Origin of the sequence: Litchfieldella anticariensis FP35 = DSM 16096 (genome assembly GCF_000409775.1) — a bacterium.
Classification (GTDB): domain Bacteria; phylum Pseudomonadota; class Gammaproteobacteria; order Pseudomonadales; family Halomonadaceae; genus Litchfieldella; species Litchfieldella anticariensis.
In genome coordinates this window covers 1023676-1080617 of sequence record NZ_KE332388.1, presented here as the reverse complement: position 1 = coordinate 1080617, position 56942 = coordinate 1023676, and the positions used below count along the sequence as shown (strand labels likewise).

Below are 56942 nucleotides of genomic sequence, written 5' to 3'. Positions count from 1 at the left end.
TCGATGATTTCAGCGTGGCCACTGTCGCCAACAATTCCAACTCCATGCTGCCCTGGTATTACAAGTTCAGTGCGGTATGGGGCAACCATGAAGGCTCGGTATTGTTGTGGAGCCTGATACTGGCTGGCTGGACCTTTGCCGTTAGTCGCTTCTCTCGCAACCTGCCTGAGGACATGATTTCTCGAGTGTTGGGTGTGATGGGGATGGTCAGCTCTGGCTTCCTGTTGTTCGTGCTGGTCACTTCGAATCCTTTCGAACGGCTGTTACCGGTGATACCGCAAGATGGTGCCGACCTCAATCCGTTGTTGCAGGATTTCGGTCTGATTATCCATCCTCCCATGCTCTACATGGGGTACGTGGGCTTCTCGGTGGTGTTTGCCTTCGCCATCGCCGCCTTGCTGGGGGGGCGTCTGGATGCCGCCTGGACGCGTTGGGCGCGCCCGTGGACCAATATCGCCTGGGCCTTCCTTACCGTGGGTATCGCGTTGGGCAGTTGGTGGGCCTACTACGAACTCGGCTGGGGTGGCTGGTGGTTCTGGGACCCGGTGGAGAACGCCTCACTGCTGCCTTGGCTGGCCGGTACGGCGCTGCTGCACTCGTTGGCGGTAACCGAGAAACGTGGCTCCTTCAAGAGCTGGACAGTGCTGCTGGCGATCCTGACTTTCTCGTTGTCACTGCTAGGCACCTTCCTGGTGCGCTCTGGGGTGCTGACCTCGGTACATGCTTTCGCCAACGATCCTTCGCGTGGCCTCTTCATCCTGGCGCTGTTGGGTGTCACCGTCGGCCTGTCGCTGCTGGTGTTTGCCCTGCGTGCCCCTCGAGTCAGTCATACCGTGGCCTTTAGTTGGGTATCGCGTGATGCCTTGTTGCTGGTCAATAACATCTTGCTGGTGATCATGACCGTCACCGTATTGCTGGGTACTGTCTACCCGTTACTGCTCGATGCCTTGGGATTGGGCAAGATCAGTGTGGGGCCACCGTATTTCAATGCCTTATTCGTGCCGCTAACAGTAATCCTGTGCGTGTTCATGGGGCTTGGTCCCAGCGCGCGTTGGAAGCATATGTCGGCCCGCGAGCTGTTTCGACGCCTTGGCCTGGCCAGCCTCGCGGCCCTGATCATCGGTATGTTCGTCCCGCTGGCATATGGCGGGGAATGGAACCTATGGGTATCGCTGGGGCTGGTGGCTGCGTTGTGGATCGTGCTCCCGATGGTGCGCGACCTGTTCGAGAAGATCCGTCGGGCTGGTTCGTTGGGCGATGGTCTGCGTAAATTGTCGCTGGCTTACTGGGGCATGGTGCTTGGCCACCTGGGGGTGGCAGTGACCATCATCGGTGTGGCGGTGGTCTCCAACTACAATGTCGAGCGCAACGTGCGTCTGGCACCTGGCGATAGCGTCCAGGTGGCGGGCTACACCTTCACCATGAACGAACTGCAAAGCCGTCGTGGCCCCAACTACCTGTCCGACATGGCCTTCATCGAGGTCAGTCGTGATGGCAGCTCACGTTCCTTCACCATGGTGCCGGAAAAACGCCTGTACATCGCGCGTGGCATGCCAATGACCCAGGTGGCGCTGCGTCCCGGTCTGTTCCGTGACCTCTACGTGGCCATGGGTGAGGACCTGGGAGACGGCGCCTGGGCGATGCGCATCCAGTACAAGCCATTCGTGCGTTGGCTGTGGCTTGGTGCGTTGCTGATGGCTGCCGGTGGCGTCATGGCGGTGATCGATCGCCGCTATCGGCTCAAGCGCCACCAGCAGGTACCGCTTCCAGCGTCCTCGACGCGTGAGGTGCCGGTATGAAGCGGCGGTTGTTGTTGCTATTGCCCTTGGTGGGATTCCTGTTGTTGTCCGGCTTTCTCTACATGGGCTTGTCGCTGGATCCCTTCCAGCGTGATTCGGCCCTGCTGGCTCGGGAGTTTCCCGAGTTTCAGCTCTCCACTCTGGAAGATTCCGAGGTACTGGTCGACGAATCCCTGCTCAAGGGAGAAGTAACACTGGTCAACGTGTGGGGCGAATGGTGCCCGACCTGCAAGCAGGAGATGCCGCAATTATTGTCGCTGGCCGAACGTGGCGTGAGGCTGATCGGTGTCGACTACAAGGACACACGTGCCAAGGGCCAGGAATTTCTCGAAGAGTTCGGCAACCCCTTCGAGGTCAACGTCTTCGACCCTGAAGGAGATCTTGGCTTCGAGCTCGGCGTCTACGGCGCCCCGGAGACCTTCCTGGTCGATCGTGACGGAATCATACGTTATCACCATACGGGGTATATCAAGCCTGAGGACGTCGTGCAGACGATTCTGCCGGAGGTGCGCAAATGGCAGTGATCCGACGAGGTCTGGTTGTCCTGGTGTTGTTGCTGGTCGCTGGCCTGGTGCAGGGCGCCGTCGAGGTACGAGAATTCGCCGATCCGGTGCTCGAGCGGCGTTACAGTGACCTGAACGAGTCGCTACGCTGTCCCAAGTGCCAGAATCAGGCCATCGGTGACTCCAACTCTCCCGTTGCCGCCGATATGCGTGAGAGGGTCTACATGCTGTTGCAGGACGGTCGCTCGGATATGGAAATTCGCGACTACATGGTCAAGCGCTTCGGCGATTACGTCCTCTATAATCCGCGCCTGGAGGGGCGTACCTGGCTATTGTGGGGGCTACCCGGTGCGCTGGTAGTCATCGGAGGTATCGTGGTGGTTCTCATCGTGCGCACTCGTCGTCGCGCCTCGGCCCGCCAACTATCCCCCGACGAGCGCGCCCGTCTCGATGCTCTGATCAAACGCAAGAGGCCCGAATGACGTTACTCTGGCTAGCTTTTGGCCTGCTCTTGTTACCTGCCTTGTGGTTATTGATCGCACCTTTGCGAAGTGCCCAGGCAGTTCACGCGTCGCAGCAAGATGTCGAGGCCAATGATCGTACCGCCGAGCAGAACGTGGCGGTTTTTCGCCGTCGTCTCGAGTCCCTGGAGGCAGCATTCGAACGGGGAGAGATCGACCAGGCGCGCTTCGATGAAGATCGGCTGGATCTGGAACGCAGCCTGCTCGAGGATACTGCAGGAACCCAACGCCGCCCGCTGAAGGCACCGCTATCCGGACGCCTCGCCGTACCGTTGGTAACGGTCGCCGTTGTGATCGCCAGTGTGTCGTGGTACCAGCAACGAGGGGCGGAAGGGGATCTGTCACTGTATAACGTTCTGCAGGAGGTGCGCAGCAATCCCGAGCGCTCCCTGCCGATGATGATCGAGCGTCTGGAGCAGGAAGCTGCGCGTCAAGCGGACAACCCCAACGTATGGTCGTCGCTGTTTCCCCTCTACCGCGACAGCGGTCAGGGAGCCAAGGCGATCGAGGCACTGGAACGGCTGATCGAACTGGAAGGTCGCCAACCGGCCCTGCTTGCCCAGCTCGCCCAGACTCGCTTCTTCGTGGCCAACCGTACCATGACCGATGGGGTGCAGGCGTTGGTCGACGAAACGCTCGACAAGGATCCGCGACAGCCCATCGTGCTCGGGATGCTGGGTATCCACGCCTTCGACGAAGGCCGTTACGAGCAAGCCATCGAACACTGGCGGAAGGCGATCGCTGGTTTCGACGATCCCGCTTCGGCCGAGGCGTTGCGCGAAGGAATCGCTGCAGCCCAGCGACGCCTGGGTGTCGCCTCCGACGAACTCGAGACGGCGCAAACTCAAGGCCCTGGCATTCAGGTGCGGGTCAGCCTAGATCCTAAGTTGCGCGATCAACTTGACGACAATGCCAGCGTTTTCGTGGTGGCGCGCGACATGGAAGGTGAATTGCCGCCATTGGCAGTGGCCCGGGTCAAACTGTCGGAGTTGCCGGTGACAGTGACCCTGAGCGACGCTCATGCCATGAGCCCTGCGGCACGGATCTCCCAAGTCGATGAGGCGCGCCTGATGGTCAGGGTGTCGGCCAGCGGTCAGGCTACGCCTCAAGCGGGTGACCTGTTCGGTGGTCGTGATGCAGTGGCAGTGGGTGATATCGATGGCGAGCCCGTCGATGTCGTCATCGATCGGGTCGTGGAATAACCGTGCGTCTCAAGTCAATCAAGCTGGCCGGCTTCAAGTCCTTCGTCGACCCGGTGACGGTTCCCTTCGATGGCAACATGACCGCTATCGTCGGGCCCAATGGCTGCGGCAAATCCAACGTCATCGATGCCGTACGCTGGGTGATGGGTGAATCCTCGGCCAAGACCTTGCGTGGCGAATCGATGACCGACGTCATCTTCAATGGCTCTACCGGGCGCAAGCCGGTGGGGCAGGCGTCGATCGAGCTGTTGTTCGACAACCGCGACGGCAGCATGGGCGGTCCCTACGCTCAATATGCCGAGATCGCCGTCAAGCGCCAGGTCACCCGCGACAGCCAGTCGACGTATTTCTTCAACGGCCAGAAGTGCCGGCGTCGCGATATTGCCGATCTGTTCCTCGGCACCGGTTTGGGACCGCGTTCCTATGCCCTCATCGGCCAGGGCATGATTTCGCGGCTGATCGAGGCGCGTCCCGAGGAATTGCGCTCCACTCTCGAAGAGGCTGCCGGGATCTCCAAGTACAAGGAGCGGCGCCGCGAAACCGAGAATCGCATGCGCCGCACCCAAGAGAACCTCGAGCGTCTCGACGACATTCGCGAAGAGCTGGACAAGCAACTCGAACGGCTCAAACGCCAGGCCGAGGCGGCCAAGCGCTATCAGGCTCTCAAGCAGGAGGAATACCGGCTCAAGGGCGAACTGGCGCTGTTGCGTGGCCGTGGCCTGCGTGCCCAACAGGACGAACAGGAAAGTCGGGTGCGTGAACTGGAAACTCAGGTCGAGCGTGAGATCCTCGGTCAGCGACAGTGCGAGACACGCCTCGAAGAAGCCCGCATCGAACATGACCGGCTGGCCGAACAGCTCGACGGGCATCAGCGGCGTTTCTACGACACTACTGCCGAGATTGCGCGCCTCGAGCAGAGCCTGGAGCATGTCAAGGCGCGTGAAGCGCAACTGGCAAGAGATCTGGAAAGCGCGCGGCGCGAACTGGCCGAACTGGATCAGCTTGGTGAAGCGGACAGCGAGCGTCTGCAAGCCCTCGACGATCGCCTCGAGACCTTGGGGCCGGAACGCGAAGAGGTCGATGAGAGCCTGGCTCAACTCGAGGAGGCGCTTGAGGAAGCCGAGGCGGCTGACGCCGACAGTGCCGAACATTGGGCCGCCTTCAACGACGCGTTACGGCAGGCGAACCACGAAGCTGAACGCGCTCAGGATCAAGTAAAGGGTTTTGAGCAGGCTCTGGAATCGCTCAGTGAAGACATCGAGCGCCGCCGCCAGCAGAGGCAAGAGTTGCCGGATGTCAGCGAGCTTCGTGAGCAACGTGGCGAACTTGCCGAGCGGTTGGCCGAAGCCGAATTGGCTCGAGAGACACTCGAGGCTCGCCGTGAATCGTTGCAGGAGCAGCGCCAATCCGTTCAAGAGCAGCAGACTGCCCTCGAGCAAGCACGTGAAGAAGATCGTCAAGCGCGTAGCTCGCTACAGGGCGAACTGGCTTCGCTGGACGCCTTGATTCAAGCAGGATTGGCCGACAGCGATGAAGCCTTGGAAGCGCACCTGGCTGACCATGATCTGCAAGCGGCGCCACGGTTGGGGGAGCGGTTGGTGGTCGAAACGGGTTGGGAGGATGTCGTTTCCTGGGTGTTATCGCCCTGGCTCAACGCACGAATCACCGCACTCGATACCTCACATGGTGTATTGGCAGTACTGGTGGCCGGCGAGCTGCCTCTGGTCGAGAGTGATATCACCTTGCCGGAGCCCCGGCACGACTCCCTTGCAGCGCGGGTCAAGGGGGCCGGAGGCGCCGCCGCACTACTTGCCGGTATCCGCTGTGTCGACTCCCAGAGCGATGCTTGGAGCATGCAAGCTGAGCTGGCCCCAGGCGAGAGTGTGATCACGCCCGATGGCCTGTGGCTGGGGCGTGGTTGGGCGCGCCGTCGTGGCGCGGCCGAGGCAGCCGACAGCCTGCTTGCCAGCCGGCGACGGCGTGACGAAGTGGCGCTGGAACTGGATCGTATCGAAACGCAGCTGGTCCAGCACGACGAGCGTCTGGAAGCTGCCAAGGCCCGCGGTCAGGAGCTCGAAGCAGCGCTCGAGCAATGTCGCCGCGAGGAACGCGATCAGGATCAACAGCGTCAGCAACTCGCCTTACAGGAAGCCAATCTGGCCACGCGCCTGGAGCATCTCGATACTCGTGCTCGAGAACTCGATGAAGAACTCGAACGTCTCGAGGCGCAACACGAGGAGCGGGCCCTGGAACTGGAAGTCGCGCGCGATCGCTGGCAAGCCGCAATGGCTACCCTTGAAGACAGTAGTATCCAGCGCGAAACCTTGGAGCGCGAGCGGCACAGCGCCCAGGAACGTCTCGTCAGTCTGCGCAGTCGTCAGCGACCGCTGGCCGATCAGGCACAGCGTCTGGCACTGGAGCACCAGCGGCTGACGACTGAACGTGAAGGGTTGGCGCAACAGCAAGGGCGTGTCGAGCAGTCGCGCGAACGGCTCGAAGAGAAGTGCGCCGAGCTAGAGGAACAGCGCGAGATGCTTCGCGAACCCGAGGAAGAGGAGCGCGAACGGCTCGACGAACTGTTGCATCGGCGTGCCCAGGAGGAGCAAGCGCTGAATGCCTGTCGTGACCAGGCAGCCGGGCTCGCCGAGCAGTTGCGCAATGAGGAACTGGCACGCCAGGGCCACGAACGCAACCTGGAGGCGATTCGCGAGCGCCTGCAGGAGGGACGAATGCAGGTCCAAGCCTTGGCGCTCAAGGCCGATGTCCATCAGCAACAGCTCGATGAGCTGGGCCATGATGCCAACCAATTGGCTGAGAGCCTCGATCCCAACGCCACGGAATCAGCCTGGCAGAATCGCCTCGAAGGGCTTGCCGACAAGGTTCGGCGCCTCGGGGCGATCAACCTCGCGGCCATCGAAGAGTACGACCAGCAGGCCGAACGGCGTGACTATCTGGAGGCCCAACACGCCGAGTTGAGTGAAGCGTTGGAGACTCTCGACCGCGCAATCCGCAAGATCGATCAGGAAACACGCACCCGTTTCAAGCAGACCTTCGATCAGGTCGATGCCGGCCTGCAGGCACTTTTCCCCAAGGTTTTCGGAGGGGGAACCGCATGGTTGACACTGACCGGCGAGGATTTGCTGGAAACGGGGGTGGCAATCATGGCGCGTCCCCCTGGCAAGAAGAACAGCACCATTCATTTGCTCTCGGGGGGAGAAAAAGCCCTTACCGCGTTGTCACTAGTATTCGCGATCTTCCAACTCAATCCGGCACCGTTCTGTATGCTCGATGAAGTCGATGCTCCGCTCGATGATGCCAATGTGGGTCGTTACGCTAAATTGGTGAAAGAAATGTCGGAAACGGTGCAATTCATCTATATCACCCACAACAAGATTGCCATGGAGGCAGCGGAACGTTTGATGGGGGTGACCATGCAGGAACCGGGAGTTTCACGCCTCGTGTCGGTGGGGATCGAAGAAGCGGCAGTGCTCGCGGAGGCCTGAACGACTTGCACGAAATCATTAAAGGGGTTACCAAGGAAGGATACCAATGCAGATCAGGGACAATAGAAGGGTGGTTGCGCTAGGGCCAAGTGAAAACTTGACATTCAAAAAAAGTGGCCCTTTTTTTGGTAATCGCGCTATGCTGGTGTCGAACGACTTATTCAGGCATGGCGCCTTAGCAAACAGGCAAGACGACCCATGGAACTAAGAGAGTGGCTGATCATCCTGGGGCTGGCTCTGGTGACCATCATCGTGATCGATGGTGTTCGTCGCCTACAACGTCAGCGTCGAGTGCCCCGGCTGGACCAGGTCGATAACGATACGACCAGCTCCAGTAAGGGGGAAGTGGCGGATCCCGAGCAGGCAGCTCGTGAAGCCGAAATCAACTGGGAATTACCCAATGGAGGGGCGCGTGTCGTCAAACCCGCGTCCTATCAAAAGGTCGAGTCCAAACCCAAGTTGCAGCGGCAGGAGCATCCCGGGCCGTCCAAAGTATTGGCCAGTTGGCGCCATCAAGGACAAGAAGAGGCATCGGACGATGTTGCGTCTCCGGGTCATTCCCAGTCGCAGCCATCTCCCGCCACCGCTTCGGGCAAGAGCCGAGTAAAGGCGAGCCACGCCGAAAGCGATGCGCGTCGCTCGACTTCCACGATGCCTCCGGCCGAAGAAGCGCACGACGAGCGGCCGGCGGCTGCGAGTGCCGAGCCGGTATCCAAAGCCGAATCGAGTGAATCGGCCCCTGAAGCTGGTGAGTCACGGCATACTGAACGTAGCGAGCCCACGTTGTCGGCATTGACCGATGACGAGCCGACGCAACGAGAAGCGAATGCGGAAGTCGCAGGTCTGTCGGCCGATCCTGAGGATCATGACGACTACCACGATGCCGAGCGTTATCGTCTTGTTGACCTGGATGGAATGACCGACTCGCTGAAGTCCGGATCAGTCAAAATGGGGGCCTCCATGCAACGGTTCGGTGCCTCATTGCAGAAGAACCTTGCCGAACGCAAGGCACAACGCAAGAAGGATAAGCTCAAGCGCGAACAGGAAAAGGCCGAGCGCAAGGCACGCGAAGCCAGCCGTCGGCAGCAGGAAAAGGCGGAACGCGAAGCGCGCGAAGCGGAAAAGCTCCAACGCGAGAAAGAGCGTTCCATGGTCGAGGACGATTACGACGATCCCCTGTTCACGCCACCTCGCCGGCCGGCGACTGACTCCGTTGCGACGGATCGGGAATATCGTGAAGAGATCCCCACCGAAGCAGTCGAAGCCGGGGAGGAAGACGTGCTACAGGAAGGTGTGGTCACACCACATCCAGTGGTCGAGAGGGTACTACGCCATGACGTCAGCGCCGAGCATGCGCGAGACACCCTGAGCCATGCCGAGGAAGTCATCGTCATCAGCGTGATGTCTCGCGACGAAGAGGGCTTCTCCGGGGCGGCACTGCTCGACCTGATGATGGCCTGTGGCCTGCGTTACAGTAGCGAAATGGGCATCTTCCATCGCTTCGAGACCGAAGATCTGCTCAGCGAATTGCAGTTCTCAATGGTCAATGTCCTTAAGCCGGGAACCTTCCCGCTCGAGACCATGGACGACTTCACCACGCCGGGTATCACCCTGCTGATGCCGCTACCCGGTGCTAGCGATACCGCCGCGGCTTTCGAGGCCATGGTCGAGACAGCGATGGTAGTGGTGCGTCATCTGGGTGGCGAGCTGAAGGATGAGAACCGCAGCGTGATGACGGCTCAGACGGTGGAATTCGCCCGTCAGCGCGTCCAGGAATTCGAACGGCGCCACCGGCTGCATCGCTACCAAGCGAATTAGCTGTAAGCGGAAAGCTATAAGCTGTAAGTTTGAAGAGGTAACAACAACCCCGTGAGAGATCACGGGGTTGTTTTATTCCAGATAAATATCAAAAATTACTCGTTTACAGCTTACAGCTTACAGCTTACAGCTTTCTCCGACCGGGACAGGATCGTATGAGTCAACCCGATTCCCAGACACGCGAAGAAGTGGCGCGATTACGTGCCGAACTCGATGACGCCAATTATCGGTACTACGTTCTCGACGATCCGAAACTGACCGATGCTGATTACGACCGCAAGTTGCGTCGTCTGCAGGAACTCGAAGAGACGTATCCTGAGCTGGTGACGCCCGACTCCCCCACCCAGCGGGTGGGCGCGGCACCCGCCGAGGGCTTTCCCGAGATCCAACATGTCGTGCCCATGCTGTCGCTGGACAATGCTTTCGACGAAGAGGAGGTCAGAGCCTTCGTCAAGCGAGTAGGCGAACGTCTGGAGCGTGATGGTGACAAGCTCGACTTCTGTTGCGAGCCAAAGCTCGACGGTGCAGCGGTCTCGCTGGTCTATGAACAAGGCATACTGACCAGTGGTGCCACGAGGGGTGATGGCCGTACCGGCGAGGGAATCACTAGTAACCTTCGCACCCTGCGCTCGATTCCTCTCAAATTGCGAGGCAAAGATCATCCGACACTGCTCGAAGTGCGTGGCGAGGTGATCATGAGTCATCAGGGCTTCGAGAAACTCAATGACAAGGCGCGGGAAGAAGGTGGCAAGATTTTCGCCAATCCTCGCAATGCTGCCGCCGGTAGTCTGCGTCAGCTCGATCCCAAGATTACCGCCACTCGGCCACTGGAGTTCAGCGCTTACCAGGCAGCGCGTATCGAGCCCGACCCCGGGGCGCGAACTCACAGTGAATTGATGGCACGACTGCGTAAGCACGGTTTTCGCACCAGTACTCACCTCAAGGTGGTACGTGGCAGCCAGGGATTGCTCGACTATTGCCGCGAACTGGGCGAGCAGCGGGATGATCTTGGCTACGATATCGACGGCGTAGTGATCAAGGTTGACAATCTTCGCCTGCAACGTGAATTGGGTTTCGTGGCCCGGGCACCACGTTGGGCAGTTGCCTACAAGTTTCCCGCCCAGGAGCAGAGCACCTGGGTCAGGGACGTCGAGTTCCAGGTCGGGCGTACCGGTGCCATCACGCCCGTGGCACGGCTGGAGCCGGTCGCGGTGGGAGGCGTCACGGTTTCCAACGCCACCCTGCATAATCAGGACGAGATCGCCCGTCTGGGGGTCATGATCGGCGATAGGGTAAATATTCGACGCGCCGGCGACGTGATTCCCCAAGTCGTTCGGGTCTTGAAGGAGGAGCGACCCTCGGATGCCAGGGAAATCGTCTTTCCCGAGCGCTGTCCGGTCTGCGATTCGCAGATCGAGCGTCTGGAAGGCGAGGCCGTGGCACGCTGTTCCGGTGGCCTGTACTGTCCGGCCCAACGCAAGGAAGCGCTCAAGCATGTCGCCAGCCGGCGCGCCCTGGATATCGATGGCTTGGGTGAAAAGCTCATCGACCAGTTGATCGAGCGCGAATGGGTCCAGACCCCGGCTGACTTGTTTCGCCTGAAAGCGGAGCGGCTAGCCGAGCTGCCACGCATGGGCAAGAAGTCGTCCGAAAATCTGATCGAGGCATTGGAGAAGGCCAAGCACACCACGTTGCCGCGCTTCATCTATGCGTTGGGAATTCGAGAAGTGGGCGAGGCCACGGCCAATACCCTGGCACAGCACTTCGGCACCCTGGAAACCCTGATGCAGGCCAATAGGGAAGCGCTCGAGGCGGTGGAGGACGTTGGGCCGGTGGTCGCTCGTCATATCCATACCTTCTTCCAACAGCAACATAATCTCGACACCATTGCCGAGCTGAGAGAATTGGGCGTGGATTGGGAAGAGGCGGAAGTCGGCGAACGGCCTCAACCGCTGACAGGTCAGACCTGGGTACTCACTGGTACGTTGGAGTCCATGACCCGTGATGAGGGCAAGGCGCGTCTGCAGGCATTGGGTGCCAAGGTCGCTGGCAGCGTATCGAAGAAGACCGCTGGCGTAGTGGCTGGCCCTGGCGCCGGCAGCAAGCTGACCAAGGCCGAAGAGTTGAAGGTGCCGGTGCTCGACGAGGACGAGTTCCTGAGCCGATTGAATGCCTGGGAGAAGGGGGAGGAGGCGACATGAGCGGTCGTTTCGTCGAGGTTCCCCACCGCATGCTGCCGGGCGAGACCCTGGATGCCCTGCTTGAGGCCTTCGTTACCCGCCAAGGTTACGATACCACCGACACCGGCGACGGCATGCGCGGCTGGGTCGGCCAACTCAAGCGCCAGCTCGAGCGCGGCGAACTGGTCATCGCCCATGATCTCGAAACCGAAACCACCGAAGTCATGACACTGACCCAGTGGCGTGCCTTCGGCCGAGACCTCGCCGACGACGAGGAAGGGTAGACTTGGCTACAGGCTGGCCCGGCTCGATCAAGCCCGATCATCGGGTGTTTCGCCGATGATCGCGGGATCGAAGGGCGGACGGGAGAAGATGCGCCGGACCATCGGCACGAAATGCTCGAGGGGCCGGGTGGGATAGTCAGGGTCGAAGGACGCCTGATCCCAGCGCTCGCAGAAGTCCACGCAGTCCTGATACCAAGGGTGATCCCGATAGCGCTCGCGCTCCAGCGGATCCCCGCCGAAGTGGTGGATGTAATAGTAGTTCTGGAAGAGGCCGTGGTGCTCGATCACCCAGGTCACTCGGGCACTGACATAGGGGCGGATGATCGAGGCGGCGTACTGGGAGTGGTTATGCGGCGCCAGGTCGTCGCCGAGGTCGTGGACCAGGGCCGCGACGATCATCTCCTCGTCCTCGCCACCGTCCTCGGCGCGGCTAGCAGACTGCAGCACATGCTCGAGACGCGAGACTCGATACCCGCTCAGGGTGTTTTCCAGCCCCCGCAGGGCGGCGAGGATACGCTCGGGCAATCCCTCAATGTAGGCCTCCTCGAGCCGTCCGAGCAGCAGATAGTCCTCTCGGGTGCCATCCTTCATGCGGGTGAAGCTCACTTGCGGGGTGTCGTCGGTGGACATGGTGGGACCTCATTTTGTACGTGGTATTCAGGGCTCAGCGGCACAGGGCGCGGTAACGCCCGGTGGGCCCGTCACGGTCGATGTAGCAGCCCTGAAGGTGGCGCAGGCCCTCGTTCGGGTCATAGGCCGTGCGACCATGCAGCACGCGATTGTTGTCGAACATCATCAGCTCGCCGGCCCGCAGCGGGAAGGCCAGGCGATGATCGGGATGCGAGAACAGCTCGCCGAGGCGGCGACGGGCTCGATGGAAACGGCGGGTCGTCGCCTCGTCCATCAGCGGCAGGGCATCTAGCCGAGGGCTGTAGTGCACTCCCGTCAGGCGACCCGTTGCATCCATGTGGATCATGGGGCGACGCTCGATGAGTTCCACGTCATCATCGACGAAACGGAAGCGCACCGGGATGGTGGCTAGCAGGCAGTAGCCTTCGGGATCCTCGGTGCGCAGTTGCTCGGCGGCGAAGAGACTGTCGACCAGGGTGGAGAGTCCGCCGGACGTCTCGTTGACCAGGCAATGCAGAAGTTGGATGCCAGGCACCGGGTTGCGATAGGGATTGTCGGTATGAGGAGCCAGGGGCACCGCCCGATAGGCCAGATCGTTGGATTTGGGGCGGGAGAAGACCTCGAAGTACTGGCCGAAGTTGGTCGAGCGCACATGCCCATAGGTCTCGCCGACCTCGACCAGGGTGCCGCCATCCGTCGGTACCTTCTCGAGGATGATCACGCCGTAGCGCAGATAGGCCTCGAGGGAGTCCCGGAAACAGCCACGATCCGACATCTGCTCCCAGTCGAAGGTGAAGGCCTCGCGGTCGATGTTGGCATCCCAGGGGAGCGGCCTGGGCAGGCAGTCGTCGGGATCGAACTCGGCGGCCAGGCGCGTCAAGTCGTAGACTCCGGTATGCCCGTCGCTGAACGACAACCGGGCGCGCTGCTCGCCCAGGGCCTCGGCGGCGATCAGCCGCAGGTCCTCCTCGAGATCGTGAGGGTTGAACAGGCGCTGCTGGGTCACCGCATCGAGGCTCGTGGCTTCCTGGCATCGCTCGCGCAGCCACAGGGCGGGCAGCTCGGTTCGCTGCCCGGTGTCGACCACGAAGACGCCGGGGGGATGCGCCTGGACTTGGAACTGAGGGTTCGACATCATACTGGCTCTCGCTCCGGGACAATGAACGATAACCAGTCTAGGGATGGCGGCGACGACGGGAAGGAGGGCGCACCTTATGCGAGCTATAGAGTTGCCTTATGGCTGAACGACCCAGGGAGGAGTTGCCGACCCTCAAAGCGTTGGTGGCCTTCGAGGCGGCGCTGCGTCTCGGCTCGCTCTCTGCGGCCGCCAGGGCGCTATCCACCACTCAACCGGCGATCTCGCAGCGTATCCGCGGCCTGGAAGAGGCGGTGGGGCAGGTTCTCTTCGAGCGCAGGGGCGGCGGGCTGCGGCCGACCCGGGAAGGGCTTCGCTTCTATGACGAGATCGCCCCCTCCCTGAAGACCATCGAGGGGTCCATCGAGGCGCTACGCAGCCGTGCCGCCTCCCCCCATCCTCGGGTGCTGATTGCGGCCGACTTCGGCTTCGCGCATCTTTGGCTGCTGCCGCGTCTTGCGTGCCTGGAGGAGGTTGTCGAGGGGGCTGAGTTCGAAGTCGTCGCTGCGGATCGGCGCGATGAACCGTCCGTCCGGGTCGCCGACATCAGCATCCGGTTCGACGAACGCGCCCAGGGCGTCGACCGCTTCTATCCCGAGCGCGTCTTTCCTGTATGCAGTCCGAGCTTTGCCGAGCGCCATGGCCTAAGCGCTGATACCCCGCCCTCGGTGTGGTCGTCCCTGCCGTTGCTGCACATGGATCGGCGCAATCCACGCTGGATGGACTGGCGATGCTGGAGCTTGTTGGCCGGCCATGCCTATGTCGATCCCGGTCGGCTGTTCACCTACAATAACTATCCCTTGCTGATCGGTGCCGCTGAGGCTGGGAAAGGCATCGCACTGGGTTGGTTGCCGCTGGTCAGTGACCTGCTGCGTGAGGGACGGCTGATGGCGCTGAATCCTATGGTGACCCGTGAAAGTCACGGCTATGCGGTCGAGACGCGCCACGCCAACAACATCCTGCTCAGGCGCATCGTCGACTGGCTGGATGCCGAGCTCTCGTTGCCATCCCCCGTTCCCGACATGACGTCCCGACAATGACTTGCCTGGTGGGTGCCAGAAGATGCCAGCGGTTCTTTAGGCTTTACCTGAAAAGTCGACGAGCGCAGGCACTCTTCGGATAAAGCCTAGTCCAGCCGCTTGTGGGTGCGCATTACCGCCACACTCAGCATCACCAGCGTGAATATCCCCAATGCCGCCAATGCCGGCCACAGCTCGAACAGGCTGGCGTCGCGCAGCATGATGCCGCGCACCAAGCGCAGGAAATGGGTCAATGGCAGCAGTTCGGCCAGCCACTGGGCCACCTTGGGCATACCGGCGAAGGGGAACATGAAGCCCGATAGCAGGATCTGCGGCAGGAAGGTAAAGAATGCCAACTGCATGGCCTGGAACTGGCTGCGTGCCAAAGTCGACAGGAAGATACCCAGCGACAGGCTGGCAAGAATGAAGACCAGCGCGGCCAAGTAGAGTTCGAGCAGTGAGCCGCGTACCGGTACCGCGAACAGCCATTTCCCAAGCAGCAATACCACTGTGACTTGAACCAGGCCGATACCAACGAACGGCAGCACCTTACCGAGCGTCAGTTCCCAGGGTGACACCGGGGTGGCGATCAACATCTCTAGGTTGCCATTTTCTCGTTCGCGAACCAGGGCGATGGCAGTGAACAGCACCATGGTCATGGTCAGGATTACCCCGATCAGGCCGGGAACGGTATTGATCGGGGCACGGCGTTCGGGGTTGTAGAAGTTCACGACCTCGATCGGTGTGACCTGCTGTGTCCAGCCCGCGGCATCGGGGACAGGAAAGCGGGCGAGCTGGCGTGCGGCGGCTTGCACTACTTGGTCGGAGCCATCGACCACCAACTGCAGCGCTGGGCGGTCGCCACGTTCCAGGCGTGCCTCGAAGTCTGTCGGAAGTATCAACGCCACACTGATCTTGCCGCGTCGCATCAGGTCGTTCACCTCTTGGGGTGTCGACACTCGATAGCGCAGGGTGAGTACCTGTGTGGCTTCGATTTGTGCTACCAGTTCTCGGGAACGAGCGGTATCGGCCTGGTCCAGTACCGCGGCATCGAGTTGGCGTACGTCCAGATTGATGGCATAGCCGAACAGCACCAACTGCATCACCGGAATGCCGACGATCATGGCGAAGGTCAGGCGGTCGCGGCGTAACTGACGCAACTCCTTGAGCACGATGGCCAGCAGGCGTTGCAGCTTCATGATGCCTCCCCCGCTGATTGCCTCGGCTGTCGGGTGGCGGCAACGAAGACGTCCTCCAGGTTAGCGGTGCCGGATACCAGTCGTGCCTCGATACCGGCCGTCCTCAGCCGTTCGCTTAGGGGGTTCTCATACTCCACATCTTCGACCAGCATTCTCAGCGCAGCACCGATCTGGGCCAGGGCGATCACTCCCGGCTGACCCTCCAGCACCTGCTGGGCCTGGCGTGGCCTGTCGCACTCCACCAGCAGCGGCCGGCCGGGCAAGGCTTCCATGAGTCGCTGTGGGCTGTCATCGGCAACCAGGCGTCCACGATCAAGAATGGCCAGCCGGGTACAGCGTTCCGCTTCGTCCATGTAATGGGTGGAGACCAGGATGGTGGTGCCGGCGTCAGCGAGTTCGAACAACGACTCCCAGAATTCGCGCCGCGACTGTGGATCGACCGCGCTGGTGGGCTCGTCGAGCAACAGCAGGTCGGGTTCGTGCAGCACGGCACCGGCCAGAGCCAGGCGCTGCTTTTGGCCTCCACTCAGGGTCCCGGCGAGTTGGTGGCGCAATTCCGCCAGCCAATAGCGGTTAAGCAATTCTTCGATACGCTGGTGGGCTCGTTTGCGCGGCAAACCGTGCACAGCGGCAAGAAAAGTCAGATTTTCGTTGACGCTAAGGTCGCGGTAGAGTGAAAAGCTCTGTGTCATGTAGCCGAGATGTCGCTTGAGGCCTTCGGCGTCTTTTGGCAGATGATGACCGAGCACCTCGATCTCGCCGCTGCTGGGATGTAGCAGGCCACACAGCATGCGCAGGGTAGTGGACTTACCCGAACCGTTAGGGCCGAGGAAGCCGTACACCTCGCGTGGGCGTACATCCAGATCGAGTGCATCGACCGCGACCGTGGTACCGAAGCGTTTGCTTAGGCCTCGCACCCGAATCACTGTAGCGGAATCATCGATGCTGGCCATTGTCCAGCTCCACGCTGATGGGCAAGCCCGCAGGTAGTCGGCGGGCCGCTTCGCCCTCGAGCCTGGCCTCGGCTCGGTACACCAGGCGGTTGGCATCGTCTCCCACCAGCGCATAGTAGGGGGTGAAGGCAGGTTCGCTGCTGATGCTTTCCAAGGTCGCGGTGAAAGGCGTCTCGACACCTTCGACCCGGACTTGCAGTTGATCGCCTGGGGATAACGCCGTGCGCTGGGGAGCGGGCACGAATAGCCGCGCATAGGGCGCCTCGCCCACCAACAGGCTGACCAAGGTTGCCCCGGCTGCCGGCTGATCGCCGGGATGGAAGGGCAAGGCATCGACTTTCCCGTCACGCGGTGCTCGCACGATCAGTCGTTCGCGCTCGATTTGCAATTCCTGTAACCGGGCTCTTGCGGCAGCCACGTCGGCGGCGGCCTGGGCAATGCGTTCAGGGCGTTCGCCACGAGTGAGCTCGCGCAGTTGCGCTTCCAAGGTGGCGACTGCGGCACGGCGTTGATCGCGATTGGCACGAGCTTGTTCGAAGGCTGCCTGAGAGGTCGCATTCTGTTGCCGCAGTTCGGCGGTGCGGCGATAGTCGCGCACGGCCTGCTCATAAGCGGATTGGGCGCGGGCGAGGTCGGCACGGGCGGCGTCGATGGTCTCTTCTCGGGGGCCATGGGTCAGCTCGGCCAACCGTGCCTCGGCACCAGCAAGCTCACCGCGCGTCTGGTCGAGGCGGGCTTCCTGGCGGCGGCCATCGAGTTCGAGCAATATGTCGCCGGCATTCACGTTTTCGCCTTCGGTGACCGACCAGCGTAATACCGGTTCCGAAACCTCGGCGGGCAATGCGATACGGTCCCACTCCAGCGTCCCTGGCAATGTCGGGGGTGAGTCGTTGCAACCCGCCATGGCCAGCAGCACCAGCAGCAGCCAGATTGGTCGGTGCCGACGTTCAAGGAACATGATCGGTCTCCAGGCCTCGCGCCAGTAGGGCCAGGGTATGGCGTTCGAGTGCGGCGCTATCGAGGTCCTCACTATCGAATATGCGGTGCCATAGCGGTGCGGCCGCCAGCGGGAACAGGGTCAGGCCGATCAGCGAGACCATCAGCAGGCGAGGATCGAGTTCGGGGTTGAGGTGCCCGTGACGTTGGGCCCGTGCGAAGGACTTGGCCAAGCGTCTCGGGATTTGCTCCGCGATATGGGTGACCAGCAACTCGCGCAGGGTGCCGTCTTCACTGAGCACCTCACGAACCCACAGGCTTGGCAACCATGGATGCCGTTCGACGGTAGCATGCATGCCACTGACGAAGCCTTTTGCCAGGGCGCCGGCATCGTCGCCGAGGGTATCGAGATGGCGGCGAAGCTCGGCGACCACAGGCAGCAGACGTTCTTCGACCACCGCATTGAGCAACGCTGCCTTGCCACCGAAATAATAACTGACCATCGCCGGTGTCACGCCCGCCGTTTCCGCAATGCCACGCAGGCTGGCTGCGGTTACACCGTGGTTGGCGTAGTGGAAGAGGGCGGCATCGAGCAAACGTTCGCGCTGATCGCGCCTATCGCCACTGGGGCGGCCCGGACGACGCATTTTCCCTCCTTCGCCCTGCATCGAGGGCTGGCTTTGGGAACCTTCTATCTTAAGATTTAAATCACTGTTTAATTAATTTCAAGAAAAGAAAAAACGCCGGGACCTACCGCATTGGGTAGGCCCCGGCGCTCGCAGACTAGAATCAACCGAACAGCAGTGGAATGCCGAGTCCTGAAATCAGCAGGATCAATGCGCCTCCCAGACGTGACGAAATCTGTGCGAAGGGCATCAGCTGCATGCGGCGTGCCGCAGAGAGCACCGCCACGTCCCCGGTGCCGCCCATATTGGCCATGCACAGCCCGGCGGTGATCGCCGCTTCGATGGGGTAGAAACCTACCAGCTTGCCTACCAGTCCTGCTCCCAGGGTGGCGCCGGCGACCACGGCGAAGACGATCAGCACATAAGCGGGAGATAGCGCATCAATAACGGTACCCAAGTCGGTATAGGCCACACCGATGCCAAACAGCAGGGCAAAGGTCCAGTTGCGGGCCACGAAGCCATACCACTGAGTGGCGGCATCCGACAGCGACTGGGGCACCAGGCCACTGATCTTGAATACGGCCACCAGGATGATCATCAGCGCATAGGGGTGCAGCGGAACCAACTGGCCGAGGATCTGGCCGGCGACATAAAAACCCAATGCCACCATCACCCCGGTGCCCATGGAGGCGAGACTCAGTTTCTGTTCTGTTTCTTCGAGTTTCACACCGGGCATGATCTGGCCATTACCGGTCAGGTTGGGGTAGCGCTCGCCGAGCTTGGCCAGCAGGCTGGCGAAGACGATGGCGAACACATTGCCCAACGCCAGCGCCGGGACCAGCAGCGAGATGTAGTAGCTGGCCGGTTGTCCGAGCAACTGCTCGTAGATTTGGCTCATGGGTACGGCACCGGCGCCCATGCCACCGCCGAGGATCGGCAGTGTGATGACCAACACGGCATCTTCCAGGGTGAAGCCAACTACGGCGCCGATCGCCGCGGCCAATATCACGGCACCGATGACCGCTCCGATGATCGGGACGAAGTAGCGGGTACCGATCTGTACCAGGGCCTTGGGGTCCATGCCCAGGATGCTGCCGGTGATCAAGGCGGCGATGTAGAAGTTGAGGAAATCCCCACCCTTCATGAAGGTGGTGATGTTTTCGCCGATACTGGCCGGTAATACCGGGAAGTACATCAGGGCCGCGGCACCGAAAATCGCCAGGATGGCACCGCCACCCAGGTAGGTGCGCACGATGGGCAGGCGGTCGCCAATGAAGCCGAGTAGCTCGCCCAGCACCATCATGATCAATAGCCCACCAATCATCCCGGAGGGTAGGGTGTCGGTGTAGACGGCGGTCAGCAAGACCAGCGTCAGGATGGCAAAGGCCGGTAGTGGAATACCGGCGATGCGCGGCAGGCTGTGCCCACCGCTGGTCACGGAAGTGATGGAATCGGTCGCGTGGCTCATGCGTGTCCTCCTCGCTGTCTGTTGTATTCTTGAGGGGCTGTGGTGTGTGCATCGTTCGGGAGGCCGGGATGGCCTGAAAGTGGAGGATAGGCGGCGAGCCACGCACGCCAAGCTTTGCAAAGTTAACAAAGCATTTTGAAATTATTGAAAGCTTCACGTGGCCTAAAGGCACACCTCTTCAACGTCGTGAATGCCACCAAGGTCGAAGATTACCCCGCTATGTGGAGTCGAGAGCATTGCCCGTGACGTCCCGCCGTTTGCCCCTCAATTTGCTGATCTCACTGCTGGTGGCCGCTATGGTGATGCTGTCGTTGGGGGTTGCCCTGTGGCTGTTCGTCAGCCAATTGCGCACCACCATCGAACAGGCCGAGTCGACCCGCATGACCGATCTGGCGAGAGTCGTGGCGGGCAAGGACAGTGTCAGAACCGCTCTGGCTGCCGGTGATGAAGAGGTGGGGGACAGTGGACTGTCCGCCCAGCGTGCCGCGTTGCAGGAGGAGATCGACGGGTTGCGGCGTGAGCTTGGCGTTGACTTCATCGTGGTGATGACGCCCGATGCGATACGCCTGACCCATCCCGACCCCCAACAGATTGGTCTTCACTTCCGGGGGGGAGATGAGGGGCCGGCACTAGCCGGCGAGCATTATGCTTCGCGCTCCCGGGGCACTCTGGGGGTTAGCATCCGTGGCTTTTCTCCCGTCCACGATGTGGAAGGCGAGGTCATCGGGGCTGTCTCGGTGGGGGTAACCCTGGCGTCGTTGCTGCCCTCTCTGGAGGAGCATCGCCAGCAGGTGATGCTCGGTGTGTTGGCGCTGATGCTGGCGGCTGGCTTGGGAGCGTGGTGGCTAGCCCGCTATATCAAACATGTGCTGTTGGGCCTGGAACCCTACCAGATTGCCCGACTGGTGAAGGAACGGCAGGCGCTGCTGGCATCGGTTCATGAGGGCATCCTGGCAGTGGATGACATGGGTAGAATTACCCTCGCCAACGAGGCGGCGAAGACTTTGCTCGGTCGTGCGGGACTCGGCGAGCCTCCCCTGGGGCAGTCGGTGACTCGCTATATCCCACACTCGGGAATGCTCGAAGTCCTGGCTAGCGGGCGTTCCGCCTTGGACCAGGAAGTGCTGATCAACGGCCAACTGCTGTTGGCCAATCGTGTGCCGATACGTCACGAGGGCAGGGTGATTGGCGCGGTGGCCACCTTTCGCGACAAGAGCGAGGTCGATCGCTTGGCTGAAGAACTCACCGGTGTGCAACGTTATGCCGAGGCGTTGCGCGCTTCGACCCATGAGTTCAAGAATAAGCTGCACGTCATTCTCGGGTTGGTGAAAATGGCTGACCTCGAAGCCCTGCAACGCTACCTCCACGAGTTGGCCGAACTTCACCTGACGCCTACACCAGTCTGGAATGAATCGCTCCAGGATCCGGTGTTGGCCGGCTTTCTGCTTGGTAAGGGCAGCGAGGCTCGGGAACGAGGTATCCGCCTCGACGTTCGGGTGGAAACGGCGGTGCCGGCTCCGGTGGATCCCGCCATGCGCCACACCCTGATCACGGTCATTGGCAACTTGCTGGAAAATGCCTTCGAGGCATTGAGCACGTGCGAAATCCGCGAAGTATCCCTGACGTTGGGTCTCGAGGAAGACTTGCTGACACTGGACGTGCAGGATACTGGGCCGGGTATTCCCGACGCTTGGCAAACGCGCGTCTTCGAACATGGCGTTTCCACCAAGGGAGAACACCGGGGGCTGGGGTTGGCCCTGGTGCGGGAGCGCCTCGAAGTCCACGGCGGCAGTCTTGCACTATACAGTGAAGCAGGACGCGGGACCTTGGTGGAAGTCACCTTGCCGTATGCATCCGGAGCGACACCACGGCGACAGGAGGAGGCATGACGGACCCGGTACGTGTGCTGATCGTCGAGGATGATCCCATGGTCATGCGTTTCAACCTCGAATATCTCAATCGCCTGGACGATGTGACCCTGGCGGCACAGTGCCTGGACGTGCCGTCGGCACTGGAAGTGCTCGATAGACAGCCAGTGGACCTGGTGCTGCTGGATGTCTACCTGCGTGAACGCAGTGGTCTCGAGGTCGTGCGTTGGCTGCGACGCCAAGGCCGTGATGTCGACGTGATTCTGATCACCGCCGCCTCGGAGGTAGAAACGGTTCGCACCGCTCACCAGCTTGGCGTGCGCGACTTCCTGGTCAAGCCCTTCGAGTTCGAACGCTTTCGCGATGCCGTGCAGGCTTGCGTGACGGCACGTCGCTCGCTGGAACGTCTGCCCGAAAGAGTTGCCCAACGCGACCTGGACCGATTGTTCAAGCCCCCTTCCGGGGAAGTGCCACGGCGCCCGGATGGCCTGCCCAAGGGGCTGACGGCACCAACACTGGCCCAAGTGGTCGCGGCGATCCTGGCGCTCGACAATGACGGCTTCTCCACTGAGACGTTAGTGCCAGCCACTGGCATGTCGCGAGTCTCGTTACGCAAGTATCTCAAGTTCCTGGCCCAGGAGGGGCTTCTCGAGGAATCGTTCCACTATGGCCAAGTGGGCCGCCCCTCCTTCAGCTACCGTTGCCTGGATCGAGAGGGCTTGGCCGAGCTAAGCGAATGACGTTGCTAAGAGCTTTTTTCCCAACTCTTCTGGGTGATGGGCGCCGAGGGCAGGTCGCAGCGAAGGTCATTTGCCATGGATGGCAAATGTAGCGCCCACGGAAGGGTTCACAGCGCCTTCGCGAAGGCTTGCCCCCGGAACAGCCCACTTCATTGATGTGGTTCTGAAAGGAGTTCTAATTCCCACGGATCAGCTCGCTGATGATCCGCCGCCCCGGGTGCAGGTGATCGGCCAACTCGCGCTCCAGTGGCAGCGGCTCATCGCAGATCCGTGAGGCGATCAGCTCCGCGCATAACGGAGCGCTGGCCAGCCCCCGAGAACCATGCGCGGCACTGATCCACAGCCCCGGGTGATGAGTGCCTGGGGTGGGTGGAATGCGTTTGGCGTCCTTGGCCAGGCTCGCGTAGTCGGCTTGCCAGCGTTTGGCATCGGGTACCGGGCCGGCATAGGGGGTCTTGTCGGGGCTGGCGGCTCGCACGGCAGCGCGCCCACCTAGCTTGGCAGGATCGAGTTCGGCCCCGGCCTGGCGCAGGGCCTGCACGAACCCGGGTAGCGTACGTTCCAGTTCTTCCAGGTTGTCAGCATGGTCGGCTTCTCGCATCTCGGTAGCGGTATCGTGGGGTGTAAAGGTGGCGCCGAAGGTGAGCTCGCCGTCAAGCACCGGAGGGACATAGCCGCCGGCACAGATGACGCGTTGAAGCTTGGGTATGCCCGGTGGCATGGGCAGTGTCGAGACTTGGCCGCGGATCGGCTGTAGTGGCAACGCTGCTGTCTGGACGAAACGGTTGGCGAGTTCGGCCGTGGCGATCACCACCTGATCGGCCGAGAGCGTCTCACCTTCTTTCAACTGCAGCGACCAACCCGTTTGCTTGGCTTCCAGCGCCACGACCTCAGCCTGACGCAAATGAATGCCAGGGGTAGTGGCAAGCCGTTCGCAGAGCACGGCGGGTCGCACCCAACCTGCCTGGGGATAATCGAGTCCGCCATGATCCAGCGCGATTCCGGCGCGCTGGCTGGCACCTTTGGCATCCACTCCTTCGACCACACGCTTGGGGAGCCGATGATGGCCGAGAAAACGCGCCTGACGGGTGGCTTCCTTATCGCTCATGGCCAGTTGCAGCACACCGCAGTCTTGCCATAGTCGACGCTCGGGATCGAGCGTTGCCAACCAGCGCCGGCTATGCAGTAGCCCGGCCAGATAGAGCCGGCTGTGCAGGTTGGGTTGCACCGCCAGCTTGACGTAGAGCGTGCCTTGACGATTGCCCGAGGCACCGACGCCAGGGCCTTGGCGGTCGAGCAGCGTTACCCGGATACCGCGTCGTGCCAAGGCGGCGGCTACGCTGGTACCGGCCAGGCCGGCACCGATCACCGCCACGTGCCGCGTCGGGCGAGGAGCGGGAGGAATGAACCAGGGCGTGCTTCGGCGCGTATCGTCTTCCAGAGGTGTGGTGATCTCCCCGGCGAGCATTTCGCGCTTACGCCCGTAACCGGACACCTTGCGCCAAGTGAAGCCAGCGGCCTTGAGCCCGCGCTTGACCGTTCCGGCGCAGGTAAAGGTGGCGAAGGTCGTTCCCGGGCGGCTAATCCTTGCCATGGCCTCGAACAGCGCCGGCTGCCACATGTCAGGATTCTTGGCTGGCGCGAAGCCATCCAGGAACCAGGCATCCACGCGTCCGTCGAGATGGGCCAGGCGTTCGGCGCTGTCACCGAAGTGCAGGTCTAACGTTACCCGCTCGTCGAGCCACAGGCGATGTACGCCCGTTATGGGCTCGGGCCACTGCTCGATCAGGCGCTGAGCCCGAGCGATGAGATCCGGCCAGATGGCAAGTGCCCGCACCAGATCCTCCTGGGTCAGCGGAAACATCTCAGTCGATACCAGGTGCAGTCGGGCCGAAGGGGGGGCATGCCGATCGAAACAAGACCACGCACAGAGCATGTTTAGCCCAGTGCCGAAGCCGGTCTCACCGATCACGAAGGGGCGTGACGCTTGCCAGTCGGCGAAACGCCGTGGGAGATCGTTGGCCTCGATGAACACGTGCTTGGTCTCGGCACGGCCATCGTGACGCGAGAAGTAGACATCATCGAAGGCCGTGGAGTGAGGCGCTTCCAGATCGGTATCGTCCCGGCGCCAGTCGAGATGGGCTTGAGGCAGGGCGGTCAGTTCCGGTAACTGAGCGGGGCGTTCGGGCGAGGCTGCCAAAGGGGTCTCCGATGGATCAAGAACTGGTCAAAAAATGGCCGACGAGCACAAAGCGCCAGGTAATCACGCCTGGCGCAAGGCGTCCGCGCTCTTTCAACAGAGTTTTCCACAGAGGGTGTGTAAAACCGCCTGTGGAAAACAAGAGAAACACTGAATAAATGCCTGCACGCCTCAATCGCTGCGTTGCGCGGTGCCGAAGCGTCGGACCGGCAGATCCTCACCTATAACCCCATAGGCTCCGGTTCTTGTGCTCCGGGCGCCTTGCGCTTGATGCCGTTCGTCGATTTCTTCAGTGCTTCCCTAAGCTCCATCTGAAAAATACTTACACTTGGCGACTTTTCAGACGAAGCTTCGCTCCTAACTGTCAGGGAAGGACTTTCTTGAACGGCTTCACCGTCACCTTTGCGTAAACACCGGCAATCACGAAGGGGTCGGCATCGGCCCATGCCTGGGCACTGTTCAGGTCGTCGAATTCGGCGACCACCAGGCTGCCGCTGAAACCGGCCTCACCCGGGTTTTCGGCATCGATGGCCGGGTGTGGGCCGGCCAGGACCAAGCGGCCCTCGTCGCGTAGCTTCTCCAAGCGTGCCAAGTGATCGGGACGTGCGGCCATCCGTCTTTCCAGGCTGTTCTTTACATCTTCGCTGATGATCGCATAGAGCATCGTAAAGCTTCCTCGCGTGATGATGAGACCCATGGGGTGGAGCCTCGCCGGCCCGGGATTGACCGTTAGGCGTGGGTCACGCACCATGGTGAACCTATTCTGACAAAGACGCTTGCCGGCGTCATGCCAATGACCGCACCTTCTGCATTGCCCGCCAGCCTGGCCGAGAGCCAGGGAATCGACTTTCACATGCATTCCACGGCCTCTGATGGCGCTTTGTCGCCTGACGAGTTGGTGGCGCTTTGTCACCGGAAGGGGGTGAATTGCATGGCGCTCACCGATCATGACACCGTGGCCGGTGTCGAGGCCGCAGCAAAGGCCGCCGCAGCGCTGGGTATCCGTCTACTGCCGGCTACGGAGCTGTCGTCACAGTGGCGGGGCGTCAATATCCATGTGGTAGGCTTGCTACCGGTGGGAGTCCGGGGCTCGTTGGCTTCGGGACTTGAGTTCCAGGCACGTGCTCGCGAGGCGCGTGCCGAAGATATCGCCGCGCGTCTCGAAAAGCTAGGGTTGGCGGATGCGCTGACTCGAGCGCGAGAGCAAGCTGGGGAACTGCGCCCGTTGGGGCGACCGGATTTCGCGCGGGCGATGGTGGCTGCCGGCTTGGTGCCGGACATCGCCACGGCTTTCAAGAAGCATCTGGGGAGTGGAAAGCCTGGCGACGTCAAGGCGCATTGGCCATACCTTTCCGAGGTGGTGGAATGGATTGTCGCGTCGGGTGGCGTCGCCGTATTGGCGCATCCACTGCGCTATGGTATGACCCGGCGCAAGCGGGGCCTGCTGCTCGATGCCTTCCGTGAAGCCGGTGGTGAGGCCGCCGAACTGGTCAGTGGGTTCCAGAATCCTGATGTGACGCGTGATCTGGCGCGTCAACTCGATGAGCGGGGCCTATACGGTTCGTTGGGTAGCGATTTCCACTTTCCGGGTGGCCCCTTGGCACCAGGTACCATGAGCCCCATACCGCGCACCGCGGTGGCACCGGTGTGGACGCACCCTCGGATGGTCACATTTGCAGCCAGCCTAGACTAGGCTGGCTGATACGAAGTAATGGCAGGGCTAATCCGTTTTGTCCGTTTCAGAGTCGCCAAGGAGAGACCCGACAATGACGCAATTCTTCCAGATGCACCCCGAAAATCCTCAGAAGCGCCTGATCGACCAAGCCATTGCCATCATTCGCCAAGGGGGAGTGATCGCCTATCCCACCGATTCCGGTTACGCCTTGGGCTGCTATCTAGGGGAAAAGAAGGCGATCGAGAAGATCAAATGGTTGCGCTCGTTGGATGACCGTCACAACTTCACGCTGGTGTGCTCGGACCTTTCCGAGATCGGTACCTATGCCAAGGTCGACAACGCCGTCTTCCGCTTGCTGAAGACTCACACGCCGGGCCCCTATACCTTCATCCTCAACGCCACTACCGAAGTGCCGCGCTTGTTGCTGCATCCCAAGCGCCGTTCCATCGGCGTACGGGTTCCGGATCACCCCATTACGCATGCCTTGCTCAAGGAACTTGGCGAACCGCTGATGAGCGTGACCTTGATCCCGAATGGCGAGGAACTGCCGATGACCGACCCCGAGGAGATTCGTCACCGATTCGGCGCCCACCTGGATCTGATCATCGATGGTGGTGCCTGCCACCTGGAACCCACCAGCGTCATCGACCTGCGTGACCTGCCGCCGATCATCGTGCGGGAAGGGCGAGGCGACGTGGTGCCATTTCAGGCCTGATCGCACTAGCTTGTCGAGCCAGGGGCGTCACTACCCATCTCGGATGCCCGAGGGTCAGAGGTTTCCTCGTCAAGCCAGGTACCGCACAGCAGGCAGTATTTCGCGCGTTTTTCATGGTGCTCGTGACCGCATCCTGGGCAGGCCTCGTCGGAGTAGCGCTCCTCGCGGATCGAGCGGATCACTTGCGCTGAGAACACCCCCGTGGGTACGGCAATGATCGAATAGCCGATGAGCATCAGTATCACGGTGATGGCCTGGCCCAGCGGCGTGACGGGGACGACATCGCCGTAGCCTACCGTGGTCAGGCTGACGATGGCCCAGTAGATGGACTGCGGGATGCTGGTAAAACCAGCCTCTGGTGACTCGATCAGGTACATCACCGAGGCAAAGATGGTCACCAGCATGAAAATGCTGAAGAAGAACAGGAAGATCTGACGCATGCTGCGTTTGAGGGCATCGAGCAACAGGCGTCCTTCGCCGACGAACTGCATCAGGCGTAGTACACGAAAGATGCGCAATACTCGCAGCAGGCGTACCACCACCAACGACTGCGCACCAGGGATGAGTAGCATTAGCCAGGTGGGCAGAATGGCGATCACGTCGACGATGCCGTAGAAACTCCTCAGGTACCAGAATGGTCGCTCCAGGCAGTACAGGCGCACGGCCAGCTCGAGCGTGAAGGCCAGGGTGAAGCCCCATTCCAGCCAATAGAACCAGGTTCCGTATTGCGTTCGAAAAGCGGCCACGCTGTCTAGTAACACCACGATGACACTGGCCAGGATCGCCACGATAAGGGCAACATCGAAGCCTTTGCCCAACAGAGTGTCGGACTCGAAGATGACCTGGAAGATACGGGTTCGCAGACCTTCTCTAGCAGGCTTCAAGTGTGACGACATGTCATTTTCCTGAGTTCGATATCGATGGGTCATGCCGCGTCCTTCGTCGTAGCCCGGATCAAGGCCAGGAATTCCTGGCCAAATGTCAGGGTCAACCAGTCGGCCTTCGCCAGTTGGGTTGCTAGGCTTTCAGCCAAGTTGCGACTGTGTGGGGAGATCTGGTCATTGCTCAAGGAGGCCAAGTCCGTCAGAGCCTGACATGCCTTGGTCTTGAAATGGTTCTCGTTGCTGTCGGTGTAGGCGTCGAGGGCAGCGATGACGTATTCGACATACTCCGTGACGGAACTTGGCCGCTCCAGGGGCCAACGCCCTGCCAACAGCGCCGTGCCACGAGCCGCCTTGCTGGTATTGGCGGGCCGCAAAGGGACCCATTCGGCAAGCCGCTCAGCCAGTTGCCACAAGGCGTCGTTGGTCCCTTCCTTGAGCTCCAGTTCCAACTCGTTGATTGCTGCGCGCCGCTCCCCGGCGCGAATCTCGCCTTGGTCCAGGGCCAGTTCGACATGACTGCCCGCCATCTCGAGCATCCAGGTGTGGCGCTGGAAATCGGTAACGAAGCGTGGTGCCAGGCGAACCAGTGTCCCAGAAGGAATATCCTGCATGGGCGGCAATTCGGCCAACCCCTTGAGATCGAGTTCATCGCCGTCGATGGGCCATTCCCACTCACCACGGATCGACAGCCCACCACGACCCTGACCGCTGGTCTTCAGAGTCTGTACTCGGGCGCCCGGCGTGCGGCGAATACGTAACGCCATCCGGGCCCGTTCGAGATCTGCCTCTGGAGTATCGTAATAGGTGTTGCCCAGCATGCTGGTGGTCGGCGTGCGCTCCACCAGCAACGGGTGATCGGCCAACCGTGTGGTAACGGTTCCGGCCAGGGCAAGCTTGAGTTCGATTTCCTGGCTCATGGGTGATGACCCTCTTTAATGACGATTTGGTGAATTTTCCATGACGACGCTGCACTCAGTCACTATACTAAGCGCCGCCATTTCCCAAGCACATAAGCGTCTTATGGTAACTACCAATCCGTTTTCGGCGATGTTCGGTCGCTCGCCATTCCAGCCACTGCTGGCCCATATCGTCAAGGCCAATGAGTGTGCCGATGAGTTGCTGCCCTTCTATGAGGCTGCACTCGCCGGCGATTGGGAGGCTGCAGCCCGCCATCGAGAGACCATTACCCGCCTCGAACACGAGGCCGATGAACTTAAGACCGAGTTGCGCCTCAACCTACCCAGCACTCTGTTTCTGCCGGTATCGCGCTCCGATCTGCTCGATCTGATCAGCGTGCAGGACAAGATTGCCAACAAGGTTCGCGACATCACCGGCATCATGCTTGGGCGACGCATGCAAATGCCCGAGCCCCTGGTGCAGCCCATGCGCGATTACCTGCGCACAGCGGTGGCGTCGGTCGCCCAGGCCAGGAAGGCACTGGAAGAACTCAAGGACCTGCTCGAATCCGGGTTCGGTCGTAATGTCTCCGATGTGATGCAGAACCTGATCCGGGAACTGCATGTGCTCGAGCACCAGACCGACGATCAGCAGGTGGCGATTCGCCGCCAACTGTTCGAACTGGAGGGTGAGTTGCCGCCGGTGGACGTGATCTTTCTCTACAAGATCATCGACTGGGTCGGCGAACTGTCCGACCGTGCCGAGCGTGTGGGCAGTCGCCTGCAGATCCTGACCGCCCGATGAACTAGCCCGCTGACTCCAGCGGGCTACTGTTTTCTGCCTTCAACCCGACACCCACATAGGATCCTTACCCTATGTCGATCATTGCGCAACACGGTGACATATTCATCATCCTGGCTTGTGCCTTCGGTTTCTTCATGGCCTGGGGCGTGGGGGCCAATGACGTGGCCAACGCCATGGGCACCTCGGTGGGGTCCAAGGCCATCACCATCAAGCAGGCGATCGCCATCGCCGTAATCTTCGAGTTTCTGGGCGCCTGGTTGGCCGGTGGCCAGGTGACCGAGACCATTCGCAAAGGGATCATCAACCCCGAGCTGCTCGAGAGCGACCCTCAGTTGCTGGTGTATGGCATGCTGGCCTCGCTGCTGGCTGCCGCGACCTGGTTGCTGATTGCCTCCATGCGTGGATGGCCGGTATCGACCACCCATTCCATCGTGGGTGCCATTGTCGGCTTTGCCATGGCGGGGCTGGGTATGGAAGCCGTGGGTTGGGCCAAGGTCGGTCAGATTGCCGCCAGTTGGGTGGTATCGCCGCTGATGGCCGGCTCCATTGCCTTCATGCTGTTCAAGTCGGTGCAGCATTTGATTTTCGAGAGTCGTAATCCGGTGTCATCGGCAAAGCGCTATGTGCCGATGTATGTCTTCCTGGTCGGTTTCATCGTCGCCATGGTGACCCTGAACAAGGGGCTCAAGCACGTTGGCTTCGACCTGGGCTTTGGTGAGAGCACGTTACTCTCGATTCTCTTCGGTCTCCTGATAATGGGGCTGGGAGGTTTCCTCGAGAGACGCATCAGCTCCGAGAAGCGCCAGGACGATGCCTTCGGCTTTGGTGGCGTCGAGCGGGTCTTCGGTGTCTTGATGCTGTTCACCGCCTGCGCCATGGCTTTCGCTCATGGCTCCAACGATGTCGCCAACGCTGTAGGGCCGCTGGCGGCGGTCATCAGCGTGGTCTATAGCGAAGGCCTGGTCGATACTTCTGCACTCGTGCCCTGGTGGGTGTTGGTTCTGGGTGGTGGTGGAATCGTCGTCGGCCTGGTCACTTATGGCCATAAGGTCATCGCTACCGTGGGCACCGGCATTACCGAATTGACACCCAGTCGTGGTTTCGCTGCAACGCTGGCTGCCGCCACCACCGTGGTGCTGGCCTCGGGCACTGGGCTGCCGATCTCCACTACCCATACCCTGGTCGGCGCGGTGCTTGGCGTGGGGCTGGCACGCGGTATGGCGGCACTCAACATGCGTGTGATCGGTACCATCGTGATGTCATGGCTGATCACGCTCCCGGCCGGTGCGGGGTTGGCGATACTTTTCTTTTTCATGTTCAAAGGCATGTTCGGTTGATTGGCTACGGGCTACGGGCTACGGGCTACGGGCTACGGGCTAGGCGGATAGCTTGCCAATGAGCTGAGACCAGCGACAATCCTGCTCGAAGCTCGAAGCTCGAAGCTCGAAGCTCGAAGCTCGAAGCTCGAAGCTCGAAGCTCGAAGCTCGAAGCTCGAAGCTCGAAGCTCGAAGCTCGAAGCTCGAAAAGGCGGTACCACGACAGTGGTGCCGCCTTTTTATAGCCTCTGTTATAGTCATTACCGATACATAGGCGTTACGTTTCATTCACCACTGCTGCCGGAGTGCGGCCCTTGAAAACTCGCTTTCCTTTCGTCGACTGGTTCCGTAATTCATCGCCTTACATCAATGCGCACCGCGGGCGAACCTTCGTGATTCTGATCGAGGGGGAGGCCATGGCGCAGGGACGAGGCGAGCAGTTGATCCAGGATCTGGCGTTGCTGCACACCCTTGGCGTGCGTCTGGTGGTGGTGTTCGGTATTCGCCCGCAGGTGCTCGAAGCCTTGTCCGCTGCGGGCATCGAACCCACCCGTCATGACGGGCGCTGGGTGGCCGATGCGGCCATCATGAGCCATGTCGAGCGGATTGCCGCCGAGCAACGCCTGTGGCTGGAGGCGAGGCTATCACTGGGGCTTCCCAACACCCCGCTGCATGGGGTCGAACTGACAGCGGTGTCCGGTAATCTGGTGATGGCCAAGCCGCTGGGTGTGCGACAAGGCATCGATTTCGATCATAGCGGCGAAGTCCGCCGGGTTCGGGCCAATGCCATTCAAGGGCTGCTGGAGCAGGGCTCTCTGGTGCTGTTGCCGCCGCTGGGCTTTTCCAGCACTGGCGAGGTGTTCGACCTCGATGCCTCCGAGGTCGCACAGCAGGCCGCGGTGGCGCTTTCTGCCGACAAACTGATTCTGCTTGGCGAGGCCGATGGCTTGCATGACGAAAGCGGGGCGTTGCAACGTCAACTCACGCCCTCGGAGGCCGAGCCACTGCGCCGCCAGGCAGCACCGGGAAGCGAGCTGGCACGCCACCTCGGAGCCGCTTGTGCAGCTGCCCGGCACGGTGTGGCACGTACCCATCTCATTACCTGGCATGACCACGATGCCTTGCTGGGAGAGCTGTTCACTCGCGATGGGGTGGGCACCATGATCACCCAGCATCGCTACGAGCAACTGCGCCCGGCGGAACTCAGCGATATCGCCGGCTTGCTCGAATTGCTCGAGCCCTTGGAACGTCGTGGCATGCTGGTAGCGCGTTCCCGCGAGCGCCTGGAACACGAAATCGACGACTACCTGGTGATCGACCGCGATGGGATGGTCATTGGTTGTGCGGCCCTGCATGTCTTCACCGATGTCACCATGGGCGAATTGGCCTGTGTTGCGGTGCACGGTGACTATCGGGGTGGTGCACGTGGCGAACTGCTACTGGCGGAAGTCGAGCGTCGTGCCCGGCGTCAGGGATTGAGCAGTCTGTTCGTGCTGACCACTCATACGACTCACTGGTTCTTCGAGCATGGTTTTCGCTCGGCTGAAATAGAGGCGTTGCCGCCACTCAAGCGCGATACCTACAATCATGCGCGCAAGTCGAAGATTCTCATCAAGTCGTTGGTATAGATCACTGTTGCCAACGATATACACCTGAGTCAAAGGTGTCGCCAAATAGCAACGCAATAACCTATTAATTTAATTGATTATTTTCTTTTAATCAAAAAGTGTGTTGGTGATTGGCGACGTTTCCCCTCTCTTACAGGATGTTTTAACCCTCCAAAACTCCCCTTTTTACTCGCGTGCCAATTTTGTGAATTTATAAGCTATTGTTTTTCATGATTTTAGTAAAAAGGTGGCACGCGCTTCGCTATACATAAGGTGAGCAACGGGAAGCGATTCATAACGGCTCGAATCACTTCTCAGGTCGACTCAACAGGGAAGGTCACCACCCTGTGTAACCTGACCAGTCGAGTCGATCCGCGTCTGCTCCACGCGATGTGTGACTTAGGTTGCGATGAGACGGGTACCGCCAACTAGGCACGGAAGTGTACCAAAAGGGCAAGGATGCCCTGGCAAGGATGCCTCTCCCCTTCGGGGGATCGAATTTGGAAGCGCCGTCGTTGATCCATGACGACGCTTCACAGGACGAAGCCGGGTGGCTTGCTACCCGCATGTCGATGACAGCCCCTGGCAGGCATGACGTCATGGACATGGCTTCGGGGCCTCGGGCCCGTAGCGAATGCCGATAAGTGTCTGGTCAGGCAGACAGTTCTAGGTATTCACTTACCCTTCAGTTCCCTGCGTACCTTGGGCCGGCCATGCCGGCCCTCTTTTTTTGGTGCCGATTTTGTGGCTGTGCTGTAGGGAAAAACTCGGGCATGAGAGACAACTCTGTTATTCTTGAGTGGTAAATTGCATGACTTTGCCCCTATCACTACTGCATAGAACACTGGTCATGACCACTCAGGTCTCGCGCCGCTGGCGCCCGCGATCCTTGCTGCAACTGGTGTTGTTGGCGTTCATCGTCGTCATGTTGCCGCTTGGTGTATTGATGTTTCAGGCTGGTCAGGCGCTCTCCGAGTTGACGCGCCTGGCCGATGTCAGTGCCCGGCAGGCGATGGAAGAAACCCGTCGCGCCCGCGCATTGTCTTCCCTTGCGCTGGAGATGGAGCGTAGCGCCCGGCAATATGCCGTGGTCGAGCAGGAAGACTTGCTCGACATCTACTTGGAGCGTGCCAACGAGTTCGGCGAACTCTTGGCGCAGCAGCGTCTTCTGCTGCCTGATGATCCCAATGTCTTGGCGCTGAGTGAGCAACTCGAGGAACTCAAGACCCTGCCCGAGCTGCCACTCGAGGAATTTCGCGCGCAGTTGCCTATCTTCGCCGCCTTCTCCGCGCATACCGATGCCATGCGAGTGGCCACCAATCGTCAGATCGATACTCGGATCGACGGTATTCGCGAACGAGCCAGCGAGGTGCAAACCCGCTTGTGGCTGCAGACCGCGGCGCTGGTCTCGGCCAGTCTGGCGCTGATGCTGCTTTTCACCTGGCTGATCATCCGTCCCATCCGCCAGCTCGAACATCGCATCCTGAGCTTGGGTAGCGCAGCGAAAACCACATCCCAACCGCTTATTCAGGGGCCAGCGGAACTGGTTAGCCTGGGGGATCGTCTGGACTGGTTGTCGTCGCGTTTGTCCGAACTCGAAGCGCAGAAACAGCAATTCCTGCGTCACATGTCACATGAGTTGAAAACGCCGCTGGCCAGTGTGCGGGAAGGCACAGCCTTGTTGAAAGATGGAGTGGCGGGCGAACTGACGACACACCAGCACGAGATCGTCGAACTGATCGATGCCAGTGGAGAGGAACTGCAAAGACTGATCGAACAGTTGCTGGACTACAATTTACTTCAGCACCAGCGTGGCGTAGCGGTGGAGCGTTTTGATGTCGCCACGGTGGTCAAGGAGATGCTGGCCAAGCATCAGTTGGCGCTTGAACACAAGGGGATGCGGGTGAGCTGGTTTGATGGGCCGCTGGAATGGCAAGCCGACCGCACCTCGACCGGGCGCATTCTGGATAATCTACTGTCTAATGCCATTGCCTATGGTGAAGATGGCGGAGAACTGGAAATACGCGGACAACGCTATGGCACTTCGTTGATACTCGAGGTAGCCAATAGTGGAGAGCCAATTCGCCAGGAGGACCGGCCACGGTTGTTCGAAGCCTTCTATCAAGGGCGGGCTCAGCGCCGTGGGCCTCTCAAGGGTTCCGGTATCGGATTATCGGTGGCGGCCGATTGCGCGCGTTCCCAACATGGACGTCTGGAATTGGTCGATGACGACCCCCTACCGGTATGTTTCCGCTTGACTCTTCCTTGGCACCCGCCGCGTCTCAAGGCAGATGACACGAATAAGACGCTATCGCTAACGATAGACGAGAGCGTCAACGCAAGGAATTGATGCCCTATGCATTATCGTATTCCGATGGGCCTTTTGGCGATGGTTTTACTGACAGGCTGTCAAGGGTTTCCCCCGACACCCTATACAGCAGGACAAGAAGAGGGGGAAGAAACGACGTGTGATGAAGCCATACCTACCCTGAAGGAAAGCCACTGCCTGCTCGATGCCTGGGTGGACTTTGGTCTGGCTTCGCAGCGTGGGGATCGAGAGTGGCGTGAAAGCACGCTCGAGAGGCTTCAGCGCGAAGACAGTCGATCGCGTTTGGCACGGGCAGTGGCGCTGTCATGGGGCACTGAAAGCCAGTGGGACCAGGCCGCGGAAATTCTGCGAGCCGATCTGCATACGGCGCCCAGCGACCTACAGCCCTTGCTGAGTTACTGGCTCAATGAGCTGGAAGGCCGGCGGGCAATGGGCGAGAAGATCGCCGGTAGCGAGGCGGAGCGCCAGGCACTGGCCGCGGAAAACAAGGAGCTGGCCGACAAACTCGAGGCATTGACCGCCATTGAGCAAAGTATCAATTTGCGCCAGCAATCACCCTGAGCAACGTTGGAGTTGGAACGTGAAGCAAGCCGCCCATATTCTGCTGGTAGATGATGATGCCAGCCTGTTGAAATTGTTGGGCATGCGCCTGGAGAGCCGGGGCTTTCGCGTCACCACCGCCGAGAGTGGCCGCCAGGCACTGGAATGCCTGGGACAGGTGCGTCCCGACTTGGTTCTGTCGGACCTGCGCATGGACGAAATGGATGGCATGGCGCTATTTCAAGAGATACAGCGCCGTGCCCCTGGTCTTCCTGTCATCATTCTCACCGCCCATGGTTCGATTCCCGATGCCGTGAGTGCGACCCGTCAGGGGGTTTTCAGCTTCCTGACCAAGCCGGTCGACCGCGACGAATTGTTCGAGGCGATCGACGAAGCGATGAGCCAAGCGCCGGGGGCGGGGGATGCCGACAGCGATTGGCGTGCGAACATCATCACTCGCAGCCCTCAGATGGAACGCATCCTCGAACAGGCACGCATGGTCGCCGCCTCGGATGTCAGTGTGTTGGTCACCGGCCCCTCGGGATCGGGCAAGGAGCTTCTGGCCAAGGCCATCCACAGTGCCAGTTCCCGTGCTGCCAAGCCATTCGTAGCCATCAACTGTGGTGCCCTACCGGAACAACTGCTCGAAAGCGAACTGTTCGGTCATGCCAAGGGTGCCTTCACCGGTGCAATCAGTCAGCACCAGGGGCTGTTCCAGGCTGCCGACGGTGGCAGTCTGTTCCTCGATGAGATTGGCGACATGCCACTCACCCTGCAGGTCAAACTGTTGCGTGCCCTTCAGGAACGCCAGATTCGCCCGTTGGGGTCAACCGTCACGGTACCCATCGACGTACGTATCATCTCGGCTACCCACCGTGACCTCGACCGCGCCATGCGTGAGGGCGATTTCCGCGAGGATCTCTACTACCGGCTCAATGTGGTCAATCTGAAGTTGCCTGCACTAAAGGAGCGCGCTGAGGATGTGCCATTGCTGGCCAAGTATTTGGTCGGTCAAGCAGCTGAGCGCCACAAACCCTTCGTCAAGGGGTTCTCCCCGGAAGCACTCAATCTGCTGGCCTCCTCAGCGTGGCCGGGCAACGTTCGCCAACTGGTCAACGTGGTGGAGCAGTGTGTGGCGCTGACCAGTTCACCGATCATCCCCGAAGCATTGGTCGCCCAGGCGCTGACTGCCGAGGAGAACGCACTGCCGTCGTTCAACGAGGCACGCGCCAGTTTCGAGCGTAGCTACCTGATCAAGGTACTCAAGATCACCGAAGGCAACGTGACGCAGGCGGCACGTATCGCCGGACGCAATCGTACCGATTTCTACAAGTTGCTGGCCCGGCATGAGCTCGAACCCAGTGCCTTCAAGCCTGGTGGCGAGGCCCCCATGGGTCAGGCGGTGAACCTCTCGACGTAAGACTGCTTACAGCTCCCTTACCAATTGCAAGGCGTCGTGGATCGCGGCGTGTGAGTATCCCTGGCCGATACTGCACTGTCGATGCGGTATGGAAGGGGCATGGAATGAAGGCTTTTCGCTTTCGTGTACATATAATGTACACTAGTGTACGCTGCGTTCTTTAGCCAGCGCTTTCCCTGCCGCGCTGCATTCCCTGGCCAGAGAAACCGTCTCAATGCAACCTGCCGATAATCACAACTCCAAATGGAAGGGCTCTCGCGAAGCTTGGCTCAATGCAGCCTTCGAGCTGCTGCTCGAGTCTGGCGTGGACAGCGTGCGGATTCTGCCGCTGGCCAAGCGACTCAATCTGTCACGCACCAGCTTCTACTGGTTCTTCAAGGACCGCGAGGCGCTGTTGGATGCCTTGATCGAACGTTGGCGCGAGAAGAATACCCAAGGCTTGGTGCAGCAGACCGAAGCCTATGCCGAGAGCATCGTCGAAGCGATTCTCAACGTCTTCGACTGCTGGCTGAATTCCGAACTGTTCGATTCTCAGTTGGAATTCGCGATGCGCAGCTGGGCGCTGCAGTCGAGCGAGGTGTCCAGAGAGATCGATGTCGCGGACGAGGCGCGCATCGAGGCGCTGACACGGATGTTCGTGCAACACGGATACGAAGCGCTGGCGGCCAACGTGCGAGGCCGCACCATCTACCTCACCCAGATCGGCTATATCTCGATGAAGACCCAGGAAGCTCTCGAAGTTCGCATGCGGCGCATTCCCGCCTATGTCGAGATCTTCACCGGGCAGGCGCCGCCACCACGTGAGCTGCGACGCTTCCACGCCCGACATGGCTATGAGCCGGAAGGCAACGTCCAGGAAAGGGAAAATATCGACAAATAGGTGGAGTTTCAGGTTTATGGTGGTGTCGACGACAACTGACGTAGAGCAAGCATGGCGTCACGTGCGAAACTCAGCAGCTCCTGATAGTGATCCTGCTCGATGACGTCACGCACGATTTCATTGTCGACCTCCAGGTAATCGTGCACCAGCACGTTTCGAAGCCCGATGATCTTACGCCAGGGCGTATTCGCATCGATGACCCCCTTATCCATCAAGCGCTGAAAAGCCGCCATGGCTTCGCTGCTGGTATGGCCCGTTTCCTGTCTTGCCCAGTGCTTGGCAACTCCAATGCAGCTTTCGATAAGAACTTGAAGCGTTCTCTCCGCGGCATGCTGTTCCAGGCGTGACCATGGGCGCTGCTTTAAAATGTCGCGCAGGATTTCGATGTCGGTCTGGCACTCGTTCAAGTGGTTGTCCAGAGCATCGAGGTAAGCCGTGCCGGGATGTGTTTCAGCCATGCCGTTTCCGTTGATGCAGATAGTCCAGTTCCCATCGTGACATGATACGGGTTTCCTGCTGCATGCGTAGTTGTGGATGCAAATCCAGCAGCCGGCGGCCTTCGCTAACCACTGTCCAGGCCAGTGGAATGGGCGCAATGGCCAAATCGACGACACTCAGCCGACCTTCAGGCAATCCCAACGCTTGCTGCCATTCCAGGGCTAATAATTCGGGGCGAAGCCTTCGATCAAGTGCAGGTTCCAGCCAGTCGGTAAAAACGACAGCCAAATCGTAGTCGCTTCCGGCATGGTGGCTCTCTCTGGCACGTGAACCATACAACCACAACGCGGCTAGGTCGTTGCGCTGCCTGGCCAGGTCGACGAGGCGTTGTAGAGTGGGGTCTTTCGGCATCAGTGCGCTCTTATGCTGAGGTACTTGCCATTATGGCGCTCCCCGTGCGCGAGGGGAAAGAAAGACATCCTCGAATTACCGTACGGTAACTCTGGTGAGCAACTATTCAACGGGAAAAGCGTCGCTTCACTTCCAGCTTGAGGCGCCCTTCACCGAGGCGGGCGGTGAGCCCCTGGCCGGGCTGGGTATCCTGGGCGCGGCGAACGACGTGTCCCTTGTCATCCTCGAGGATGGAGTAGCCACGGCTCAGTACCGCTAGCGGACTCACTGCCTGCAGTTCCCTCACGACGGAAGAAAGTCGTGCTCGGTGGTTCTCCAACTGACGCGGCATGGCGGTGTAAAGCCTGGCTTGGGCCAAGGTCAGGCGCTGCTGAGCCTGACGCAGTTGTTGGGTAGGGTCGAAGGCACGCAGGCGAGCCCGGGCATGCTGCTGGCGCTGGCGATTCATCGCCAGGCTGGCGTACATGGCGCGCTGTAACCGTCCTTCTAGCTGATTCAGATGCTGGCGTTGCTGGACCAGGCGCTCACCGGGATGTCGCAGCCGTGCGCGAAGGTGATCGAGACGTTGAGCCTCGACATCGAGGCGACCGCGTTGGGCTCGCAGCAGGCGCGCCCCAAGCTGGCTCAGGCGGTGCATTAGGTCGCGTTGGTCGGGCACCAGTTGTTCGGCTGCCGCCGACGGTGTGGGGGCGCGCACGTCGGCGGCGAAATCGGCCAGTGTCACGTCCACTTCATGGCCCACCGCCGACATCACCGGCAAGCGAGAATGGAAGATCGCCCGTGCCAGGTGCTCGTCGTTGAAGGCCCACAGGTCTTCCAGGCTGCCACCGCCCCGCGTGATCAACAGCACATCGCGGTCGGGATCGAAGCGTCCATCTGCTTGAGAGAATCGATTGATCAGTGCCAAGGCACGAATCATCGCTGGTGCTGCTTCGCGGCCCTGCACCGGCACCGGTATCACGCTGACCTGGGACAGTGGCCAACGCGTCGTGAGCACCGCCAGTACATCGCGAATCGCCGCGCCCGTGGGCGAGGTCATCACCAGCAGGTGACGCGGCGGAAAGGGTAGGGGGCGGGCATTGGCGAACACCCCCTCGGCGGCGAGGCGCTGCTTGAGCTGCTCGAAGGCCACCAACAGATCGCCCTGGCCAGCCGGTTGCACCGCATCGACGATCAACTGGTAATCGCCGCGTGGCTCGAAGATCGACAGCTTGCCGAGCAGCCGCACCCGGTCGCCATCCTTGAGTGGCGTGGCCACGAAGCGCGCGCGATTGCGGAACAAGGCACAGCGCAACTGGGCGCGGTCGTCCTTCAAGGTGAAATAGACATGCCCCGAGGCCGGCCGCGATACCCCCGACAGCTCTCCCTCTACCCAGCACTGACCGAAGTCGCGCTCTAGCAACAGGCGTGCGCGGCGGTTGAGCTCGCTGACGGAAAGGGCGGGTTCGGCGGGTTGGGGCATGGACCAGGCATCCTTGGTGACGGTGCCGCCTAGCCTAACATCTTGTGGCCGCTCAGGGGGCGGGGTATACGAAACCCCCGCCCCAGGTACGAGCCATGCTCGGGGGTTACAGCTTGCTCTCCAACTCCGGCAGCACCTCGAACAGGTCGCCTACGAGGCCATAGTCCGCGACCTGGAAGATCGGCGCGTCCTCGTCCTTGTTGATGGCCACGATCACCTTGGAGTCCTTCATCCCCGCCAGGTGCTGGATCGCCCCCGAGATGCCCACCGCGATGTACAGCTCCGGGGCGACGATCTTGCCGGTCTGGCCGACCTGCATGTCATTGGGCACGAAGCCGGCATCGACCGCCGCCCGCGAGGCGCCGATCGCCGCCCCCAGCTTGTCGGCGATACCCTCGAGCAGCTTGAAGTTCTCGCCGCTGCCCATGCCGCGCCCACCGGAGATCACCACCTTGGCCGCGCCCAGTTCGGGGCGCTCGCTCTGCGCCAGCTCCTCGCCGACAAAGGCGGAGAGTGCATTCTCGACCACGATGTCCACGGCCTCGATCGCGGCACTGCCGCTCTCGGCTACCGCATCGAAGGCCGAGGTGCGCACGGTGATCACCTTGAGGGGATCGGCGCTCTGCACGGTGGCGATGGCGTTGCCGGCATAGATCGGGCGCTGGAAGGTATCGGCACTCTCCACACCGATGATGTCGGAGAGCTGGGACACGTCCTTGAGCGCGGCCAGCCGCGGCAGTACGTTCTTGCCGGTGGTCGAGGCGCTAGACAGCACATGGCTGTAGTCATCGGCCAGCGCGGCCAGCAGCGCGCCCAGCTGCTCGGCGAGCTGGTGGGCATAGACAGCATGGTCCGCCACGCGCACCCGGGTCACGCCGTCGAGCTGGGCGGCGGCCTCGGCCACGGCGGCAACGTTCTCGCCGACGACCAGCACGTCGATAGCGCCGCCACTGGCGTTGGTAATCTGCTGGGCGGCAGCGACCACATGGGCCGTGGCAGCACCGAGTTGACCCTCGTGATGGTCGGCCAGGATCAGAATGCTCATGAAATCAGCCCCTTTCAAAGCACTTTGGCTTCGTTCTTGAGTTTGTCGACCAGCTCGTCCACCGAGCCTACCTTGATGCCGCCCTGGCGCTCGGCCGGCGGCTCGACCTTGAGCAGCGTGACCTTCGACGCCACCTCGACCCCCAGCGCTTCGGGCGTCTGGGTGTCCAGCGGCTTCTTCTTGGCCTTCATGATGTCGGGCAGCTTGGCGTAGCGCGGCTCGTTGAGGCGCAGATCGGTGGTGACGATAGCCGGCAGGCTCAAGTCGACGGTCTGCAAGCCGCCGTCGATCTCGCGGGTCACCTGCAGCTTGTCCCCGTCCACTTTCACCGCGGAGGCGAAGGTGCCCTGGGGCAGCCCGGTCAAGGCGGCAAGCATCTGCCCGGTCTGGTTGTTGTCGGTGTCGATGGCCTGCTTGCCGAGGATCACCAGTTGCGGCTGCTCCGCCTCGACGACCTTGGCCAGCAGCTTGGCCACTGCCAGCGACTCGACCTTGGCCTCGGTCTCGACGTGAATGGCGCGATCGGCGCCCAAGGCGAGCGCGGTGCGCAACTGCTCCTGGGCGGCCTTGGGGCCGACGGTGACGGCGACCACCTCGCTGGCCACACCGCGCTCCTTGAGGCGCACCGCTTCTTCCACGGCGATCTCGCAGAACGGGTTCATGGCCATCTTGACGTTGGTGAGGTCGACGTCGGAGTTGTCCGGCTTGACCCGGATCTTGACGTTGTAGTCGATGACGCGTTTGACCGCGACGAGGATTTTCATTCCATGCTCTCCCGGTTTCTTGATTGACTTATTTTATTTTACCGCGATCCACTTGCCGCCTGGTGAGCCGCCGCAAGACCACGATGAATGATCTGCTCAATGCCCCCATCAATCATCGTGCGTAACCCCTTGGCCGTGGTGCCGTCATAGGAAATCAGCCGCTCCACCATGTCACCGGGGTCGTCACCTAGCCTTTCCAGCAATAGGCTGCCGCCTACCAGGGTCTGCATGACGGCTTCGAGGGCGATATCGTCGGCGATGCCCATCTGCCTGGCGTGCTCCAGCATCGACTGGGCTAGCAAGGCGGGGTAGGCCGGCCCGGCACCGCTCAGCGCCGTCATATAGTCGAGATCTCGCTCCGTGGGCAGCTCCCGTGCCTTACCGCAGCTTTCGAGCAACGCCTGAACGAGCTGTCTATCAGCTTCGCTAACCTGCTGTGAGGCATGCCACGGAAAATAGGCCCGGCGGATTTCCGCCGCGGCGTTCGGCATGGCACGCACCACCCGGCGACTCCCCACCTGGCCGGAGATCTCCTGCAAGGAAGCCATCGCCAACAGGGAAATGACCAATTTGTCATGTGCCGCGATATTGACGCTGGCGAGATCCTGCGGGCGCACGGAGAGCACGATAACATCCGTCAGATCGACCAACTCTTGGTTGTCCTTGACGCAACGGACGTCGGGCCAGTCGCGGTAAGCGTCACCGCTCCCGGAACGCGATGAGACCACTAATTGGCGGGCGGACACAATGCCCTGTTCCAGCAAGGCAATCCCTAATGACCGCCCCATCCACCCATGACCACCAACGATGCCGATCACAGCGTCTTGCGACATTCGTTCAATCTCCTCTTGCCATAAGCCGACATCTCGCCGGTAACTAGTTTCATCGCTTCATGACGGCCTGTCACATCGGATTTTCGTTTTTATGTACACTTGTGTGCATTCAGTTGACGAGTGTGTACATTCACTATTAACGTTGTCAAGTACACAACAAGATCGAGGAGGCCTGACCATGGCTAACGACCCGCTGCTGCAGCCCTTTCAGCTCAAGCATCTGACCCTGAAGAACAGGCTCATGATGACGTCCCACGAGCCCGCTTACCCTGAGGACGGAATGCCCAAGGAGCTCTACCGCGCCTATCACGTCGAGCGGGCCAAGGCTGGCCTGGGCTTGACCATGACAGCTGGTTCGGCGGCGGTGGCCAAGGACAGCCCTCCAGTGTTCAACAACATCCTGGCCTACAAGGACGAGGTGGTGCCCTGGATGCGCGAGCTGACCGACGCCTGTCACGAGCACGGCACTGCGGTGATGATCCAGTTGACCCACCTGGGCCGGCGCACCCGCTGGGACAAGGGCGACTGGCTGCCGGCGGTGTCGCCCTCTCATCGCCGCGAAGCATCCCACCGTGCTTTTCCCAAGCAGGTCGAGGACTGGGATATCGAGCGTTTGATCAAGGACTATGCCGATGCCGCCGAACGCATGCACGAGGCCGGCCTCGATGGCATCGAGCTGCAAGCCTATGGCCACTTGATGGACCAGTTCTGGTCGCCGCTGACCAATACTCTCGAGGCGCCTTACGGCGGGAATCTCGACAACCGGCTGCGGTTCACCTTTGAGGTGCTGCGTGCCATTCGCCAGCGGGTCGGCGAGTCGTTCATCGTTGGTGTGCGCTATACCGGCGACGAGATGCTGCCGGGCGGGCTGACAGCCAACGACGGGATGGAGATCTCGCAGCGTCTGAAGGACAGCGGCCTGGTCGATTTCCTCAACGTGGTCCGCGGCCATATCGACACCGACCCGGGGCTCACCGACGTGATCCCCATCCAGGGTATGCCCAGCGCCCCGCACCTGGATTTCGCCGGCGAGATCCGTCGCCAGGTGAATTTCCCCACCTTCCATGGTGCCAAGATCCAGGATGTCGCCACTGCCCGCTATGCCATCGCCTCGGGCAAGGTCGACATGATCGGCATGACCCGCGCCCACATGGCCGACCCGCACATCGTGCGCAAGATCATGGAGGGGCGCGAGGAAGAGATTCGTCCCTGTGTCGGCGCCAACTACTGCCTCGATCGCATCTACCAGGGTGGCGCCGCCTACTGCATCCACAACGCCGCCACCGGGCGCGAAACCACCATGCCCCACACCATCCCCAAGGCATCGCAAACGCGTCGGGTGGTGATCATCGGCGCCGGGCCCGCGGGGCTGGAGGCCGCCCGCGTCGCCGGCGAGCGAGGCCACGAGGTGGTGGTGCTGGAAGCCGCCAGCGATGCCGGCGGGCAGGTGCGCCTCACGGCGCAGAGCGAGCGTCGTCGGGAGATGATGGGCATCATCGATTGGCGCCTGGCGCGCTGCGAGGCCCTCGGCGTCGAGATCCGTTACAACGTCTGGGCCGAGGTCGAGGACGTGCTCGCCGAGAAACCGGATGTGGTGATTGTGGCCACCGGCGGCTACCCCCAGGAAGACCAGCCTGAGATTGGGCACGACCTGGTGGTCAACACTTGGGATATCCTTTCCGGGCACGTGTCACCAGGCAAACGGGTACTGTTGTTCGATGATGCCGGTGATCATGCCGCCATGCAGGCGGCGGAGATCATTGCCGCTACCGGGGCCGAGCTCGAGATCATGACCCCCGACCGCACCTTCTCGGCGGAAATCATGGCCATGAACCTGGTGCCGTACATGCGTTCCCTGCAGCGACCCAACGTCACCTTCACGCCCACCTACCGATTGAAGTCCGTGCAGCGGGATGGGAACGAACTGCTGGCCAAGATCACCAGCGATTACGCATTTCAAGATCAGCAGGACCTGGACCAAGAGCAGCGTATCGACCAGGTGGTGGTCAATTACGGTATCACGCCGATGGCCGACATCTATTTCGAGCTGAAGCCGCATTCCCGCAATGGTGGCGAAGTGAACTACGAGGATCTGATCGTCGGCAAGCCGCAGGCCGTCATCCGCAACGCGGGCGATGGATTCCAGCTGTTCCGGATCGGCGATGCCGTCGCATCCCGCAACACCCATGCCGCCATTTACGATGCCCTGCGGCTGGTCAAGGATCTTTGATGCCATGAAAGAAATTTTTCAGCCAGCTAAGTCCGGTCGATCTGATATTGAGCAATTCTTGGTCATCGAGACGGAGTCGCTTGATTGGCAGGACAGTGGGATACCAGGCTTTCAGCACAAGGTTTTGTATCGCGAAGAGAATGATGCCATCGAAACCATGTTGATCGAGATGGCTCCGGGAGCGTTCTCGGACAGTCATTCTCACGATAGGCGTGAGCAGATCTACGTGATCAATGGTGATTTCTACGACCAAAATCATCGCTACAAAGCTGGTGATTTCCTTATGCGCGAGCCGGAAACGAACCATATCGCCGGAAGCGATGGAGGCGCCTTGATTCTTCTTGTCTTCTCGAAATAGCAATCACTTGCAAGGGCATGCTCCGCTTCCACACCAGCCGGCTTGCTGGCCGGATCGCGCAGGAAATCTGCACTCCTACGAGAGCCGGGCTAGCAGCTTTTGTGGTAGGAGTACAGCCTGCGGCGCGATTGCCTAGGCCACTCAAGCCAGGCTGATGGTTGGGTCTCCTAACGGAACCACAACGCGGTCATCGGCGTAAAGGTCACGATCATCAGTACGATGAACATGGCCAGCAGGAACCATTTGCAGTATCCCATGACCTGCTCGATCTTCATGCCGGTGGTCGAGCAGACGGTGAGCAACACGCTCGCCACGGGTGGCGTCTGCTGTCCGATGCCCAGGTTGAGACAGACGATTACGCCAAAGTGCACCGGATCGATGCCAAGCTGTGTCGCCATAGGCAACAGTAGGGGCACCACCACGATGATCGCCGCGCTGGCATGCAGGAACATACCTAACAGCAACACGAAGATATTGATGATCAGCAGGTTGAGGATATAGCTGTCGGTGATACCGCCCAGCGCGCTGGCGATCTGTTGGGGTAACTGCTCATTGGCTAGATACTGCCCCAGAATGGCAGAACCTGCGACGATCATCATCACGACGGCGGTTTGTCGTGCTGTTGTCACCAAGAGCTTCCAGATGATGCGGTAGTCGAGGTCGCGCGTCCCGAACAAGCCGAACAGCAGGGCGATCATCACCCCGATGCCCGCAGCTTCGGTCGGGGTATAGATGCCGGCGATCAAGCCGCCCACCACGATCACCGGGATCATCAAGGGAATCAGCGCCCGCTTGAATGCAGTGCCGAGTGCCTTGATCTGGAAGTCGCCCTCACGCGGATGTTGCTCACGTCGTGCGAACAGCCAGGACGTCACCATGAAGGCGGCTGCCAACAGCAAGCCAGGCACGATACCGGCGATGAAAAGGTCGCGAATCGAGGTGTTGGTGGTCACGCCATACAACACCATGGGGATCGATGGCGGAATGATGATGCCAAGAGTTGCCGAGACCGCCGTGATCGATGCTGCAAACCCCTTGGGATAACCGCGCTGCTCCATCTGGGGTACGAAGATCTTCGACATTACGGCCGCATCGGCCACCGCCGAGCCGCTCATTTCCGCCATGAACATCGACGTGACCACATTGATGTGGCTCAGGCCGCCACGCAGCCAACCCACCAGGGCCGCAGCGAGATCGATCAAGCGCTGTGCGATGCTTGTCGCACTCATCAGTTCGCCCATCAGGATGAACAACGGTATCGCCAGCAGCACCAGTGAGTTGGTGCCGGAATAGATTTGCACCGGGATCATCAACAGGTTGATATCCGCCAACCACATCGAAATCGCGGCGGTGATCATCAGGGCAAAGCCTACCGGCACACCCAGAAGAATGATGCCGAACAGCATCGCAACGACACCCCAGGCCATCAGGGATTCCTCCAACGTTGAATAAGGCGGACGCTCAATGCCACCACCATCAGGGCGCTGGCAATGGGCAGCACGCTCATGAATACCCCTTGGGCGATGGGTAGCGTCTCGATGGATCGGCCGCCGACACGGTCGATCATCTGCCATGACTTGATACCGAGAAGCACGAAGAATCCGATGACCGCCGTGTCGCCGATCACCAGAACCGCTCGGCGAAGCACGGAAGGGAAGGACTCGACCAGCATGTCGAAGGCAATGTGGCCTTCCTGCCTGGCAGCGATATAGGCGCCGAGAAAAGCGATCCAGACGAGCAGAAACCCTGGTACTTCATCAGCCCAAACCAGGCCGGAACCGAGCACATAGCGATAAAAGACATTCAGGCAAACGGCGACGGTGGTGAGGGCCACCAGGGCCCCCACAACGGTCTCGATCAAGCGATCCAGGTATCTCAACATCGTCTCGACTCCAGCGATCACGAAGATTCGGCGGTCTGACGAACGATGTCGAGCCAGTCATCGCCGTACCGGTTGACGTAGTCGTCATAGACGGACTGCACGCTGTCCCGGAAGGGGGCCAGGTCGACCTCATTGATCTCCAATGAGCTGCGCATGGCCTCGAGGTTCGACTGCTCGATCTCGGCGGCCTGGGCATATGCCTCGTCGCGCATCTCATTGGCCACTTCGATAAAGGCCGTTTGTTGCTCTTCGCTCAGCGAATCCCAGAAACCAGGCGACGCCAGCAAGAAAGAGGGCGTGTAGACATGGCGTGTCATCGACAGGTAGTCCTGCACCTCGTACATCTTCTGGCCATAGAAGCCGTAGGTTGCGGCTTCTGCACCATCCACCACGCCGGTCTGCATGGCAGTGAAGGTTTCTCCCCAGGCGATCTTGGCGGGTACCGCCCCCAGTGAAGCAAAGATCTGCTGACGGAAGTCTCCACCGGAGATGCGGATCTTCATTCCCTCCAGGTCGTCAGGAGCCTCGATGGGATGGCTGGAGTTGATGATGTGGCGGAAGCCGTTTTCATAGATTCCCACCACCTTGGCGCTCATGCTGTCCTCGACGGTTTCGACCAGTGCATCTTCCAGGCCGGCAGCCATCGCCTGCTGGACATTCTCACGATCCTGGAACAGCCATGGCAGGTCGAAGAAACCGAGTTTGTCATCCACCTTCAATACCCCAGAGGCGACGTTGACCATCTCGATCGTATCCAGTTGCAGATTGTCGATGAGTGCCGATTCCTTACCGAGCTGGCCATTGGGATAGAGCTCGAAGGTGAACTGACCCGGCAAACGTTCTTCGATCTTTTCCGCGAACATTTCCACTTGCTTGGCAAGCGGCGATTCGGCGGAAACATGGGTGGCGATACGGACTTCTTGTGCCGCGCCGGCGTGCACACTCAGCGCGAGCAGGCCTATCCCCGCAATGCTGGGCAGCAAGAACGTCTTGTTGTTGATCATGGCGTAGCTCCTCGGAGAGTCATATTGGAGGGTGGTTAATAAGAAAAGTGGTGAGTCCATCCACCTAGCGGATATCGAAGCTGTAATGGAACCAGTCGAGTCGACCTCGACTCAGTCGCCACTCCAGCGGTCGCTCGTCATATCCTCTGGCCAGACGAGTGATTTCGATGACTAGTTCCCCCGCGCCCAACCCGAGGTGGCGAGCGGGGCCTTCCGGTGCTGGGCCTGCGGACAGCGTGTCTGTGGCGCGGAAGACCACTTCGCCGCAGACTTGTTCATAGAGGGGATAGAGCAGATCCCCCCACTCCTCTGGTGGCAGATCCAACAAGGGATGGAAGCGGGCCCGTGACAGGTAGATGACTTCGTGCAGTAGTGGCATCTCATCGACGCGCCGCACCCGCTCGATTTCGATCAATTCGCTGTTCTCAGCGACTTCGAGATGACGACAGATCTTGGCGGACCCAGGCACCTCACGTACCCCGAGCAACTCGCTCTTGGGATGCAGTTGAACTCCCTCTCGGTCGGTCAGACGGAAAAAGCGGGCCAGTGAGTGGCTGAAGTCCGCCCGACGCACGAAGGTGCCCTTGCCATGCTGGCGCTCTACCCATCCGCGATCGACGAGCATGTCGACAGCCTTGCGGGCCGTGCCCGGGGCAACACCGTGCGATTGTGCGATGTTCATTTCCGATGGCAGGACATCGCCCGGCTTGAGGCTGCCATGCTGTATGTCGGTCAGCAGCGCCTGATAGATGCGGTAGTACCGCGGGCTGCGTGACTCGTCTTGCTGGGAGTTGGCTTGCATCGTCATATGCTCTAGTGTACTTATGGTCTTATATAAGAGTAGATATCTATGACATGCAAAGCACCTTGGTACAACCCGGATTCGACCAATGTCTAAAATCGTTGATGCCCACGCTCACGTCTTCACCCACCAGTGTCAGTTCGCGAACAACCCGCGCCACTGCCCAAGCTATGAAGCGCCTTTGACCACCTATCTCGATTTGCTGGACCGCTGGGGGATTGCGCATGGTGTGTTGGTCCAGCCCAGCTTTCTTGGCACCCACAACGACTATCTGATGGAATGCTTGCGCCGGCATCCAAAGCGACTCAGGGGAGTGGCCGTGTTGGATCCTAGAGTCGACGATGACGAGCTTGATGAAATGGAGACGTTGGGCATTCAGGGCTCGCGCCTCAACTGGATTGGACGGACGGTGGATGCACTTCAGGCATCACAATGGAGAGACTTGTTCTGTCGTCTCGAATCACGTCGCTGGCATGTGGAAATCCAGGCAGAGGGCAACACCCTGCTGTCGATTCTCGACCTGTTGGCCCAGTGGGAACTGGATCTGGTGATCGACCATTTCGGCAGGCCGAAGGACAATGCGTGGCGTGATCCCGTCATCGATCGACTGTGCGAGGGAAAGGAGTCTCAGCGCTACTGGGTCAAGTGTTCAGCCCCTTACCGCAGCCAAGGCGATGGATTGAGCGATGTCAGCAAACGGCTCCTCGAATCCTTGGGACCGCATCGACTCATGTGGGGCAGTGATTGGCCCTGGACGGAACATGAGCACCTTTACAGTTATGAAAAGGCACTCCACGACATCGGACAGTGGATACCCGAGTCTGAACTGGAGCAGGTCACTAGCGAGACAGCACGGCGATTTTATGGGTTCGATGGATAAACGCACTAAGCACTCAATCGCTTGAAACGACTCAACAACACCGGCATCAGCAGGATCAGCACCGTGATACGCAGCAGGTGGTGCGAGGTCACGAAGGCGGGGTCGATGCCGAGTGAGAGGGCGACAAGGCTCAGTTCGGGCGCGCCGCCTGGCATGTAGGCCAGCAGTGCCGCGGCCAAGGAATAGCCCGTCAAGGCGTGCACGATCCACGCGGCGAGGATGGCGATCAGCAACAGGGCGATCGTCTGCACCACAGCCATCATCAGGTTGTAGCCCACATCTATCAGCGAGGTGCCGGCGAAGCGCACCCCCACCGAGACGCCGATGATGACCTGGGCCAGGGTGATGATCGTCGGTGGGATGGCGGCTTCGGTCACGCCTGTCAGGTGCAGCGCGGCCGAGAGCAGCGCCGGCCCGAATAGCAGGGCGTTGGGCAAGCGCAACCAGTTCCCCAGCCACACGCCGGCCACCGCCGCAGCGGTGAGCCAGGCCGCATCCTCCAGCGTCGGCAGCCACAGCCACTGCGCGAGGCTTATCCCACCAGATTGCAGGCTGACATGACCGATGAGCTGCAACAACGGCGGAATGGCGATCAGCAGGATCAGGATGCGGATAGCATGGGTCAGCCCAACGACCCGCAGATCGGCGTTGGAGTCCATCGCCATCAGCGTGACCGCCGACACGCCACCGGGCACCCCCGAGTACATGGCGGTATCCAGCGAATAGCCGGCCACGCGGCGCGAGAACCACACCGAGAAGGCCATCATCACCGCGGTGGCCAGCAGCATGATGACCAGGCTGGCGCCCCACAGGGGCAAATCACCGGACAGATCGGGAGTGAAGGCCGAGCCCAGCATTACGCCAATGACCACCAGTACTGCCTTGCGCGATGAACTCGGCGGGCGCAGCCGGACGCCCGTCAGGCTGACGAGTGTCGTCGCGAGCATTGCACCCAACAGCCACGGCAAGGGCGTGTGCAGCCAATAGGCGAGGGCGCCACCGCCGATACCCAGTACCAGTGTCGGCAGGAACCTGCCCTTGGTGATCATCCGCTGCCTGATGGTGCTGCTCAAGATGTCGTATCCCCGGTGAAACATAAGTGCCCGCTGTGAGGCCACAGCGGGCTCGCAACGCTATCAGTCGTCCTCGACTTGCTCCAGTGGCTTGCCGCTGGGTTGTAGCTTCGACAACAGCTTGGGCAGCAACCAAGGCAATACCAGCAGTGCCGCGGCGGCGATCCACAAGCCCAGCGAGATGCCCGAGCGCCATAGGATCTCCACGTCGCCGCCGCTGATCGACAGGGCGCGGCGCAGGTTCTGTTCCATCAGCCCACCGAGTACGTAGCCGAGGATCACCGGGGCCAGCGAGAAGCCCAGCTTGCGCAGCAGATAGCCAAACACGCCGATGATCAGCATTAGGTAGATGGCAGTCAGATCGGAGTGCAGTTGGTAGACCCCCACAAAGGCCAGGATGGCGATGCCTGGCACCAGCACCCAGCGCGGGATGGTCAGTACCCGAGCGAATACCCCGGCGAGCGGCAGGTTGAGTGCCAGCAGCACCAGGTTACCGATGTACAGCGAGGCGATCAGGCCACCAGCCACTTCCGGGCGTTCGCTGAACATCATCGGCCCCGGGGTGATGTTGTAGAGCATCAGCGCTCCAAGCAGCACGGCGGTAGTGCCGGAGCCGGGAATGCCCAGGGTCAGCATCGGCACGAACGAGCCCGCCGCCGCGGCATTGTTGGCTGCTTCCGGCGCCGCCAGGCCGCGCATGTCGCCGGTGCCGAAGGTGCCTTCCTTGTCGGAGAGGCGCTTTTCGGTGGTGTAGGACACCGCGCCGGCCACCGAGGCACCGGTACCGGGCAGCACACCGATGATGAAGCCGATCAACCCCGAACGCAGCATGGCGCCCTTGCAGTACAGCACTTCCTTGAGGCTGATGAACACCCGCCCCAGCGGGGGAATGTCGCCATCGGAATCCTTGCGGTTGGCGTGCTCGAGCATCAGCAGGATCTCGCTGATCGCGAACAGCCCGATGATCATCACCACGAAGTCGATGCCATCGTAGAGTTCGGGCATGCCGAAGGTATAGCGCAACACCCCGGTGCCGGAATCGATGCCAACGGTGCCGATCAGTACCCCGAGCACGGCGCCGATGGCGGTCTTGGTCGGGTCCTTGCCCATCATTACCGACATCGAAGCGAAGGCGAACACCATCAGGGCGAAGAACTCGGCGGGCCCGAACATCACCGCGACCTCGGCCAGCAGCGGGGCGAACAGCGTCAGGCCGAGAATGGCGATAGTCGCGCCAACGAACGAACTGACCGCCGACAGGCCAAGCGCTGGACCGGCGAGCCCCTTCTTGGCCAGCGGATGGCCGTCGAGGGTAGTCATTACCGCACCGGCGTCACCGGGCACGTTGAGCAGGATGCTCGACATGCGCCCGCCATACTCGGACCCGGTATAGATGCCGGCGAGCAGGATCAATGCCGATTCGGCCGGCAGACCCAGGGTATAGGCCAACGGCATGAGGATGGCGATGCCGTTGATCGGGCCGATGCCTGGCAGGGCGCCGAACAGCGTGCCAAGCAGGGCGCCGAGAAAGGCTAGCCCAAGATTCAGCGGGCTTAGCGCGACGCCGAAGCCCTGTATCAGGAAATCAAACATGATGGCGTACCTCTAGGCCCTAGATGAGGCCTTCCAGCCAGTAACCATTGGGCAGGGATATTCCCAACCCATGGGTGAACAGGAAATAGCTGCCCATGGCCATCAACACGCCGGTCAGCAGCGCCTTACCCCAGGAAGCGGCGAAGATTCGTGCCAGGGCGACGATCGCCAGCAACGAGGTGGCAACGAAACCAAGGCGTGTGAACAGCAGCGCGTAGACCAGCAGTACACCGAGCACCGCTAGCAACTTCACGGCCAGGGCACGGTCGGGCCAGTGGCCGTTGGCGCCGGGCTTGAACACCAGCACCAGCGACAAGGCGGCCAGCAGGATCGCCAGGCCCAGCGGAAAGGCCTTGGGCCCCACGGGATCGTAGCTGAAGGGCACCTCCAGCCTGAGGGCCTGGACGGCGACGAACGCCGCCAGACCGATCAGGAAGACGCCCAGCCATCGGTCGGCGGCAAGCTTCATTGGCTCAGACCCACTTCATCTGCCAGCGCCTTGAATTCACCGACCTGCTCCTGGACGTAGCTGTCGAAGTCAGGACCAAAACGGGACATCGGGAACAGCCCACGGGCCTCGCGCAGCTCGGCGAACTTCGGGTCCTCGGACAGCGCGGTGAACCGCTGGACCCAGGTATAGTAAGCCTCGTCGTCGACTTCGGGACCCATGTAGTAACCGCGCCAGATCGGCCACTGCACGTCGTAGCCCTGTTCGGCGGCGGTGGGGATCTCGGCGTAGGGCCCGTTCATGCGCTCCTCGGAGAGTGCCGCCAGCACGCGGATCTTGCCGCTTTCGAGCTGCGACTTGAGCTCAGAAAGATCGCCGGTGAAGACCTGGATATGGTCGCCAAGCAGTGCCGCCAGCGCTTCACCGCCGCCCTCGAAGGCGACATAACGCAGGCTCTTCGGTGAGATGTCAGCGGCCTTGGCGGTCAGCGCTGCCTTCATCCAGTCCTGGCTGCCGATCGTACCGCCGGCGCCGAAGGCGATCTCGCCCGGGTTGTCGCGCAGGTCGGCCATCAGCTCGTCGAGGTTCTGCCAGGGCGCGTCAGCGTTGACCACGATAGCGCCATAGTCGACACCCAGCGCACCCAGCCAGCGCACTTCAGTGGCGTCGTACTGGCCGAACTTGCCCAGTGCCAGGTTGACTGCCGCGCCGGTGCTGGCCGCCACGATCAGGTTGGGGTCGTCGGTGCGTACGCCATTGACATGGTTATAGGCCACGGCGCCAATGCCGCCCGGCATGTAGCTGACGGCCATCGGCTTGTCGATCAGCCCGGTTTCCTGCAGGCCATTGGCCGCCAGGCGACAGGTCAGGTCGTAGCCGCCACCCGGTTTGGCCGGGGCGATACACTCGGTGGAATCGGATTGGGCCTGCGCACCGCCGGCCAGCAGCAAGCTGCCCAGCAGGGCCAGGCCAGAGCAGTGACGGAAAGCCTTGTTGATCTTCATGGCGAACTCCTGTTCTCTTGTTCTGGTTACGAGGAGGAATTTCCCCGCCTGCCATCGCTGTGGATGACACAACGGCATGCTAGGCGCGCAACCTTTCATCAACCTGTCATTTCGTCACCGCCTCATGAGACTTTGGTCGTATGCGTCTGCTCGTCGTCGAAGATGATCCGTTGATTGCCCGCTCGCTGAACCAGGCCCTGACCCCACTGGGCAATACCGTCGAGGGCTTTACGCGTTATGCCGAAGCCAGCGCGGCGCTGCGCCACGACCGCTTCGACCTGATCCTGCTCGATCTGGGGTTGCCCGACGGCGATGGGCTGACGCTGCTTGGCGAACTGCGCGAGCGCGGCGACACCACCCCGGTGCTGATTCTCACCGCGCGCGACGGCATCGACGACCGAGTTCGCGGGCTCGACCTGGGAGCCGACGACTACCTCGCCAAGCCGTTTTCGCTTGCCGAACTCGAGGCGCGGGTGCGTGCCTTGTTGCGTCGTAGCCAGCAACGTACCGACAACCGCCTGAGCCTGGGTGCACTGTGCTTTGACTCGACCTCGGGCGTCGCCACGCTGAACGGCGAGGCGCTCGACCTGCCGCGTCGCGAAGTGCGCTTGCTGGAAGGGTTGTTGCTGCATGCCGGCAGCATCACCCCGCGCGAGATGCTCGAGAACCGACTGTTCGGCTTCGGCGACGTGGGCTCCAATGCCCTGGAGGTCTACATCAGCCGCTTGCGCAAGCGGCTGCAGGGCAGCGGGCTGCGCATCCGCACCTTCCGTGGCCTCGGCTACCGGCTCGAGGAAGAGCCGCGGTGATCGAGGTCGACGGTACCCTCAAATCGCGCTTGGCGGTGTGGCTGCTGGTGACCGTGAGCGCACTGGGTGCGCTGCTGTTGATCGAGGCCTATCTCAGCTCGCAACGTGCCGCCGAGCGCGCCTACGACAGCCAGCTCGAGGCAGCGGCGTTGACCATCGCCGAGGCCGTGCAGTGGCAGGAAGGGAAGCCGGTGGTGGAAATTCCTGCCGCCGCGCTGCAGATCCTCGCCACCCGCCATCAGGAACGGGTCTTCTACGCCGTGCTCGATGCCGACGGGAAGCGGGTCTCGGCCAACCTGGATTTCCCCATTCAGGCCGATTGGCGCCAACAAGTCGACGAGCATCCTGTGTGGACGGATGCCGACAACCTCGGCGCCGGCTGGCGCCTGCACGGGCGGGAGTTCGACTCGGCCGGCTGGGAAACCCAGGACCCGGTGCAGATCTGGGTCGGCCATACCCTGGCGGGGCGTCAGGCACTGACCTGGGAACTATTCGAACGTGCGGTGACGCGTTTCCTGGTCATGGTGCTGGTGGCGGGATTGTTGATGCTGCTGGCGATGCGCGTGGCGTTGAACCCCATGCGCCAGTTACGCCAACTATTGCGCCAGCGCGAGGCCGACGACATGCGCCCGTTCGATGCGCGGGTGCCCGAGGAACTGCGCGAACTGGCCGAAACCCTCGACACCCTGTTTGCCCACCAGCGTGAGAGCCGCGATGCGTTGTTGCGCTTTACCGCCGATGCCAGCCACCAGCTCAAGACCCCGCTGGCCGGGTTGCAGAGCACCAGCGAACTGGCCCTCAAGAGCCACCAACCAGACGAATGGCGCCGGGCGTTGGTGGAGGTCCACGATGGGGCCGAACGCACCAGCCGCCTGGCGAGCCAGCTGCTGAGCTTGGCGCGGCTGCGTCACGTGGTCGATGGCAGCGAGATGAGCCGGCTCGACCTGGGCGCGCTGTTGCGCGAGACGCTGTTTGACTGGGCCGGGCGCGATGTCGCCCAGGATCACGACCTAGGGCTGGCCGAACTGCCCGACACGCCGCTGTACATTCATGGCGAGCCATGGGCGCTGCGCGAACTGCTCGGCAACCTGATCGACAACGCGCTGCGCTACACACCGCCGGGTAGCATGATCACCCTGGGCCTGGTGCGGCATGGCGACGAGGTGGAACTGTTCATCGAAGACGATGGCCCCGGCGTGGCCCCCGAAGTCCTGGCGCGTCTGCACCATCCCTTCGAACGCGGTGGACGCCAGGACACCCACGGTTCCGGGCTGGGGCTGGCGATCGTCGACTCCATCGCCCGACGTCACGATGCCCGTCTGAACGTGGCACCGCATACGCCGTGCGGGCTGAGGGTGAGTCTTTATTTTCCCCTGTCACGTTAGAGGGTATTTATAACACAGTCATAATTTCTCGCTGTCACCGCCCTTATCATCGAGAGTAATATCCACTCTCGCATGTAAAATAAGACATGTCTTATCCACTTTGCGCATGATCGTGACGGCACATCTGTAGTGTGGTTCAGCAGGCCGATAAGCTGACCTGCCGCTTTCCTGAATGACACTGCCGCACCATGATCTTTGCCCGTATCAAACACCGGAGAGACATCAGGGACATCGACCTTCCCTATGTTGAAAAGACTCCTTTCCTCAGTCGATATGCCGAAACCTTGAGCGGGTATGAGTTATCCGACCTTTACCGGAAAGTGTCACCTTATTCCCATGATGTTGGCATATCCCGCGACGAAAAAATCAAGGCAATCGACAACGCCCTCAAGAGCGGGGAGTTGTTCATCGTTCACACCTTCGATCCGCCGAGCCATGCCGTCGTGACATGGGGTGGAGAGAAATGGCGCTCGAATCTGGCCTCGTATGATGCGGGCGGTTTTCTTGTCGACACCTTGCTGCCGTCGCTGAATGCTCGAAACCTCACGCCAAAGGAAGTTTCGCTGAGACGACGGGGCGTTTATCCCTCCCGTCCCGCGCCTTCGCCACCGCCGCCCGAACCCGTGCTCACACCCGAGCCTCCCGTACCTGACCCACTGCCGCCACGCGTCTTTGCCCATTCTCGGCGGGTGGGCTGGGGATGCGCGGATGCTGGAACGGAATGCGAAAGTTCCACCTACAGTGGCACGGCGCTCTATCTCGCCGGAAAAAGCGGCGATGACGACCAGGCGTTCCTGCAACCTCCTCGTATAGGCGTTCAAACACGGAACCGGTTGGCAACGTTGGGAAGCTGGCGAGCCGCCGGGTTC

The 56942-nt window shown here is 61.0% G+C and carries 50 protein-coding genes and 1 pseudogene (1 of these 51 running past the window's edge); 26 read left to right on the top strand and 25 right to left on the bottom strand.

Annotated elements, in window-relative coordinates:
• From L861_RS11935 to L861_RS11900, 8 genes are all read left to right on the top strand, one after another.
• Positions 1-1799 carry the 3' portion of a heme lyase CcmF/NrfE family subunit gene (locus tag L861_RS11935; protein ID WP_016416226.1) on the top strand. The gene continues 199 nt to the left of window position 1, outside the view, so 1799 of the gene's 1998 nt are visible here — the last part of the coding sequence; its start codon lies off the left edge, out of view; it ends in the stop codon at positions 1797-1799.
• The gene (locus tag L861_RS11930) at positions 1796-2323 is read left to right on the top strand and encodes a DsbE family thiol:disulfide interchange protein (RefSeq protein ID WP_016416225.1); all 528 of its coding nucleotides are present in this window, start codon (positions 1796-1798) and stop codon (positions 2321-2323) included. Before L861_RS11935 ends, L861_RS11930 begins: the two co-directional genes overlap by 4 nt.
• Positions 2314-2784, top strand: coding sequence for a cytochrome c-type biogenesis protein (locus L861_RS11925; RefSeq protein WP_016416224.1), 471 nt, complete (start codon positions 2314-2316; stop codon positions 2782-2784). Before L861_RS11930 ends, L861_RS11925 begins: the two co-directional genes overlap by 10 nt.
• Positions 2781-4025, top strand: a complete 1245-nt coding sequence (ccmI, locus tag L861_RS11920) for a c-type cytochrome biogenesis protein CcmI (RefSeq protein ID WP_016416223.1) — start codon at positions 2781-2783, stop codon at positions 4023-4025. The genes L861_RS11925 and ccmI overlap by 4 nt, the downstream gene beginning before the upstream one ends.
• A gap of 2 nt (positions 4026-4027) precedes the next feature.
• On the top strand, positions 4028-7528 hold the full coding sequence (gene smc / locus L861_RS11915) for a chromosome segregation protein SMC (RefSeq protein ID WP_016416222.1): 3501 nt from the start codon (positions 4028-4030) through the stop codon (positions 7526-7528).
• Between the two features lie 198 nt (positions 7529-7726).
• Entirely contained in the window at positions 7727-9346 is a 1620-nt protein-coding gene (zipA, locus tag L861_RS11910; RefSeq protein ID WP_016416220.1) for a cell division protein ZipA, read from the top strand.
• A 155-nt stretch (positions 9347-9501) separates the two neighbouring features.
• Complete coding sequence (ligA, locus tag L861_RS11905; RefSeq protein ID WP_016416219.1) at positions 9502-11547, top strand: NAD-dependent DNA ligase LigA; 2046 nt, start codon at positions 9502-9504, stop codon at positions 11545-11547.
• Positions 11544-11810 (top strand): YheU family protein, encoded by a 267-nt coding sequence (locus L861_RS11900; protein ID WP_016416218.1) that lies wholly within the window; start codon positions 11544-11546, stop codon positions 11808-11810. Before ligA ends, L861_RS11900 begins: the two co-directional genes overlap by 4 nt.
• A gap of 27 nt (positions 11811-11837) precedes the next feature.
• On the opposite strand, the gene L861_RS11895 is transcribed toward L861_RS11900, so the two are convergent.
• Together L861_RS11895 and L861_RS11890 are read right to left on the bottom strand one after the other, a co-directional pair.
• Positions 11838-12440: an HD domain-containing protein gene (locus L861_RS11895; RefSeq protein ID WP_016416217.1), complete on the bottom strand. Its 603-nt coding sequence runs from the start codon at positions 12438-12440 to the stop codon at positions 11838-11840.
• Between the two features lie 34 nt (positions 12441-12474).
• Positions 12475-13578 carry a TauD/TfdA family dioxygenase gene (locus L861_RS11890; protein ID WP_016416216.1) on the bottom strand — a complete coding sequence of 368 codons (1104 nt, stop codon included), beginning with the start codon at positions 13576-13578 and terminating at the stop codon, positions 12475-12477.
• A gap of 98 nt (positions 13579-13676) precedes the next feature.
• Here L861_RS11890 and L861_RS11885 point away from each other — a divergent pair, with 98 nt between their 5' ends.
• The gene (locus tag L861_RS11885) at positions 13677-14615 is read left to right on the top strand and encodes a LysR family transcriptional regulator (protein WP_016416215.1); all 939 of its coding nucleotides are present in this window, start codon (positions 13677-13679) and stop codon (positions 14613-14615) included.
• An 86-nt stretch (positions 14616-14701) separates the two neighbouring features.
• Here L861_RS11885 and L861_RS11880 read toward each other — a convergent pair whose 3' ends face one another.
• The 5 genes from L861_RS11880 to L861_RS11860 all read right to left on the bottom strand — a co-directional run bounded on the left by L861_RS11880 (position 14702) and on the right by L861_RS11860 (position 19776).
• Positions 14702-15793 carry an ABC transporter permease gene (locus L861_RS11880; RefSeq protein WP_016416214.1) on the bottom strand — a complete coding sequence of 364 codons (1092 nt, stop codon included), beginning with the start codon at positions 15791-15793 and terminating at the stop codon, positions 14702-14704.
• Positions 15790-16746 carry an ABC transporter ATP-binding protein gene (locus tag L861_RS11875; RefSeq protein WP_016416213.1) on the bottom strand — a complete coding sequence of 319 codons (957 nt, stop codon included), beginning with the start codon at positions 16744-16746 and terminating at the stop codon, positions 15790-15792. The genes L861_RS11880 and L861_RS11875 overlap by 4 nt, the downstream gene beginning before the upstream one ends.
• Positions 16730-17704, bottom strand: coding sequence for an HlyD family secretion protein (locus L861_RS11870; protein WP_016416212.1), 975 nt, complete (start codon positions 17702-17704; stop codon positions 16730-16732). Before L861_RS11870 ends, L861_RS11875 begins: the two co-directional genes overlap by 17 nt.
• Positions 17694-18329 (bottom strand): TetR/AcrR family transcriptional regulator, encoded by a 636-nt coding sequence (locus L861_RS11865; RefSeq protein WP_016416211.1) that lies wholly within the window; start codon positions 18327-18329, stop codon positions 17694-17696. The genes L861_RS11870 and L861_RS11865 overlap by 11 nt, the downstream gene beginning before the upstream one ends.
• A gap of 142 nt (positions 18330-18471) precedes the next feature.
• Positions 18472-19776, bottom strand: a complete 1305-nt coding sequence (locus L861_RS11860; RefSeq protein ID WP_016416210.1) for a 2-hydroxycarboxylate transporter family protein — start codon at positions 19774-19776, stop codon at positions 18472-18474.
• 242 nt (positions 19777-20018) lie between these two features.
• Here L861_RS11860 and dcuS point away from each other — a divergent pair, with 242 nt between their 5' ends.
• The gene (dcuS, locus tag L861_RS11855; protein ID WP_035568351.1) at positions 20019-21665 is read left to right on the top strand and encodes a DcuS/MalK family sensor histidine kinase; all 1647 of its coding nucleotides are present in this window, start codon (positions 20019-20021) and stop codon (positions 21663-21665) included.
• Positions 21662-22384, top strand: coding sequence for a response regulator (locus tag L861_RS11850; protein WP_016416208.1), 723 nt, complete (start codon positions 21662-21664; stop codon positions 22382-22384). Before dcuS ends, L861_RS11850 begins: the two co-directional genes overlap by 4 nt.
• Positions 22385-22559: 175 nt before the next feature.
• Here the strand turns inward: L861_RS11850 and mnmC are convergent, their stop codons facing one another.
• Together mnmC and L861_RS11840 are read right to left on the bottom strand one after the other, a co-directional pair.
• Positions 22560-24584, bottom strand: a complete 2025-nt coding sequence (gene mnmC, locus L861_RS11845; protein WP_016416207.1) for a bifunctional tRNA (5-methylaminomethyl-2-thiouridine)(34)-methyltransferase MnmC2/FAD-dependent 5-carboxymethylaminomethyl-2-thiouridine(34) oxidoreductase MnmC1 — start codon at positions 24582-24584, stop codon at positions 22560-22562.
• Between the two features lie 364 nt (positions 24585-24948).
• Positions 24949-25248: a YciI family protein gene (locus L861_RS11840; protein WP_016416206.1), complete on the bottom strand. Its 300-nt coding sequence runs from the start codon at positions 25246-25248 to the stop codon at positions 24949-24951.
• 123 nt (positions 25249-25371) lie between these two features.
• Between L861_RS11840 and L861_RS11835 the strand changes: the two genes are divergently transcribed.
• Positions 25372-26277 carry a PHP domain-containing protein gene (locus L861_RS11835; RefSeq protein ID WP_144063020.1) on the top strand — a complete coding sequence of 302 codons (906 nt, stop codon included), beginning with the start codon at positions 25372-25374 and terminating at the stop codon, positions 26275-26277.
• A 73-nt stretch (positions 26278-26350) separates the two neighbouring features.
• Positions 26351-26974: an L-threonylcarbamoyladenylate synthase gene (locus tag L861_RS11830; protein WP_016416204.1), complete on the top strand. Its 624-nt coding sequence runs from the start codon at positions 26351-26353 to the stop codon at positions 26972-26974.
• A gap of 5 nt (positions 26975-26979) precedes the next feature.
• Here L861_RS11830 and L861_RS11825 read toward each other — a convergent pair whose 3' ends face one another.
• Positions 26980-27870, bottom strand: coding sequence for an ion transporter (locus L861_RS11825; protein ID WP_016416203.1), 891 nt, complete (start codon positions 27868-27870; stop codon positions 26980-26982).
• 29 nt (positions 27871-27899) lie between these two features.
• A complete protein-coding gene (locus L861_RS11820) occupies positions 27900-28775 on the bottom strand; it encodes a CYTH domain-containing protein (protein WP_016416202.1) in 876 nt (291 codons plus the stop codon).
• 103 nt (positions 28776-28878) lie between these two features.
• On the opposite strand from L861_RS11820, the gene L861_RS11815 reads away from it, so the two are divergent.
• The 7 genes from L861_RS11815 to L861_RS11785 all read left to right on the top strand — a co-directional run bounded on the left by L861_RS11815 (position 28879) and on the right by L861_RS11785 (position 37652).
• The gene (locus L861_RS11815; RefSeq protein ID WP_016416201.1) at positions 28879-29559 is read left to right on the top strand and encodes a TIGR00153 family protein; all 681 of its coding nucleotides are present in this window, start codon (positions 28879-28881) and stop codon (positions 29557-29559) included.
• Between the two features lie 71 nt (positions 29560-29630).
• The gene (locus L861_RS11810) at positions 29631-30896 is read left to right on the top strand and encodes an inorganic phosphate transporter (RefSeq protein ID WP_016416200.1); all 1266 of its coding nucleotides are present in this window, start codon (positions 29631-29633) and stop codon (positions 30894-30896) included.
• 294 nt (positions 30897-31190) lie between these two features.
• Positions 31191-32504, top strand: a complete 1314-nt coding sequence (argA, locus tag L861_RS11805; protein ID WP_016416199.1) for an amino-acid N-acetyltransferase — start codon at positions 31191-31193, stop codon at positions 32502-32504.
• A 790-nt stretch (positions 32505-33294) separates the two neighbouring features.
• A complete protein-coding gene (locus L861_RS11800; protein WP_016416197.1) occupies positions 33295-34833 on the top strand; it encodes a sensor histidine kinase in 1539 nt (512 codons plus the stop codon).
• Between the two features lie 6 nt (positions 34834-34839).
• The gene (locus tag L861_RS11795; protein WP_016416196.1) at positions 34840-35373 is read left to right on the top strand and encodes a hypothetical protein; all 534 of its coding nucleotides are present in this window, start codon (positions 34840-34842) and stop codon (positions 35371-35373) included.
• A 19-nt stretch (positions 35374-35392) separates the two neighbouring features.
• On the top strand, positions 35393-36772 hold the full coding sequence (glrR, locus tag L861_RS11790) for a two-component system response regulator GlrR (protein WP_016416195.1): 1380 nt from the start codon (positions 35393-35395) through the stop codon (positions 36770-36772).
• Positions 36773-36986: 214 nt separating this feature from the next.
• Positions 36987-37652: a TetR/AcrR family transcriptional regulator gene (locus tag L861_RS11785; protein WP_016416194.1), complete on the top strand. Its 666-nt coding sequence runs from the start codon at positions 36987-36989 to the stop codon at positions 37650-37652.
• Between the two features lie 14 nt (positions 37653-37666).
• On the opposite strand, the gene hepT is transcribed toward L861_RS11785, so the two are convergent.
• The 6 genes from hepT to L861_RS11755 all read right to left on the bottom strand — a co-directional run bounded on the left by hepT (position 37667) and on the right by L861_RS11755 (position 42605).
• Positions 37667-38110 (bottom strand): type VII toxin-antitoxin system HepT family RNase toxin, encoded by a 444-nt coding sequence (hepT, locus tag L861_RS11780; RefSeq protein ID WP_016416193.1) that lies wholly within the window; start codon positions 38108-38110, stop codon positions 37667-37669.
• Positions 38103-38501: a type VII toxin-antitoxin system MntA family adenylyltransferase antitoxin gene (mntA, locus tag L861_RS11775; protein WP_016416192.1), complete on the bottom strand. Its 399-nt coding sequence runs from the start codon at positions 38499-38501 to the stop codon at positions 38103-38105. The genes hepT and mntA overlap by 8 nt, the downstream gene beginning before the upstream one ends.
• Positions 38502-38607: 106 nt before the next feature.
• The gene (gene xseA, locus L861_RS11770; RefSeq protein ID WP_016416191.1) at positions 38608-39963 is read right to left on the bottom strand and encodes an exodeoxyribonuclease VII large subunit; all 1356 of its coding nucleotides are present in this window, start codon (positions 39961-39963) and stop codon (positions 38608-38610) included.
• Positions 39964-40069: 106 nt separating this feature from the next.
• Positions 40070-41008 (bottom strand): electron transfer flavoprotein subunit alpha/FixB family protein, encoded by a 939-nt coding sequence (locus tag L861_RS11765; protein WP_016416190.1) that lies wholly within the window; start codon positions 41006-41008, stop codon positions 40070-40072.
• 14 nt (positions 41009-41022) lie between these two features.
• Positions 41023-41772 (bottom strand): electron transfer flavoprotein subunit beta/FixA family protein, encoded by a 750-nt coding sequence (locus L861_RS11760; protein ID WP_016416189.1) that lies wholly within the window; start codon positions 41770-41772, stop codon positions 41023-41025.
• Positions 41773-41810: 38 nt separating this feature from the next.
• Entirely contained in the window at positions 41811-42605 is a 795-nt protein-coding gene (locus L861_RS11755) for a pyrroline-5-carboxylate reductase family protein (RefSeq protein WP_016416188.1), read from the bottom strand.
• 178 nt (positions 42606-42783) lie between these two features.
• Between L861_RS11755 and L861_RS11750 the strand changes: the two genes are divergently transcribed.
• Together L861_RS11750 and L861_RS11745 are read left to right on the top strand one after the other, a co-directional pair.
• Positions 42784-44835 carry an NADH:flavin oxidoreductase gene (locus tag L861_RS11750; protein ID WP_016416187.1) on the top strand — a complete coding sequence of 684 codons (2052 nt, stop codon included), beginning with the start codon at positions 42784-42786 and terminating at the stop codon, positions 44833-44835.
• A gap of 4 nt (positions 44836-44839) precedes the next feature.
• The gene (locus tag L861_RS11745; RefSeq protein ID WP_016416186.1) at positions 44840-45193 is read left to right on the top strand and encodes a cupin domain-containing protein; all 354 of its coding nucleotides are present in this window, start codon (positions 44840-44842) and stop codon (positions 45191-45193) included.
• A 167-nt stretch (positions 45194-45360) separates the two neighbouring features.
• On the opposite strand, the gene L861_RS11740 is transcribed toward L861_RS11745, so the two are convergent.
• The 4 genes from L861_RS11740 to L861_RS11725 all read right to left on the bottom strand — a co-directional run bounded on the left by L861_RS11740 (position 45361) and on the right by L861_RS11725 (position 48881).
• Positions 45361-46620, bottom strand: a complete 1260-nt coding sequence (locus L861_RS11740) for a TRAP transporter large permease (RefSeq protein WP_016416185.1) — start codon at positions 46618-46620, stop codon at positions 45361-45363.
• Positions 46620-47075, bottom strand: coding sequence for a TRAP transporter small permease (locus L861_RS11735; protein WP_016416184.1), 456 nt, complete (start codon positions 47073-47075; stop codon positions 46620-46622). The genes L861_RS11740 and L861_RS11735 overlap by 1 nt, the downstream gene beginning before the upstream one ends.
• Before the next feature lie 17 nt (positions 47076-47092).
• Positions 47093-48079 carry a TRAP transporter substrate-binding protein gene (locus L861_RS11730; RefSeq protein ID WP_016416183.1) on the bottom strand — a complete coding sequence of 329 codons (987 nt, stop codon included), beginning with the start codon at positions 48077-48079 and terminating at the stop codon, positions 47093-47095.
• 64 nt (positions 48080-48143) lie between these two features.
• Complete coding sequence (locus L861_RS11725) at positions 48144-48881, bottom strand: GntR family transcriptional regulator (protein WP_016416182.1); 738 nt, start codon at positions 48879-48881, stop codon at positions 48144-48146.
• Positions 48882-48969: 88 nt separating this feature from the next.
• On the opposite strand from L861_RS11725, the gene L861_RS11720 reads away from it, so the two are divergent.
• A complete protein-coding gene (locus L861_RS11720) occupies positions 48970-49761 on the top strand; it encodes an amidohydrolase family protein (RefSeq protein ID WP_016416181.1) in 792 nt (263 codons plus the stop codon).
• A 5-nt stretch (positions 49762-49766) separates the two neighbouring features.
• Here L861_RS11720 and L861_RS11715 read toward each other — a convergent pair whose 3' ends face one another.
• Genes L861_RS11715 through L861_RS11700 form a run of 4 tightly spaced genes read right to left on the bottom strand, consistent with a single transcriptional unit; the run spans position 49767 to position 53879 of the window.
• Positions 49767-50858 (bottom strand): AbrB family transcriptional regulator, encoded by a 1092-nt coding sequence (locus L861_RS11715; RefSeq protein ID WP_201766424.1) that lies wholly within the window; start codon positions 50856-50858, stop codon positions 49767-49769.
• A gap of 39 nt (positions 50859-50897) precedes the next feature.
• Positions 50898-52427 (bottom strand): tripartite tricarboxylate transporter permease, encoded by a 1530-nt coding sequence (locus L861_RS11710; protein WP_016416179.1) that lies wholly within the window; start codon positions 52425-52427, stop codon positions 50898-50900.
• A gap of 19 nt (positions 52428-52446) precedes the next feature.
• The gene (locus L861_RS11705; RefSeq protein WP_016416178.1) at positions 52447-52896 is read right to left on the bottom strand and encodes a tripartite tricarboxylate transporter TctB family protein; all 450 of its coding nucleotides are present in this window, start codon (positions 52894-52896) and stop codon (positions 52447-52449) included.
• Entirely contained in the window at positions 52893-53879 is a 987-nt protein-coding gene (locus L861_RS11700; RefSeq protein WP_016416177.1) for a Bug family tripartite tricarboxylate transporter substrate binding protein, read from the bottom strand. Before L861_RS11700 ends, L861_RS11705 begins: the two co-directional genes overlap by 4 nt.
• A 140-nt stretch (positions 53880-54019) precedes the next feature.
• On the opposite strand from L861_RS11700, the gene L861_RS11695 reads away from it, so the two are divergent.
• The 3 genes and pseudogenes from L861_RS11695 to L861_RS24905 form a co-directional block, all read left to right on the top strand.
• Entirely contained in the window at positions 54020-54688 is a 669-nt protein-coding gene (locus tag L861_RS11695) for a response regulator (protein WP_016416176.1), read from the top strand.
• Positions 54685-56073 carry a sensor histidine kinase gene (locus tag L861_RS11690; protein ID WP_016416175.1) on the top strand — a complete coding sequence of 463 codons (1389 nt, stop codon included), beginning with the start codon at positions 54685-54687 and terminating at the stop codon, positions 56071-56073. The genes L861_RS11695 and L861_RS11690 overlap by 4 nt, the downstream gene beginning before the upstream one ends.
• 188 nt (positions 56074-56261) lie before the next feature.
• Positions 56262-56942 (top strand): annotated as a pseudogene (locus tag L861_RS24905) (hypothetical protein); the annotation flags it as partial.

What these genes read in the sequence shown, in the direction of transcription:
- L861_RS11735 (WP_016416184.1), bottom strand. Translation starts at nt 47,075, where the DNA reads ATGTTGAGATACCTGGATCGCTTGATCGAGACCGTTGTGGGGGCCCTG.
- hepT (WP_016416193.1), bottom strand. Translation starts at nt 38,110, where the DNA reads ATGGCTGAAACACATCCCGGCACGGCTTACCTCGATGCTCTGGACAAC.
- L861_RS11765 (WP_016416190.1), bottom strand. Translation starts at nt 41,008, where the DNA reads ATGAGCATTCTGATCCTGGCCGACCATCACGAGGGTCAACTCGGTGCT.
- xseA (WP_016416191.1), bottom strand. Translation starts at nt 39,963, where the DNA reads ATGCCCCAACCCGCCGAACCCGCCCTTTCCGTCAGCGAGCTCAACCGC.
- L861_RS11760 (WP_016416189.1), bottom strand. Translation starts at nt 41,772, where the DNA reads ATGAAAATCCTCGTCGCGGTCAAACGCGTCATCGACTACAACGTCAAG.
- mntA (WP_016416192.1), bottom strand. Translation starts at nt 38,501, where the DNA reads ATGCCGAAAGACCCCACTCTACAACGCCTCGTCGACCTGGCCAGGCAG.
- L861_RS11840 (WP_016416206.1), bottom strand. Translation starts at nt 25,248, where the DNA reads ATGCTCTATGCGATCATCAGCGAAGATGTAAAGAACAGCCTGGAAAGA.
- L861_RS11695 (WP_016416176.1), top strand. Translation starts at nt 54,020, where the DNA reads ATGCGTCTGCTCGTCGTCGAAGATGATCCGTTGATTGCCCGCTCGCTG.
- L861_RS11825 (WP_016416203.1), bottom strand. Translation starts at nt 27,870, where the DNA reads ATGTCGTCACACTTGAAGCCTGCTAGAGAAGGTCTGCGAACCCGTATC.
- L861_RS11875 (WP_016416213.1), bottom strand. Translation starts at nt 16,746, where the DNA reads ATGGCCAGCATCGATGATTCCGCTACAGTGATTCGGGTGCGAGGCCTA.
- L861_RS11745 (WP_016416186.1), top strand. Translation starts at nt 44,840, where the DNA reads ATGAAAGAAATTTTTCAGCCAGCTAAGTCCGGTCGATCTGATATTGAG.
- L861_RS11715 (WP_201766424.1), bottom strand. Translation starts at nt 50,858, where the DNA reads ATGTTTCACCGGGGATACGACATCTTGAGCAGCACCATCAGGCAGCGG.
- L861_RS11740 (WP_016416185.1), bottom strand. Translation starts at nt 46,620, where the DNA reads ATGGCCTGGGGTGTCGTTGCGATGCTGTTCGGCATCATTCTTCTGGGT.
- L861_RS11720 (WP_016416181.1), top strand. Translation starts at nt 48,970, where the DNA reads ATGTCTAAAATCGTTGATGCCCACGCTCACGTCTTCACCCACCAGTGT.
- L861_RS11925 (WP_016416224.1), top strand. Translation starts at nt 2,314, where the DNA reads ATGGCAGTGATCCGACGAGGTCTGGTTGTCCTGGTGTTGTTGCTGGTC.
- ccmI (WP_016416223.1), top strand. Translation starts at nt 2,781, where the DNA reads ATGACGTTACTCTGGCTAGCTTTTGGCCTGCTCTTGTTACCTGCCTTG.
- L861_RS11835 (WP_144063020.1), top strand. Translation starts at nt 25,372, where the DNA reads ATGCCAATGACCGCACCTTCTGCATTGCCCGCCAGCCTGGCCGAGAGC.
- ligA (WP_016416219.1), top strand. Translation starts at nt 9,502, where the DNA reads ATGAGTCAACCCGATTCCCAGACACGCGAAGAAGTGGCGCGATTACGT.
- L861_RS11800 (WP_016416197.1), top strand. Translation starts at nt 33,295, where the DNA reads ATGACTTTGCCCCTATCACTACTGCATAGAACACTGGTCATGACCACT.
- L861_RS11705 (WP_016416178.1), bottom strand. Translation starts at nt 52,896, where the DNA reads ATGAAGCTTGCCGCCGACCGATGGCTGGGCGTCTTCCTGATCGGTCTG.
- L861_RS11730 (WP_016416183.1), bottom strand. Translation starts at nt 48,079, where the DNA reads ATGATCAACAACAAGACGTTCTTGCTGCCCAGCATTGCGGGGATAGGC.
- L861_RS11930 (WP_016416225.1), top strand. Translation starts at nt 1,796, where the DNA reads ATGAAGCGGCGGTTGTTGTTGCTATTGCCCTTGGTGGGATTCCTGTTG.
- L861_RS11755 (WP_016416188.1), bottom strand. Translation starts at nt 42,605, where the DNA reads ATGTCGCAAGACGCTGTGATCGGCATCGTTGGTGGTCATGGGTGGATG.
- L861_RS11785 (WP_016416194.1), top strand. Translation starts at nt 36,987, where the DNA reads ATGCAACCTGCCGATAATCACAACTCCAAATGGAAGGGCTCTCGCGAA.
- L861_RS11810 (WP_016416200.1), top strand. Translation starts at nt 29,631, where the DNA reads ATGTCGATCATTGCGCAACACGGTGACATATTCATCATCCTGGCTTGT.
- L861_RS11815 (WP_016416201.1), top strand. Translation starts at nt 28,879, where the DNA reads ATGGTAACTACCAATCCGTTTTCGGCGATGTTCGGTCGCTCGCCATTC.
- zipA (WP_016416220.1), top strand. Translation starts at nt 7,727, where the DNA reads ATGGAACTAAGAGAGTGGCTGATCATCCTGGGGCTGGCTCTGGTGACC.
- L861_RS11830 (WP_016416204.1), top strand. Translation starts at nt 26,351, where the DNA reads ATGACGCAATTCTTCCAGATGCACCCCGAAAATCCTCAGAAGCGCCTG.
- L861_RS11750 (WP_016416187.1), top strand. Translation starts at nt 42,784, where the DNA reads ATGGCTAACGACCCGCTGCTGCAGCCCTTTCAGCTCAAGCATCTGACC.
- L861_RS11900 (WP_016416218.1), top strand. Translation starts at nt 11,544, where the DNA reads ATGAGCGGTCGTTTCGTCGAGGTTCCCCACCGCATGCTGCCGGGCGAG.
- L861_RS11795 (WP_016416196.1), top strand. Translation starts at nt 34,840, where the DNA reads ATGCATTATCGTATTCCGATGGGCCTTTTGGCGATGGTTTTACTGACA.
- L861_RS11725 (WP_016416182.1), bottom strand. Translation starts at nt 48,881, where the DNA reads ATGCAAGCCAACTCCCAGCAAGACGAGTCACGCAGCCCGCGGTACTAC.
- L861_RS11895 (WP_016416217.1), bottom strand. Translation starts at nt 12,440, where the DNA reads ATGTCCACCGACGACACCCCGCAAGTGAGCTTCACCCGCATGAAGGAT.
- L861_RS11865 (WP_016416211.1), bottom strand. Translation starts at nt 18,329, where the DNA reads ATGCGTCGTCCGGGCCGCCCCAGTGGCGATAGGCGCGATCAGCGCGAA.
- L861_RS11700 (WP_016416177.1), bottom strand. Translation starts at nt 53,879, where the DNA reads ATGAAGATCAACAAGGCTTTCCGTCACTGCTCTGGCCTGGCCCTGCTG.
- L861_RS11710 (WP_016416179.1), bottom strand. Translation starts at nt 52,427, where the DNA reads ATGTTTGATTTCCTGATACAGGGCTTCGGCGTCGCGCTAAGCCCGCTG.
- L861_RS11890 (WP_016416216.1), bottom strand. Translation starts at nt 13,578, where the DNA reads ATGATGTCGAACCCTCAGTTCCAAGTCCAGGCGCATCCCCCCGGCGTC.
- L861_RS11880 (WP_016416214.1), bottom strand. Translation starts at nt 15,793, where the DNA reads ATGAAGCTGCAACGCCTGCTGGCCATCGTGCTCAAGGAGTTGCGTCAG.
- L861_RS11850 (WP_016416208.1), top strand. Translation starts at nt 21,662, where the DNA reads ATGACGGACCCGGTACGTGTGCTGATCGTCGAGGATGATCCCATGGTC.
- L861_RS11885 (WP_016416215.1), top strand. Translation starts at nt 13,677, where the DNA reads ATGGCTGAACGACCCAGGGAGGAGTTGCCGACCCTCAAAGCGTTGGTG.
- L861_RS11820 (WP_016416202.1), bottom strand. Translation starts at nt 28,775, where the DNA reads ATGAGCCAGGAAATCGAACTCAAGCTTGCCCTGGCCGGAACCGTTACC.
- L861_RS11870 (WP_016416212.1), bottom strand. Translation starts at nt 17,704, where the DNA reads ATGTTCCTTGAACGTCGGCACCGACCAATCTGGCTGCTGCTGGTGCTG.
- L861_RS11860 (WP_016416210.1), bottom strand. Translation starts at nt 19,776, where the DNA reads ATGAGCCACGCGACCGATTCCATCACTTCCGTGACCAGCGGTGGGCAC.